This is a genomic window from Ruegeria sp. S263, assembly GCF_056780525.1.
In genome coordinates this window covers 1031369-1084440 of sequence record NZ_CM165558.1, presented here as the reverse complement: position 1 = coordinate 1084440, position 53072 = coordinate 1031369, and the positions used below count along the sequence as shown (strand labels likewise).

The window sequence follows — 53072 nt, the reverse complement described above, 5'->3', positions numbered from 1 at the left end:
GAAAAAACGCCGGGCACGGATGAGAACCCCTTCCCCACCGAAGGCATGACCGGCGGTGAGATCGAGGTTCTGGGTTATCGCGGTATGAAAGAATACGAGCTGGGTTTTGACGGCTTCAAAGTCAAAGGTGAAAACCTGCTTGGCGGCGAAGAGGGTAAAGGCTTCAAACAACTGATGGAGACTTTCGAATCCGCCCGCATCCAAACCGCCGCACGGGCCATTGGCGTGGCGCAAAGCGCGCTGGATATCGCCATGCAATACGCGCAGGAACGCAAGCAATTCGGCAAATCGCTGATTAATTTCCCGCGTGTCTCGGGCAAGCTGGCGATGATGGCGGTCGAAATCATGATCGCGCGTCAGTTGACCTATTTCAGCGCATGGGAAAAAGACCACGGCCAGCGCTGCGACCTTGAGGCTGGCATGGCCAAGCTGTTGGGGGCTCGTGTTGCTTGGGCCGCCGCTGATAACGGTTTGCAGATTCATGGCGGCAACGGTTTTGCACTGGAATACAAGATCAGTCGCGTTCTGTGTGACGCACGCATTCTAAACATTTTTGAGGGGGCAGCCGAAATTCAGGCACAAGTGATCGCTCGGCGTTTGCTGGGCTAACCTGATTACGGCAACCCCGTTTCCCCAACTTGACCCGGCGTTCGCGCCGGGTCTTTTTTGTCAGCAGGTGCGTGCGCTTTTGGCTGATCTGTCAGTTCGTTCTATGAATTCACTCAAAACGACGATAGAGCAGCCAAAACATACAAACAGTTCCAAATGCGAAAATCAGAATGATCCGATCTTTATTGGTACTTTGCGCGACCGTCCTGACCCTTGCGCTTGGCGGCTGCACGACCACGCAACCCAGCGCTGGTCAAGACGACATTGACGCGCTTGCCGCGGCTATCACGGACCTCGACCCGCGTGTCGACCCTGCCGAGGCGCAAAGGGCTGCCCGCATTTCATACACATATTCGCAGCAATTAGCGCGGGACTGGAATGTCACGGACCCGGCGATCATTCACAATGCAAAAGTCATTAACGGGTTTCGGGAACGAGGGTTGTGCAATGACTGGGCCGAAGCCATGTCCACACGCCTGCGGCAGGAAGATTTTCGGACACTGGACGTGCATTGGGCCACGTCACCACCAACATCGTTTCGCATCATCCATCACTCGGCCCTGATCAGCGCTAAAGGTGCCTCGATGTATGACGGTGTCATTCTCGACCCTTGGCGGAACAGTGGGGCGCTTTTCTGGGCCCCTGTGCGCGAAGACACTCGGTATAACTGGCGGCCTCGTAGCGAGGTTCGGGAAGAACTGCTGAACGGCGCGATACCGTATTGATAAGGATACCAGCATGATACGCCTCGTCTTTGCTTTTCCTCTGCTGGCGCTACTGCAATGCGACAAGGACGAAACCGTGGCCGCCTATGGCGCGGCGGATCAGACCTGGGTACTGCAGGAAATCGATGGTGAACGCTTTCCGGCAAGCGCCCTGCTGAGTTTCCCCGAAGAAGGCAAGATCGCAGGCAATGCCCCCTGCAACAGCTACAGCGGTACGCTGAACGCGCCCTACCCTTGGTTCGAAATCGCCGACCTGACGGCCACACGCGCGGCCTGCGCCGGTCTTGAAGCCGAAGGGTTCTACTTTGCGGCGCTACTGGCCATGACCCAGTCCGAAGTATCCGGCGATGTCCTGATCCTGCGCAATGACGACGGGCATGAAATGCTGTTCAAAGCCGCCGAGTGAACTGATCAATGAAACGGGCTCGGGCCTCGGGCAGTGGGTTGTGACCAAGCGATGGGGCCAGATGATGCTCCAGAAAGTAGCCAGTGGTCCGCAGACCCTGCGCGATTTCTGAATCCGGGGCTGTGCCTTCGCCCTTCAGGCAGAGGGGCAAAGGCAACAGCCTGTCCGCCCATTCCCCCGCGCCCTGCTTGCTGACCGCTCGTCCGGTTTTCGGCGAGACAAAAACCAACCCCTCGGTCGCGCCGGTCACAGCACAGGCTGAAAAGTCGAGGCCAAAGCCCAATTCCTCAAGCAACGCCAGTTCCCAACGCAGATAAGCCAGTGGCCAAATCTCATCTTGGCCCAGCAGGTCCATCAACTGTTCGGTTTGCTTGTAAACCCCCGGATGCGGTTCACGCTCGGGCAGGCTGAAGGACAACAAGGCCACCACAGCGTTCAGCCCGGACAGCGCCAACCGACCGGAAAACGCCGCCGCTGCGCGGGACCGCAACGGTTCAACCTGAAACGTGCCAAGATGCTCTTCCAGCCGAGCCCGCCAAAGCACATCCAACTGCGCACCCGGTTGCAGGATCGGAGAAATCTTGCGGCTGGCCCCACCCCGAACAACCCCTGCGTGACGGCCGTGGGCTTCGGTAAAGACCTCGATGATCGCCGAGGTCTCACCATGTCTGCGGGAGGTCAGAAGGATGCCATGATCGCGCCAGTCCAAGTTTTGATCCCGTGACAGATTGTACCGAGCGCAGCAAATCCCAAGCCAGCGCAGTGTGCAAGGGTATCAAATGCGAGGCGCCACAAAGTCTTGGCGTTTTGCGCCATGGTTTGGGCTCAAGTTGTTACGCGCCGAGCCGGACCATCACTCCAGCCCGTCCTCACCCAAAAGGTGCCGCCCTTGCCGGTCTTCAACCTCGATCACCCAAAGATCAGGGTCAAAACTGCGTTGGCGTTGAATGGCTTGGTCCACGTCTGCCTCCGCGCCACCGGACAGCTCCACCCATATACGCTCACCGCTCATCAAGTCAAAGCTGCGTTGGTATGCCACCGCCTGACCATCCAGCGTGTTCATTTTGACCAAGACGGCACCGGCCGTATCGTCGCCATGCGACACGACAAATGCAGGGATATCCTGAAGCCGCAACCGCGCGATATAGGCGTGAACCCAGAAATCTGCGGTCAGACGGGTCATGCGTTTCCGTCTTTGAAATCCAGCCCCATTTCCGAATAGCGCTCGGACTCTTCCAGCCAGTTAGGTCGGACCTTTACCTGCAGGAACAGGTGGATTTTACGGTCCAGAAACTCTTCCAGTTCGGCGCGGGCCGCTTGGCTGACGGCTTTGATTGTTTCGCCGCGCTTGCCCAAAACGATCCCTTTGTGGCCATCGCGCATGACATAGATGACCTGATCTATCTTGGCCGAGCCATCCTTGCGCTCTTCCCAATTCTCGGTCTCGACCGTGAGCTGATAGGGCAATTCCTGATGCAGCCGCAGGGTCAGTTTCTCGCGCGTCATTTCGGCTGCGATCATCCGCAGCGGCAGATCGGCAATTTGGTCTTCGGGATAGAGCCACGGGCCCTCGGGCAATTCAGCCGCCAACCATTTGCGAAGGTCATCGACACCGTGGCCTTTCTCGGCCGAAATCATGAAGGTATCAGCAAATGGATAGCGCGCGTTCAGGTCGCTGGTCAGCGCCAGCAGCTTTTCACTGGGCACCTTGTCGATCTTGTTGATCGCCAATGCGATGGTACGGCCCTGCCCGATCTCTTCCAGCCCTTCCAGGATACGTTCGACCCCTTCGGTGACGCCGCGATGCGCCTCGACCATCAGAACAACGACATCAGCATCCGCCGCCCCGCCCCACGCTGCGGCAACCATCGCGCGATCCAGTCGGCGACGTGGTTTGAACAGGCCGGGTGTGTCCACAAACACAAGCTGCGCATCCCCTTCCATCGCGACGCCACGAATACGGGCGCGCGTAGTCTGAACCTTATGCGTCACGATCGAAACCTTGGCCCCGACCATCCGGTTCAGAAGGGTGGATTTGCCTGCGTTAGGCTCTCCGATCAGAGCGATAAATCCGGCGCGTGTGGTCATGTGTGCTGCGATCCTGTTTGCAAGTGCGCACCCCTATATCAGAAAGAGCCGATGGGCCAGAGGCATTTGTTGCAAGACAGCCATGCGCAACCGCCCCGCGATCCCTTGCGATCTACATTCCCCGAAAAAAGGCCAGCGGCGTGTAAAATTCTCTGCTAGCCTAAAGTTGCATATTACAGGTGGACTACGTGTTTTCAGCTTTCGTCGGCATCAGGCATTGGACGGGCAGCATGTTTGCCGGAATGTTCACTGTTCTGGTTTGCTCAGTATCTACGGCCGTTAGACCAGCACATGCCGAGACCGTGAAGTTTCGCATCGCCGAAACCGTGCAGGTCAAAGGCAAGGACCTTCCTTATACTCTTTTCGTGTCCCTCAAAGACGCTGGCGAAACCCGGTTGGGTATGGACGCGTTTTTGGATCTTCGTTCACTGCAGGACCTCGCGCCGTGGCTGTTTTCAAGCGTTCTGAAGGAAACCTGCCAGCAAAAATTCGCTTTGGCCGTGTCACAAGTGTCAGCCCAGGCAGATGCCTTGGTGGCGGATGGACAGGTTCAGGCCAAATTCTATGCCTGCGACACCGATGATCCCAAAACGCACTACCGAGGTGTTTTGCTGTTCGGGCAGAATGTGGATGTCATGATCAAAGCCTCTGCTGCAGTTGAACGGAACTGTCTTCACTTACGTTTGGAAGATGTGGAACTGGACTTGCAGGGGTTTGTCGGAACTGTCTCTGACATGATCGGGCTGACGGAAAAAGCCCGACTCTTGATCCTTGAAAAAGCCGCGGAAGTATTGGCGGAAAACCCCGTTTGCCCAGAGCTCCCAAGTGAATTGAAAGGGTTGGAGCCGCGCTTTACCTCTGGCGGGATCAGAGAAATCGGCAGCGGAGGCGTGGGTGCCGCGCTTAGCGGTTCGGTTGATACCAGTGCAGGAACGCTGTTGGACCTAATCGCGGCGCTACAGGAAAAGCAAGGGTTCGGGGTGGTGGAATGAAGCGGTACTTTGCCCTTGCCGTTGGCTTCTGCCTGGGCTTCCAGCCAGCGGATGCCCGTGACGTGCAGCTCGAGTTTGAGCGGACCCTGGGATCGGATGGCACTGAAATTCCGTACCAGTTGAACCTGACGTTAAAAGAGGTTTCACCAACCCGTATCTCGGTGGATGCCATTCTGGATTTGCGGGATATCCAAGCCGCGTTGATACAGGGCCTAAGAAACACTGAATTGTCCGACTTGTGTAATGCCGAAGTAACATTGGACAGCCTTGATCTGTCTGCCCTCGGGCGCGATGTGAATGTGGAAGGCCGCGTCAAGATGGAGGCCTTCCGCTGCGATCATCAACTCGGGCGGCCTCCCAAACGGCAGGACAGCATAGCCGCGAATACGATCACATTTACCGGAACCGCGTCTGCTCAGGTGCAAAAGCAGTGCGTGTATTTTGATTTGACCGGTTTGGAATTGACCCTTGAAACCCCAATCCTTGATCCCAACACAAAGCAGGGGTTTTTGAACGATGCCCGCAGCATCATCGAAAAGGCCGCTGACGCCCTGCTAAAGCGCAACCCAATCTGTCCAACGCTTCCGCCAGAACTTTCATCCATTGACCCGCGCTATGACGCCGGTGGCACGGTGGAAATTGGCGACGGGGGGATTGGCGTTGCGCTGGATGGGTCTTTCGATGTCAGCCCAGATACAATCCTGAGCATATTGAAGGTGCTGCAAGAGCAGGGAAAACTGCCGCCCGCACCTTAGCGATCAGGTCAGCCTGTCCAACAGCGCTTTTGCGGCTGCCTGCTCTGCCTGACGCTTTGATCCAGCCGTTGACTGCGCCTCGGTTCCGTCCTGAAGGCGGGCTGCGATGGTGAAAACCGGCGCATGATCCGGGCCGCTGCGCTTGATTTCGACATAGGACGGAGGTTTCTGGCCCCGCGCCTGCGCCCATTCCTGCAAAGAGGTTTTCGCGTCGCGCGCATCCTCTTCGACATTGTGAATCCGGTCACCCCACAGCCTGAGGATAACCTCGGCCGCTGTTTCAAATCCGGCATCGCGGTAGACCGCGGCAATAACCGCTTCCATCGCATCCCCCAGCAGGGCCTGTTTGCGACGACCGCCGGACAGCATCTCGGATCGGCCCAGTTTCAACACCGCCCCCAGATCAATCTGCCGCGCCACGTCCGCACAGGCTTCTTTTCGAACAAGCGCGTTGAACCGCGGGGCAAGCTGCCCTTCGGACGCTTTCTTGTCGCTTTCCAGAAGCGCCGTTGCCATCACCAGACCCAATACCCGGTCGCCCAGAAACTCCAACCGCTGATTATCTGGTCGTGTCGGCGACGAGACTGATCCATGGGTCAGCGCGCGTACCAGAAGTTCGGGGTTCGAGAACTCATACCCCAACCGCTTTTGAAAAGCTTTTATTTCAGCCGATAGCTTCAATTGACCGCCTTGAAGAACCGGTCGCCCCGCCAAGTCCAGAAGAACAGCATAGACCGGCCAGCGGACGAGAACATGATACGGTCGGCCCGACCGATCAGGTCTTCGTAGGGGACATACCCAACTCCCCCGGCCGATACCGGCAGGCGGCTGTCGCTGGAGTTATCACGGTTGTCGCCCATAAAGAAATATTCACCCTCGGGCACGGTATAGATGCCGGTATTGTCCGATCCCTGATTGCCGATATTAAGCACATCGTAAGACACGCCATTGGGCAATGTCTCAATCACTCGGGACTTTTCGCAAAGACCGCCAAAGCCAACCGGACCGTTTTCGCAACGTGGTCTCAATCCCTGCGATCCCTGAGGTTCAGAGATTTCGGTGAATACCCCGTCGGGCTTCTGCGGGACCGGGGTGCCGTTCAGAATGATCTGCCCTTCACGGATCTGAATACGATCGCCCGGCAAACCGATCAGGCGCTTGATATAGTCGCGCCCGTTGACCGGATGGCGGAACACGATCACATCGCCGCGCTCTGGCTCAGTGCCCCAAATACGCGTGTTATCCTCGCCCTGCATCCATCCACAGATTTCTTCGGCGTCGATATTCAGGCCAACGCTGGGAATAATCAGGCTGGGGCAGGACGCATAAGAATACCCATAGGCCATCTTGTTGACGAACAGGAAGTCCCCGATCAACAGGGTCTGTTTCATCGAGCCGGACGGAATCCAGAAGGGCTGAAAGAACAGCGTGCGGAAAACACCTGCGATCAACAGCGCGTAGACGATGGTTTTGATCGTCTCCCACACGGGATTTCCGGTTTTGACGTCCTCGGCCATACTGCTCTCCGGTCCTTGGTTTGTTGGGGTGCTACATGCGTGGCGCGGCAAGGTTAGTCAAGGCTGAGCGCTGCGTTATTGAAGCGGGCGCGCCTCGATCACTACGAAGGCCTGGGCCCAGGGGTGATCATCGGTCAGCGTGACGTGGACGATTGCCTCATGGCCCTCGGGGGTCATCTCACGCAGCCGTTCTGCCGCCCAACCCGTCACATGCATGACCGGTTGACCGGTTTTCAGATTGGTGACTGACATATCCTTCCACGCGATCCCCATACGCAGACCGGTGCCCAGCGCCTTGGAGCACGCTTCTTTCGCTGCCCAGCGTTTGGCATAGGTTCCAGCTGTGTCGGCACGGTTCTCGGCCTTGCGCTGCTCAATCTGAGTGAAGACGCGGTTGCGGAACCGGTCGCCGAACCGGTCAAGCGTGCCCTGGATACGTTCGATATTCGCGAGGTCTGTGCCGATGCCGAGGATCATTGGTTTCTCAATTTAGCAATGGCGACAATCAACGGTAATTTGACTGGCTTGGCAAGCAGATGGTGGGTCAGCGCTATTTTGTGATAAGCATTGACCAAATTGTCCCAGCAGAGGGCTTTGGAGATGTTCAACAGACTATTCTGGGGAATTGTGGCGGCCATCTTACCGTTGGCCAGCATCGCCACGGCGCAAAATCAGGACTGCGGTGAAGAGGATAATCCATGTCAGGTTGGGCAGCTTACCTACAGGGTCGTCTTGCCAGAGGTACCGCAAAATGCCCCAAGCGTAATCTACCTGCACGGATATGCCGCCACCGCCGACTCGGCAGTCAAACGATCCAACCTTACAACCCCCTTTATTGAAAGGGGAATTGCGGTCATCGTTCCAAATGGACAAGCAGATGTCGGAAACCCCAAAGTTCTGGACTGGGGTGTTCACGATGGCCATCGCTGGCCCAGAGATGATTTGAAGGCACTGGAAGACATAAAAGCAGACGCCGTAAATCGTTTTGGCCTGGACGCTAATAGAATTTTACTTGCCGGGTATTCCCGTGGCGGTTCAATGGTCTGGGACAAGGCCTGTTATTCGCACGACTTTGCATCTGCCTACGCATCTGCATCCGGCGCGTTTTGGGAACCGATGTGGCGACGGTGCAGCGGCCCGGTGCACATGCATCACTCACATGGATTTGCGGATCGCACTGTACCGCTGGAAGGCAGGTTCGTGGTTTTCGGCGGGTATGAATTTGAACAAGGAAGTGTTCTCAAGTCTGTCGAACTGCTGACCCGCACCAACGAATGCGGCCAAATGGCAAATGCGGTGGATACAAATTCATCAACTTGGGAAAAAAGATGGACCAAGTGTAAAGGGGGGTCGGTCACGTTGGCGTTAGGGCCACACGGCCATGGTCGACAGGCCGATTGGGCGGACCAAGTGGCGCAATGGTTCATAGAACTTCCCGCCACTCGGTAGAGGCACCGTTTCAGCTTGTGCTCCGCGCCTCATCCATCATTCTGCGCATCTCGGCAATGGCGGGGGTGAGGCCGCGAAAGATGGCTTCGCCGATCAGGAAATGACCGATGTTCAGCTCGCGCACCTCGGGGAAGGCGGCAATAGGTTGAACTGTGTCATAGGTCAGGCCGTGGCCTGCGTGGACCTCAAGGCCCAGCGAATGGGCGAAAGCCGACATCTCGCGCAGGCTTTCCAGTTCACGATTGGCCTCGTCCATGTGGCCCTCGGCAAAGGCGTCGCAATATGCACCGGTGTGCAGTTCGATCACTTCGGCACCGATGCGATGGGCGGCCTCGATCTGGCGTTGGTCGGCGGCGATGAAGATGGACACGCGGCAGCCGACGTCCCGTAGCGGAGCGATGAAATGCGCCAGCTTGTTTTCCTCGCGCGCAACCTCAAGCCCGCCCTCGGTGGTGCGTTCCTCGCGCTTTTCGGGGACGATACAGACCGCGTGCGGCTTATGGCGCAGGGCGATCTTCTGCATCTCGGGCGTGGCGGCCATCTCAAAATTCAGCGGAACGGTCAGCGCATCCATCAACGCTTCAATATCGGCATCAACGATGTGCCGGCGATCCTCGCGCAGATGAGCAGTGATACCGTCTGCGCCAGCCTCCTCTGCCAGTTTTGCGGCGCGCATTGGATCGGGGTAGGCCCCGCCCCGCGCATTTCTAATGGTCGCCACGTGGTCGATGTTCACGCCCAGACGCAAATGATTGTCAGACATCGCCTGATTCCTTTTCCGAACTTTTGGCCGAGCCTAGTGCGTTTGAAACTGGAACGGCAGTCTTGGTTTCGGCCAGCCGTTTGATTTCATCAAACTTTGCCTTGATCTTGTCGCGGCGGCGCTGCTGATAGGTGCGGATCAAAGGCAGGCTGAGGTAGTAACAAATCGCAGCGGCCAAAAGACCCGGAAGAATTCCGCCAATCAGATAGGGGTAGAACACCTCACGATAGAAGATGCCAAGCCCGTGCCAATCCGCGACCCGGTCGGTGAACATGGCGATCAGGTTGTCTTTCAGATCGCGCAGGGCATTAGCGAATTTTCCCATCAGCCCCTGCGTGTCGCCTTCCTGAAACTCGGTCCCGAGCAGGAAATGGCCCGTCTGCAGGCAAACCACTCCGATAGGTACATAAGTCAACGGGTTGCCAAAGAATGTCCCGCTGAGCGCAGCCAGAATGTTGCCGTTGATCAAACGCGCGCACACCGCGGCCACGACAAAGTGCAGTCCATAAAAAGGGGTGAACGCTGCAAAGACCCCTGCCCCAATCCCGCGCGCAATACGTTCAGGCGAATCCGGTAGGCGGCGGACCCGATGTTTGACGTAGTGAAAAGCGCGCGTCCATCCGCCTCGGGGATAGACGAATTCGGATGCGATCTGGACAGGCGAGCGTCGATCTCGGCGCTTGAAAACCACTCCTGATCACCCCTTCCTAGCCAGCCGCCACGGCGGTTTTGGTCCTGTCCCGGTAGCGTTCGACCGCGGCAACGTCGCTTTCGGCCTCCAGCATCAGCATCAGCGAATGCAATTGCTCCAGATCCCGAAGTTCGACATTGATCAACAAACGGTAAAAATCCGGTTTGCGGTCGACAAATTCCAAGTTTGAAATATTGGCCTTTTTCTCGCCGATCAATGTGCAAATACGCCCCAGCACCCCGGCGTCATTGCCAATGGTCAGGTCCAGGGTTGCACCATAAACAGCCGGGTGCGTTCCGGTATGCCAGTGCAGATCGACCCAACGGTCGGGCTCGCCCTCAAACTCGGTCAGGCGATCGCAATCAATGGCGTGGACCACAACGCCTTTCCCGCGATAGGTAATCCCCACGATCCGCTCACCCGGCAAAGGCTGACAGCAAGGCGCGCGGTCGAATTTCTGCCCCGGCTCCAGACCGATCACAGCACGGCGCAACGGGATCGCGTCGCCGTCATCCTGTGTCAGTTCCGGATAGACCGCACTGACCACATCATGGGCGGTCAGTTCCGCGCTGCCAAGCCGCGCCAGCAATTCGTGGCGGTCTTTCAAACGAAGATGCTTGGCGGCCGTATCCAAGGCTTTGTCGGTCGCTTTGCGTCCGACGTGATCAAAGCCGGACCGCGCCAACTCTTTGCCCAGCTTGATGAACCGTTCACGGTCCACTTCGCGCAAGGCACGGCGAATGGCGGTTCGGGCCTTCCCGGTCACTGCGATCTCAAGCCAAGTCACCTGCGGAGTTTGCCCGTCGGCGGTGATAATATCCACCGATTGCCCATTCTTGATCCGTGTCCACAACGGAACCCTGATGCCGTCCACTTTGGCGCCAACACAGGCGGACCCGATCCGGGTGTGGATTGCATACGCAAAGTCAATCGGCGTTGCCCCGCGCGGCAGCTTGACCACGTCGCCCTTGGGCGTGAAGCAGAACACCTGGTCGGAATACATCTCCAACTTGACCGCCTCGAGGAAATCTTCGTGATCCTCTTCGCTGTCAAACTGTTCGGTCAGGTTGGCGATCCATTTCGCCGGATCGACCGCAAACGGGTTTTCCGAGCGGACACCATCGCGATAAGACCAATGCGCAGCCACACCTGTTTCGGCAACGTCATGCATCTGACGGGTACGAATCTGAACCTCGACCCGTTTACCGTCGCGTCCCGACACGGTTGTATGGATCGAGCGGTACCCGTTCGATTTCGGCTGGCTGATGTAATCCTTGAAGCGCCCCGGCACCGCACGCCACCGCTGGTGAATTGCGCCCAGCGTCCGGTAGCAATCTTCCTCAGTCTGCGTGATGATGCGGAACCCATAGATATCAGACAGGCGCGAAAAGCCCTGATCCTTTTCCTGCATCTTGCGCCAAATCGAATAAGGTTTCTTAGCGCGGCCAAACACCTCAGCTTCGATCCCAGCCTTTTCCAGCTCGCGCCGCATGTCGCCCGTGATGCGATGAATCACGTCACCGGTTTCACGCTGCAATGTGATGAAACGGCGAATGATCGACTGGCGGCCTTCGGGGTTCAGAACGCGAAAGGCGAGGTCTTCCAGCTCCTCGCGCATCCATTGCATCCCCATGCGGCCTGCAAGCGGCGCGTAGATATCCATCGTCTCGCGCGCCTTTTGCACCTGCTTTTCGGGGCGCATCGCCTTGATCGTGCGCATGTTGTGCAGGCGGTCGGCCAGCTTGACCAGAATAACCCGCAAGTCCTTGGACATCGCCATGAACAGTTTGCGAAAGTTCTCGGCCTGTTTGGTTTCACGACTGGAAAGCTGCAGGTTCGTCAGCTTGGTGACACCGTCCACCAGCTTGGCGACCTCATCCCCGAACAGATCAGACACCTTGCCGTAATTGGCCTTGGTGTCCTCGATTGTGTCATGCAAAAGGGCCGTGATGATCGTTGCATCATCCAGACGCTGTTCGGTCAGGATGGCGGCAACGGCAACGGGGTGGGTAAAATAAGGCTCTCCCGAGTGGCGGAACTGGCCTTCATGCATCTGCTTTCCGAACTCATAAGCCCGGGCGATGCGGTCTGCATTTGTCTTAGGGTTGTAGTTGCGGACCAGCGCAATCAGATCGTCTGCAGAAATCATCCGGTCCGCACCTTCGTTCGAGGGGATTACCCCTGGCCTTGAGCCTCCATCAGAGCGCGCAGAAGCTTTTCTTCGGACATATCGTCGTCCGCAGGCTTATCGGTTTCCGCACCCATCAGCAGAGCCATCTGGTCTTCTTCCGGCTCATCAACCTCGATCTGGGTCTGGTTGGCTTCGATCAAGCGCTCGCGCAGCTCATCCGCGCTTTGGGTTTCGTCCGCGATCTCGCGCAGCGAAACGACGGGGTTTTTGTCGTTGTCGCGGTCCACGGTGATCGGGCCACCAGCGGAAATCTCGCGCGCACGATGGGCGGCAAGCATCACAAGCTCGAACCGGTTTGGCACTTTGTCTACGCAGTCTTCAACCGTCACGCGGGCCATAGGGCGCTCTCCGTTACTGAATCCATGTCAGGAAGAGGTTTATCTAAGCGCGAATCCCCGCCTTGACAAGCAGGAAATGCTGCAAATGCACCGTTCACATTGGGGTGACTGCCGCGACATCGTCCGCAGGAAGGTCTGCCAGCATTTCCTGCACGGTTCCGCCCAGCACCGGATGACGCCAATCCGGGGCGACATCTGCCATGGGCACCAATACAAAAGGCCGATCCTGAAGACGGGGATGCGGCAGGATCAACTGATCCGGCGCCTGTTGTTTTTGGTCTTCCGCAGACAAGGTTCTCCACCGCTCATACCCATCGCGATCGGGCAGCACCTGATCGTCATAGCAAACCAGATCCAAATCCAGTGTGCGCATTCCCCAGCGCTGAACCCGTTGGCGGCCGTGGTCATGCTCGACCTCATGCAGCAGGTGCAAAAGCTCTGCCGGGGTCTTGTCAGTCTCGATCAGCGCGGCCGCGTTGACATAATCCGGCCCCGCTCCGGCTGGGAAACACGGCGTCTCGAAAAACCGGCTGACCGCGCGAATCAGCACCCCCTGACGCGGTATCGCGTCAAGCGCCTTTTCCAGTGTCACCTTGGGTCCTTGATCCCTCAAATTGAGATTTGCACCTAGTGCGATCACCACTTTTGACGAAAATTTGCGCATTCTACTCCCTATATTCGGTGAATTGCATACTTGCGATACACATTAAATGCCCTAATTATAGGCGTATCAGCGCGCCGCCTATTTCCTAGACTCACTCACGTAACACCCGGCGTTCTGGTTTGTACCGGAAGGAACTATTTATGTTTTATAAAGACGAACGGCTAGCGCTGTTCATCGACGGCTCGAATCTTTATGCGGCCGCCAAAGCGCTTGGGTTTGATATCGACTACAAGCTGCTGCGTCAGGAATTCATGCGTCGCGGTAAGATGCTCAGAGCTTTCTACTACACAGCGCTCTTGGAAAACGACGAGTATTCGCCGATCCGTCCTTTGGTTGACTGGCTGCATTACAACGGCTTCACCATGGTGACAAAACCGGCAAAGGAATACACCGACAGCATGGGGCGTCGGAAAGTCAAAGGAAACATGGACATTGAACTGACCGTCGATGCCATGGAACTGGCACCACGCGTGGATCATATCGTGCTGTTTTCGGGCGATGGGGATTTCCGCCCGCTGATTGCCAGCCTGCAACGTCAGGGCGTGCGTGTATCGGTCGTCTCGACCATTCGCAGCCAGCCGCCGATGATCTCGGACGAACTGCGCCGCCAGGCGGACAACTTCATCGAGTTGGAGGACCTGCGCGACGTGATCGGCCGCCCTCCGCGTGAGATGCCCATGGAACCGCGCAGCGTTGCGGCCGGTGGGCAGTAACACCCGGTCACTCACAACCGAGTTGAAAACGGCGCGGTCAGGTTTATCACCTGACCGCGCTTCTTTAACTAAAGACAGGTGCTAAAACACCTCTTGGCTAGCACTGATTCATGTCAGATCAATGACGCAGTCCTGTCTGGACCAAGGCCGGGAAAAGACTTACCTGTGGCCTTAAGGAGACCGTGACATGAACAAGCCCCCGCTGACTTTGTACATTGCCGCGCCGCGCGGGTTCTGCGCCGGTGTCGACCGGGCCATCAAGATCGTTGAAATGGCACTGCAAAAATGGGGTGCGCCGGTCTATGTGCGCCACGAGATCGTGCATAACAAATTTGTCGTCGACGGGCTGCGCGACAAAGGAGCGGTGTTTGTCGAGGAACTGGACGAATGCCCTGATGACCGGCCAGTGATCTTTTCCGCCCATGGCGTGCCGAAATCGGTCCCGGAAACGGCGACACGGCGCGAAATGATCTATGTGGACGCGACCTGTCCTTTGGTCTCCAAGGTCCATGTCGAAGCCCAGCGCCACTCGGACGCGGGTCTTCAGATGATCATGATCGGGCACAAGGGGCACCCGGAAACGGTTGGGACCATGGGCCAGCTGCCAGCGGGCGAAGTGCTGTTGGTCGAAACGGTCGAAGATGTTGCTACGGTTCAGGTTCGCAACCCCGAAAAGCTGGCCTTTGTGACCCAGACCACCCTGTCTGTCGACGACACAAAAGACATTATCGCGGCGCTTCAGGCCCGGTTCCCGGCGATTGTCGGACCGCATAAGGAAGACATCTGCTATGCGACGACCAACCGACAGGAAGCGGTCAAGGCCGTTGCGCCAAAATCCGACGCCCTGTTGGTGGTGGGGGCACCCAATTCGTCCAATTCACGGCGTCTGGTCGAAGTTGCCTCGCGCGCTGGGTGTGACTATGCCCAGCTCGTGCAGCGCGCGACCGATATCGACTGGCGTGCGCTGGAAGGGATCTCCAGCATTGCAATCACGGCGGGTGCATCGGCCCCCGAAGTGTTGGTGAACGAGGTGATAGATGCCTTCCGCGATCACTATGACGTGACGGTCGAGATGGTGGAAACGGCCGTCGAAAACGTTGAATTCAAAGTCCCGCGCGTGCTGCGGGAACCCGCATGAGCGGAATACCAAAAGCCCCCCTGCTCCTTGGACTAGCCGGTCTCATCCCGTTCATCTGGGGTGCTCTGACCTACCTGAACGGTGATCTGAACGACTGGGGGAAACAGGCGCTGGGGCCTCGGTTTGTTGGGCCGTATATCCAGCTATTCTACGGTTCGGTCATCCTGAGCTTCATGTCAGGCGTTTTGTGGGGCTTCGCGACCAAAACGTCGGCCAGCAAAGCAGCAACCTGCTACACGCTCTCGGTCCTGCCTGCGCTATGGGCGTTCTTCAAGACAGGCGGCGGCCCAGTCAGTGCCGGAACAAACCTGATGTACGGATTTGCCGGGTTGCTTTTATTGGACGCCATGTTTTCATACTGGCGACTGACCCCGGTCTGGTGGATGCGGTTGCGCATGTTGCTGACGGCCGTTGTCTTGGCCTGCCTTGCCGTCGGAGTATACCTGTGACCGATAAAAGAACGATCGATGCTTACACAACCCGCGTTGCAGAATACCTGAGTATCCCCCTGCCCCCCGAACAGATCGAAGCGCGCATGGCCTTTGCCGAAGCCGTCGTGAATGGTGGCTATGTTCTGGACCTCGGCTCTGGTCCCGGTTCAGACAGTGCGTTCTTGCAGCGCGAAGGCTTGCGGGTTCGCGCGCTGGACGCAACACAGGCCTTTGTCGATCACGCCTTGGAAAATGGCATAGATGCACATCTCGGCACGTTCGATGACGTGACCGAGGTTTCTAAGTATGATGGCATCTATGCCAGCTTTTCACTTTTGCACGCCCCGCGCGAAGATTTCCCACGTCATTTGACGGCGATCCACCGCGCTTTGAAACCTCAGGGCGTTTTCTTCCTTGGCCTGAAACTCGGCACGGGGGAACATCGCGACGACCTGGATCGGTTCTATACCTATTTCTCGCAGACCGAGATCGAAGAGGCCCTTGCAACCACCGGATTTACCATCGACCAGATCACCACTGGCGTCGGAGCGGGGCTGGCCGGGTCATACGACGGCTTCATTCTGGTGCTCGCCCATGCCTGAACTGTTCGCCTATACAGACGGGGCCTGTTCCGGCAATCCCGGCCCCGGCGGATGGGGTGTGTTGCTGCGCGCGATGGATGGCGACACCGTTCTGAAAGAACGCGAGCTGAACGGCGGAGAGGCCGAAACTACCAATAACCGCATGGAATTGCTGGCCGCGATCAGCGCGTTGGAAACACTGGAGCGGGCCTCGAAGATCACGGTCGTTACAGACAGCGCCTATGTAAAGAACGGAGTGACCGGCTGGATTTTCGGCTGGAAACGCAATGGCTGGAAGACCTCGAACAAAAAGCCCGTCAAGAATGTCGATCTGTGGCAACGACTGGACGAAGCGCAGACCCGCCACGACGTGACGTGGGAGTGGGTCAAAGGACATGCCGGACACCCCGAGAACGAAAAGGCCGACGAACTGGCCCGTGCGGGCATGGCTCCGTTCAAGCCAAAAAAGGAAAAGGCGTGAGCGGTCTGGCACTGCTGGACTATGCCTCGGTCTTTGTGTTCGCGTTGACGGGCGCCTTGGTTGCAAGCCGGGCGCAGTTGGATTTGGTGGGCTTTGCGTTCATTGCCTGCCTGACTGCGGTTGGCGGCGGAACAGTGCGTGATCTCCTGCTGGACCGGCACCCGGTTTTCTGGGTTGGCCAGCCAAATTACATCCTGATCGCAACGGGTGCTGCAGCGCTGGTGTTTTTCACCGCACACCTGATGGAAAGCCGGTATAATTGGCTGGTTTGGCTGGACAGTTTTGCCCTGTCCATCGCCGTTGCCGCAGGAACGGCGGCTGCGTTGTCACTGGGTCATTCCGGCGTCATCGTTGTTCTGATGGGGATCATTACAGGTTGCCTCGGCGGATTGATGCGCGACGTGGTCTGCAATGAGGTCCCGCTGGTTCTGAAACAGGGCGAGCTTTATGTGTCTTGCGCCTTTGCTGGTGCTCTGACGGCCGTATTAGCAACCCGTTTAGGGCTGGACACCTTTGCCGCTCTTTCCGCCTGTGCCCTTGTCTGCTGGGCCCTCAGGGCTGGATCGCTGCTGTTTGGCTGGCGATTGCCAGTCTACAAAAGCAGACCACCGCGTCGTTAGCAACGAGGCTTGGGTCACGTATTGTAGGTTAAGCGAACAGAGGACACGCAGATCAGCGGCGCTGATATTTTTGCCAGATCCAGATCACCAGTAATGCGCCCAAAACAGCTCCGACAAAACCGGACAGCCACCCTGCAACCGTTATCAATGTGCGCAGCAGAAACCCTCCGACCAGCGCGCCGACTATGCCAATGAGCATCGTTGTCGGAATGTCAGCCTCGATCCGCATCAGACGCGTGGCCAGAAACCCTGCGGCTGCGCCAATCACGATCAGAGCGATTACGGGCATGTCATTTCCTCCAATGCGTCGGCACGATGATCAGCGCGCCAATGGATGAGATCACGGCATTCAGACCGGGCGCGCCAAAGCTGATGCCGAACATGATACGGACAAAATAAAACAGAAACGCTCCACCAATGCATATGATGATCGAAGGCACATATCCGTTATGCGTGAAACCGGTCTTTTCGGACAGGTATCCAACGATCCCGGCGATCACAATTGTGCCCATCAGGATCATGAACATGCGGTGTTACTCCGATTGAAACAGCGTACCGGCCGGGATTGGCCAACCGCGCAGGAACGTTTCTGTATCCTGCGCGCCTTTGCCCGCCCTTTGCAAGCGCAGGAGCTTCACGGCCCCCTCTCCGCAAGCGACACACAACGCGTCGTCCAGAACCTGACCGGGGGTGCCCTGTCCCACAGTCAGACAGCAGGCCAGAAGTTTGATCCGCTCGCCTGCGGCCATGGTCCACGCGCCGGGAAAGGGTGATAACCCGCGTATCTGGCGATCAACCTCAACCGCCGGGCGTGTCCAGTCGATGCGCGCTTCGGATTTGTCGATCTTGGCGGCGTAGGTCACACCGTCGTTGGGCTGGTTCACCGGCGTCAGGTCAGGCAAGGTGGCCAACGCCTGAACGATCAGACCCGCGCCCATCTCAGAAAGCCGATCATGTAGTTGGTCGGTCGTTTCCTGATCTCGAATATCGGTGGCCTGCCGCAGCAGGACAGGGCCGGTGTCCAGCCCTGCCTCCATCTGCATGATGCAGATACCGGTCTGTGCATCACCCGCCATGATTGCACGGTGAATCGGCGCGGCCCCTCGCCAGCGGGGCAATAGGCTGGCATGGATGTTCAGGCAGCCAAGGTGCGGCGCATCCAGAATAGGCTGAGGCAACAGCAAGCCATATGCCACAACGACGGCGACGTCAGCTTGCAGCGCAGCGAAAGCGGATTGTTCTTCTTCGGACTTCAAAGAAACCGGATGGCGTACAGCCAGGCCCAACGCCTCGGCTCGCGCATGCACCGGGGTCGGGCGGTTTTTCTTACCTCGCCCCGCCGGGCGCGGTGGCTGGCAATACACGGCGGCAATCTCATGCCCGTCCTCAACCAGCGCATCCAGCACCGGCACCGAGAATTCGGGCGTTCCCATGAAGATGATGCGCATGACAGGGCTCCGAGGCTTGGGCGGTGCCGGGCTGAAGCCCGGCCTACGCGAGTTTCTTGGCTTTGCGCAGCAGCATGTCGCGTTTGACCTTGCTGAGCCGGTCGAAATACATGCGGCCGTTCAGATGGTCGATCTGGTGCTGCACACTTGTCGCCTCGATCCCGACAAAATCACGGCGGTCGATCATGCCTTGTTCATTCAGAAACTTGACGGTCACCGCACGAGGTCGTTTCACTTTGGCCGACACGCCGGGCAGGTTTGGGCTGGCCTCATCATGTTCACGCATCTCGATCGAGCTGTGCAGAATCTCGGGATTCGCCAGTCGCACGGCCCGGCCCCGCTCGGTCGAACCATCCACGACCGCCAACCGCAGCATCACACCGATCTGAGGCGCAGCAAGGCCCACGCCGGGCATCGCCTCCATCGTGTCGACCATGTCATCCCAGATCGCGCGGATATCGTCGGTGATTTCGCTCACAACCTCTGCCTTGGTACGCAGGCGCTTGTCGGGCCATGGCAGACAGGTACGAACGGTCATGCGCGCGCCTTTTCACGTTTCAGCTTTTGCATCTTGCGCGTGATCATCTGGCGTTTCAGCGGTTTTAGATAGTCGATGAACAGCTTGCCGTTCAGATGGTCAATCTCGTGCTGCACGCAGGTCGCCCAGAGGTCATCGAATGTTTCCTGCTGCGCATTGCCGTCGCGGTCAATCCACGCCACCTCGACGACTTTGGGTCGGGTCACTTCTGCAAATTGCTCGGGGATCGACAGGCAACCTTCTTCATAGACGTTGGTTTCGTCCGACGATGCGATGATCTCGGGGTTGAACATGATCAGCGGGCGCGGTTCCTCGCCCTCTTCCTTGACGCAGTCCATCACGATCAGCCGATCCAGCACGCCAATCTGCGGCGCGGCCAGCCCAATACCGGGGGCGTCATACATGGTTTCCAGCATGTCATCGGCCAGTTGACGCAGCTCGTCCGACAGGTCGGTCACCGGGGCGCAGACCTTTTTCAGTCGGGGGTCGGGATGAATAAGAATTGAGCGTTTCATGGGGTTGATTTAGGCCATCACACGCCCCGCCGCAACGCCCCCCTTGCACCTGCCAAAATTGTAGCTAGCTTTCCAGCCGACAGATGGAGAAGACATGACGTTCAACGACCTGATCGACCGCCGGGGCACTTATAGCTCAAAATGGGACAAGCTAGAGAAACTCTACGGTATTTCACCGCAGGACGGGCTGGCGATGTGGACGGCAGATTCCGATTATCCCAGCGCACCCTGCGTTATCGAAGCCGTTCGAAAGGCCGCGGATCACGGTGTTTTCGGGTATTCGTGGGCGCACCCTGACTATCTGACTTCGGTCCAATGGTGGATGAAAAACCGTCATGCATGGGACATTGACACAGATTGGGTCCTGACCTCGCAAGGGCTGGGCAATGCGATCGCGCTGTGTCTGGATGTGTGGACCGAGCCCGGGGACGGCGTGGTCATATTCACGCCCGTCTATCATGAGTTCGCCCACAAGGTGAACAAATCCGGCCGCCGCGTGGTGGAATGCCCGCTGGCACGACAGGGCGACAGTTACACGATTGATCTGGACGACGCGCAGTCGCGCTTGGACGGGACAGAAAAGATGCTTCTGTGGTGTTCACCCCAGAACCCCTCCGGTCGGGTTTGGACTGCGGATGAGTTGCGCGCTGTGGCAGCCTTTGCTGAACGCAATGGCCTTGTGTTGGTCTCTGATGAGATTCACCATGACCTGGTCTACCCCGGCAGCACCTTTGTCCCCATGGACGTGGCCGCGCCCGCTGCACGACCGTGGACGGTGACCCTGACGGCGGCCTCCAAGACGTTCAACATTGCGGGTCAACGCACCGGCAACATGATCATTCCCGACCCAAAACTGCGCGCGGCGATGGTCCATCGCCTCGGCACCCTTGACTATGCGCCCAGCGCTTTGGGCGTGGCGATGATCATGGCGGCCTATTCGCCCGAAGGCGCCGCATGGGTCGACGAACAGGTTGCGCATCTTGACGGTAACCGAAAGCTTTTTGACGCAGCCATCGCAGATATCCCCGGCCTGTGGTCCATGCCACTTCAGGCGACTTTTCTGGCTTGGGTCGATTTTTCAGGAACCGGAATGGATCACCCTGAATTTATCCGCCGCCTGCGTGAGGACGCCAAGATCGCGACCTCGCCCGGCCCCGGATTTGGTCCGGGCGGCGAGACGTTCGAGCGGTTCAATCTGGCAACCCAGCGCAGCCGCGTGGAAGAAGCTTGCAACAGGCTGAAACAGGCCTTTTCTGACTTGCAGTGAATCCAAGCCCAACGATTGATCCTTTGGGCTAAGGCTTAGTCCTTATGCCCCAGCAAGGCTATCGGAGCATCGGGATCGCGGTAGAAATCCAGCGGAGCCTTGTCCGAGGCAGCAGTGCTGCGCTTGAATTCATACCGCATTTCACCGGCTTCGTCCTGATCCGCGATGATCAGGCACTGGTAGAGGTGATTTGCGCCATCATAAATATCGACCAGACCACGAAGCTGAGGTGTCGTTTCAGCTTCGACGGTAAAGCCATCCTTCCACAATCGCAGGACTTTGAACGTATTGTCGCCAAATTGAACACGAAGTCGGCTTGTCTTTTTCAATCCTGCGATTCGTGCCGCATCCAATTCGGCACTCATTTCCTTTGAAACATAGGTCGTCATTGCAAATTTCCCCCGCAGCAGAGTCCTATTGTGAGGGTCAGAATGTAAAAATCCAGTAAAGCTGGTCACCAAGAGCGTTTGGATTTCAACCTGTTGCACGGAAATCCCAACCGGACTTGTGCGCAGGCGCAGGCAATATGCGCGTCGCCTCGCATAGGAACCTTTAAGGCGACCGCCTATGTTCTTTGACATCTCAATTCGGAGGATCAGAGCATGGGCCTGTTGGTCGACGGCAAGTGGCACGACACATGGTATGACACCAAGTCCACAGGCGGGGCGTTCAAACGCAGTGCAGCGCAGTTTCGCAATTGGATAACGGCAGACGGCAGCGCAGGTCCGTCCGGCAAGGGGGGCTTCAAGGCCGAACCGAATCGCTATCACCTCTATGTCAGCCTCGCCTGCCCGTGGGCACACCGCACGTTGATCTTTCGCGAATTGAAGGGGTTGACTGACCTTATCTCGGTTTCAGTGGTACATCCTGACATGATGGACAAAGGCTGGACGTTTGAAACAGACGACCATGGCGCCACAGGGGACGGGCTCTTTGGGTTGGAGTTCGCCCATCAAGTCTATACCAAGGCCGATCCCGCCTATTCGGGCCGCGTTACGGTGCCAATTCTATGGGACAATACCCAGGAAACCATTGTTTCGAATGAAAGTTCCGAGATCATCCGCATGTTCAACTCGGCCTTCGACGGGATCACAGGAAACACCGACGATTACTGGCCCGAGGCTATGCGTGACGATATCGAAGAGGTCAACGCGCGTATCTATTCTGACGTCAACAACGGCGTGTACAAGTCAGGGTTCGCAACCAGTCAGCAAGCGTATGACGCGGCTGTTGGGCCGCTATTTGAAACACTGGGCTGGCTGGAAAACCGCCTGAGCACCCATCGGTATCTTATGGGAGATCGCGTTACAGAAGCTGATTGGAGGCTGTTCACAACCTTGATCAGGTTCGACCCCGTCTATCACCTGCATTTCAAGTGCAACCGAAACCGTCTGGTCGATTACCCGAACCTGTGGGCCTATACCCGCGAGCTTTATCAATGGCCCGGTGTCGCTCAGACCGTGAACATGAACCATATTGTGCGGCACTACCACTATAGTCACGACAGTATAAATCCGCATCGGATTATCCCGGTGAACCCCATGCTGGACTACATGGAACCACACGGTCGCGGTCAGCGACCCGCCGCGTAATGTTCAACCATCGCCGCCAGATCCTCTGGCGGCGTTTCACTTTGGACATAGGCGCAGGCATTTGGGCTATGCGCGAAAATCGACCCATCCGAGAAAAACGTGGTGTTGGTGACAAATATCACCCGCGCTTCGGGGCGGCGATAGCTGGCGAAGTCGGCAACAGCCAGAGCGCTGCCGGTTTCCAGCACAAGGTCCAACACAATGATGTCAAACTCTGCGCCATAAAGCGCAAGGATCGCGGCCTCTTGCCCGGCCACAAGCGTGACCTCAGCGCCCTGACGCTCCAGATGCCTTTTCCAGACCCGACCAAGATCGGGGTTACTCTCTACAATCAAAACATTCATCAGCGACAACCTCGGGGCTAGGTAGAACAAACAGTGCTGGCCCCTGTAATTTGTGATCACGCGATTTCCTTAACAAACTGTTAACGGTATCTGCAGGGCTTCCGGATCGCGTGGATTTGCTTGTGCCGACGGCGAAAATCCGCTTGAAACGGACCGAAATCAAGGATTCCAACGAGCTTCACGATGGCAACCCATAACGATATCTTGAACCCCCGATCCAAACGGGATCATGGCGGCGGGCTAGACGGGGCAATCGAATCCTATGGTGGGGCACGCGGCGATTGGATGGATCTTTCGACCGGGATCAATCCGCATCCCTATGATGTCACGGGTTTGACGCCCTCGGATTGGAGCGCGCTTCCCGATCACGGCGCGTTTGAACGCCTGACCAGTGCCGCGCGGCGTTTTTGGTCCGTTCCTGACGAGGCTGATATTTTACCCGCACCTGGCGCTTCCGCCCTGATTGCACGCATACCCGATCTTGCACCGCGCGGGCGGGTTCACATCACGCCGCCCACCTACAATGAACACGCAGCCGCTTTTTCAACGCATGGATGGTCAGTTCAGTCCGACGGTCCGACCGAAGCCCGCGTTATCGTGCATCCTAACAACCCTGATGGGCGGATATGGACCGAAGCCGACGCAAATGCCCCGCTAACCGTGATTGACGAAAGCTTTTGCGATGTCAGCCCCGAAGCGTCCCTGATCCATTTGGGGACCAAACCGGGTGTGATCGTACTGAAAAGCTTTGGCAAGTTCTGGGGGTTGGCGGGATTACGCCTTGGCTTCGCAATCGGCGACCCGAACCTGATTGCCCGCCTGAACGACCTGACCGGACCTTGGGCCGTTTCCGGTCCCGCCCTGCAGATCGGAGAACGAGCCCTGAGCGATACAGCTTGGGCCGACGCCACACGCCAACGCCTGACCGAGGAAACAATCAGGCTGGATACCCTTCTGACGCGGAAGGGTGCGAGGCTTGTGGGGGGAACCACGCTGTTCCGTCTTTATGCGGTCGACAAGGCCGCCGATTGGCAAGACCGTCTGGCCCATGCGCATATCTGGAGCCGCATCTTCCCCTATTCGCAAACCTACCTGCGGCTGGGGCTTCCACCTGCAAATGGCTGGGCACGGCTGGAGGCCGCGCTGTGAGCACCGCTTTTCTGCTGGTCTGCGCCATGTGCCTGGACGCGGCACTGGGGGAGCCAGATTGGGTGTGGTCTCGGGTAAGGCACCCCGCGGTGATGATCGGTAACCTTATCGGCCTGCTGGACAAACGATTGAATAGTGGCGGGCACCGGCGCCTGAAAGGGGTCGCCGTGGTCGTCCTACTGGTCATCGGCGCAATGATACTCGGAGGCGCACTGGCCATGCTTGGCCCCCTGGTTGAGCTTGTGATCTGCGCCATTCTCTTGGCGCAGAAATCCCTTGTGACGCATGTGCGAGATGTGGCCGAGGGGCTGAACGCCTCGCTTGACCAAGGGCGCGCGAAAGTGGCCATGATTGTCTCACGGGACACACGCGACATGACCGAGGCACAGGTCGCGCGGTCAGCGATCGAAAGTGCCGCCGAAAACCTGAGCGACGGTGTCATTGCGCCCGCCTTCTGGTTTCTGGTTGCCGGGCTGCCGGGTCTGCTGATCTACAAGGCGGTCAACACGGCCGACAGCATGATCGGCTACCGCTCAGAAAAATATCTTGAGTTTGGTTGGGCCGCCGCCCGTCTGGATGATGTTCTGAACCTGATCCCTGCCCGCCTGACCAGCGTCATGATCGTCGTGCAATCTGGTCAATGGGCGCAGTGGCAAGGAATCACCTCAGACGCGCGGCGCCATATCTCGCCAAACGCAGGCTGGCCCGAGGCCGCCATGGCCCGTGCCCTGAACGTCGCACTTGCCGGGCCGCGCAGCTATGATGGAAGGCTTCGGGATTTGGCATGGGTCAACGGTGACGCCCCGCGTGAGATCGGTGCACCGGAGGTTTTCCGCGCATGTAACATGCTGTGGACCGTTTGGGGGCTTGCGCTGGGCCTCGTGTCGGTGTGGGCTGGGCTTAGTTTTATTCTCTGACGGTGCCACCCATGCGTTTTCTTTCTGGTCTTGTTGCAACCACCCTATTCATCACACCCGCCTTTGCCCAATGTGGTGGCGGGTTCAATTCCTTTGTGAATGGGCTAAAGACCGAGGCGGTGGACAACGGGTTTGATAAATCTACTATCGACGCTTTCTTTCAAGGTGTTCAGCAGGATGGCGCCGTTCTCAGAGCTGACCGCGCGCAAGGCGTCTTTCAGAAACCATTCATTGATTTCTCTCGCCGCCTGATCTCGCAAAACCGTATAGATCGCGGGCAGGCCATGTCACACAAATACGACGCTGTTTTTGACCGGATTGAGCGGGAATATGGGGTATCACGCGGCGTGTTGCTGGCATTCTGGGCGTTTGAAACCGACTACGGAGCGGTTCAGGGGGATTTCAACACCCGCAACGCACTGGTGACATTGGCCCATGATTGCCGCCGGCCCGAACTGTTCCGCCCTCAGATATTTGCGGCGCTGGAATTGTACAGTCAGGGCAATTTCGACCCCGCCCGAACGACCGGCGCGTGGGCGGGTGAGATCGGCATGGTTCAAATGCTACCGCAGGATATTCTGGACAATGGCGTGGACGGCGACGGAGACGGGACGGTTTCGCTGAAAACCTCGGCCCCGGATGCGCTAATGTCCGGCGCAAAAATGCTGTCGCATCTTGGGTGGCAACCAGGTCAGCCGTGGCTGCAGGAGGTCGCGGTTCCGGACCAAATGGATTGGTCCCTGTCCGGCCCGAGCAAGCCGCGCCCGGTCTCGGACTGGCAGGCGATGGGAGTACAGGCCCGAAACGGTTCGCTGGCCAATCTGCCTGCGTCACTGATCCTGCCGCAGGGACACAAGGGACCGGCGTTTCTGGCCTATCCCAATTTGGACGTCTATTTCGAATGGAACCAGAGCTTTGTCTACGTCCTGACCGCCGCCTATTTCGGCACCCGTCTGGAAGGTGCCCAAATCTATGACGCCGGGAATCCAACACAGGGTTTGACAGGCGCACAGATGAAGCAGCTACAAACCAAACTTCAGGCACGCGGCCATGATGTAGGCAAGATCGACGGCATTCTGGGGGCCGGGACACGGGCGGCCGTTCAGGCCGAGCAACAACGGCTGGGTCTGCCTGCGGATGCGTGGCCGACGGCAGAGTTGTTGGGGCGGTTGTGACGCGGTGTCTGGCTTGTGCCCTGATAAGACAAGGTCGTTACAAAATGATATGGTCCTAGAAGCTGAGGCGCTCGTGCATGCAGGAACCAAACTTTTCGGAGGATGGAAGAATGATCATGCGCATTTTTCAGGTCGTGACTCGGCCGGGCAAAGAAGAAGAGTTCAGCAAATTCTTCCATGAAACAGCGATCCCCTTGATGCGAAGCACCAAGGGCATGGTTCAAGTATTTCCTGGGGCTGCGCGCACCGACACACCCCGAGAATTCAGCTTTGTTATGGTGTGGGAAAATCTAGAGTCACTTAAGGCGTTTGTCGGCGAAGACTACCAGAGTCCGCACATCGATCCCGCAGAGACAGAGTTGGTCGAGTCGCGTTCGATCAAACACTATGAACTGGTCGAATAAAGACGATGGCACGAATGCAAACGACAACTTGGGGGAAACAATGATCAAGGGAAAATGCGGCTGCGGAGCCGTAACGTATCAGATGACGACACCACCTATGTTCGTCCATTGCTGTCACTGTAACGAATGCCAGCGACAAACCGGAGCGGCTTATGTCTTGAACGCCATTATTGAGGCTGACCGCGTGCAGCTTGAGGGGCCGATCACTGAACACGAACTTTCCACGCCAAGCGGTAAAGGCCAGATTATTACGCGTTGCAAGAATTGTGGCGTCGCCGTGTTCAGCAGCTACATGATCCGTCTTGGCAAGTTAAAGTACGTGCGTGTTGGGACATTGGACAACCCGGATCAATGTCCTCCGGATGCGCAGATTTTCACGAACAGCAAACAAGCTTGGGTACCACTCAGCGAGGAGATTCCCGCCTTCAAAGAATTTTACACATTCGATGAAGTGTGGCCTCAAAGTTCGCTAAAACGATTGGAGACAGCTTTTTCCTGATGGATCAGTCACTCCGGCCTGACCGGATACCGATCGCCTTTCTCATCAATCAGGATCAAGCGTTCTCCACTGCGCACGTACAGATCACAGCGACTGAATCCGTTGCGATAGGCGATACAGACGCTGCCGTCTTCGGCGATGGAATAGGTGCCAAAGGCCGCGTCGCCGCTGGCGTAGGTATAGGAGTAGGCACCCCCGGCCGAGAATGCAGCCTGACCGTCATCGTAGAAGGTGAAAGTTTGACCCGCCAACGCGTCCAGCTCTTCGGGCGACAGGGGGGTGTCTCCGGGTTTGGTCGGCCAATCGGCGGCGCTGGCGGGGCCAGCGATCAGCAGGACGAGGATCAGATATCGGGTCATACCGCGACCCTATCGTGAAAGACCCGCAACAGGCGTCACGATGCAGTGAGCGGTCAGGCGACCATCTGCTCGGCCTTCTTCAGATCGACGGAAACCAGTTGGCTGACGCCTTGTTCCTGCATGGTCACGCCGAACAGCCGGTCCATCCTTGCCATCGTCACCGCGTGGTGGGTGATGATCAGGAACCGCGTGTCGGTCTGGCGGCACATCTCGTCCAGCAAGTCGCAGAAGCGCGTCACGTTGGCGTCGTCCAAAGGCGCGTCGACCTCGTCCAGCACACAGATCGGCGCGGGGTTGGCGAGGAAGACGCCAAAGATCAGCGCGGTCGCGGTCAGAGTTTGCTCCCCACCCGACAACAGGCTGAGGGTCGAGAGCTTCTTGCCCGGCGGCTGGCACATGATCTCAAGCCCGGCATCCAGCGGATCATCGCTTTCGACCATGACCAGATTGGCCTCGCCGCCTCCAAACAGGTGCTTGAATAGCATGGCGAAGTTCGAATTCACCTGTTCAAACGCCGTCAGCAGACGCTCGCGCCCTTCGCGGTTGAGGCTGGCAATACCGCTGCGCAGCGCCTTGATCGCCTCTTCCAGATCAGCCTTTTCACCGTTCAGCGTGTCGAATTCCTCCTGAACCTCTTTGCTGTCTTCTTCGGCGCGCAGGTTCACCGCGCCCATCGCGTCGCGCTGACGTTTGTGGCGGTTGACCTCGGCCTCAAGCGCGTCGGCGGCGGGCATCTGGTCGGGGTTCACGTCCAACTGATTCAACAACTGGTTCGGGGTCAGTTGCTGATCTTCGGCAATGCGTTCAGCCGCCGCGGTCACCCCTTCTTTGGCGGCATCACACCGTGCCTCGGCAGCCGCTCGGGTCTCGCGGGCTTCGGACGCGACGCGCTCTGCATCCCGCTCGGCCATGACAACTTCGCGCTGCTGGGTTTCGGCCAGAGCCAGCTTATCCAAAGCCTCGGCCCGACGCGCTTCGGCCGTTTCAATCAACTCGTTGAGTTCTTCGCGCGCCTCGGCAATTTCACCGGGGGCGGCCATGGCTTCGGACAGCTCGTCTTCCGAGCTTTCCTTGCGCTCTGCCAGTTCCGAAATTCGCTTCTCGGCACTGTCCAGACGGTGCCGCCACCCGCTCAGGTCTTTGGTCACCTCTTGTGTGCGCCGGGTTCGGGCCTCTCCTTCGCGGCGCAGCTCATCATGGGTCGAACGGTGGGTCAGCATCGTGATCCGCGCGGCCTCGACTGTCTGTTTGATGTCCTCAACCTGCGCGCGGGCGCTGTCCAGATCACCCAAACCGGTCAGCGCACCCTCGGCCTCGCGCAGTTGGGCGCGGGCAGACATGGCGTCTTCCTTGTGGCGGTCGACGGCAAGGGTCAAAGTCTCAAGCTTGCCCTGTGCCAGATTGCGGTCGGCCTCGGCCCGGCTGAGTTGCCGAGCAGTTTCTGCCATACGCTGATCAGCAGCACGGCGGGCTTCACGCGCTCGGCGGTCCGCTTCGGTGACATCCGCCAGTTGCTGCGACAGGGCCTCATGCGCCGCGCGTGCGCCATCGGCTTGCGCTTCGGTCCGGGCCAATTCCTGTTTCAGCGCTTCCAGCTTGTTCAGTTGCTCCAACCGAAGGGCAGCCGCGCTTGGCGCGTCCTCGGCCCAGGCCCGGAACCCGTCCCAGCGCCACAAGTCGCCCGAGCGCGACACCAGACGTTGCCCTGGTTGCAGCGAGGCCTGCAACCGCTCACCTTGTTCTGCGTCGACCAACCCGATCTGAGCAATCCGGCGGCTCAGACGGTCCGGCCCTGAGACATGCAGCGCCAGCGGCTCTGCGCCGTCTGGCAGGGGCTGATCGGCATCGTATCCGGCAACCTGAACCCAGCCGGACGGTCCGTCACCTTCGACCAGAGGCGCGCGCAGATCATCGGCCAGCGCCGCACCCAGCGCCTTTTCGTAACCCGGTGCAACGCGCAGCAGGTCAAGCACCTGCCCGCCTTCGGCCGTGTCACGTTCGACCAGTTTCGCAAGGGCCGCGGTTTCGGCGCGAATGGCGCCAAGCTCACCTTCAGCTTCGGACCGTTGGGCACGGGCCTCGGCCTCTCGGGCCTGTGTTTCGGTGCGCAACTCATCCGCAGCGGCCAGGGCTTCTTCGGCGGCCTCAGCAAATTCTCGGGCTTCTTCCTCACCCTCCTGAGCGGCCTCGAACGCGTCGGTTGCGCGGCTTAGTGCGTCACGGGCTTCGTCCACCGCAACACGGGCTTTTTCTTCTTCACCCTCAGACCGGGCCAGCGTCTTGCGGCTGTCCTCAACCAAACGCTGCGCCGACTGGTGCCGGGCGACAAGACGGGCCATATCCTCGGTTTCCTGCGAGAGGTGATCCTCGCGGTCCTGCAGGACAGACGCTGCCTCGCGCGCAATCTCGGCGGCTTCGGCGACTTTCTCGTCATGTCCTTCGGTGGCCTTGGCAAGCTCTCTCGCCTCCCATTCCAACCGTTCGATCATCTGACCTGCGTCGCGGTTCAGACCGGCCTCACGCTCAATATCGTTACCCAACTGCTGAATGCGGTTGGTCAAGGTTTCGATCGTCTGCCGCGCGCGTGTTTCCTGGTCGGCCAGTTGATCGCGCTGCACCTGCTGGCGTTGCAACACGGCAGCGGCAATCGCCTCTTCCTCGCGTAGAGGGGGCAGAGTTTGCTCGATCTCGGCGCGTTTGGCCGCCGCTTCACGCGCTTCGGCCTCGGCGCGGGACGCCTCGGTAATGCGCTCGCGCAGCTTTTCTTCGGCCTGCTGGCGGGCCATGTCGGCCTCTTTCCAGCGGCGATACAGCAGCATCCCCTCGGCCTGCCGCAACTGTTCGCCAATCTCGCGATACCGGGCAGCCTGGCGCGCTTGTCGGGCCAACTGCGCAAGCTGCGTTCCAAGCTGTTCCAGCACGTCATCGACGCGCGTCAGGTTGGATTCAGTACCTTTCAGCTTCAACTCGGCCTCGTGCCGACGCTGGTACAGACCGGAGATCCCCGCAGCCTCTTCCAGGATACGCCGACGCGCGCGAGGTTTGGCGTTGATCAATTCGGCGATGCGGTTCTGACCCACAAGCGCGGGTGAATGCGCCCCCGTGGACGCATCGGCAAACAGCATCTGCACATCGCGCGCCCGCACGTCCTTGCCATTTGTCTTATAGGCGCTGCCCACATCGCGGGTGATACGGCGTACGATCTCAAGCTGATCGGTGTCATTGAACCCTGACGGGGCCAGCCGTTCCGAGTTGTCCATGGTCAAAACAACTTCGGCAAAGTTGCGAGCGGGACGTGTGGCCGCCCCCGCAAAAATCACATCCTCCATCGCGCCACCGCGCATGGATTTGGGGCGGTTTTCCCCCATCACCCAACGCAACGCTTCCAGGAGATTGGACTTGCCGCAGCCATTTGGACCCACAACTCCGGTCAACCCGTCCGCGATGATCAGGTCGGTCGGATCAACAAAGCTTTTGAAGCCGGTGAGTTTGAGTTTGCTAAAGCGCAAAGGCGACGGGTCCCATGATTCCTATATCTGGAAGTCTGCGCAACAGATTGGGGCTGAGTCAACGAGGTTGCGCAGGATATGGGATATCGGCATGAGTTATCCACAATATCTTGCTGATTTCCGCCGGCCTCAGTCTGTATCAATAGGGCGTACACTCAAAAACCTGATAACCGCCGTCACCTGAACTTTCATAGGTGCCAAAATCAATACATTCGTAGTTTGGCACGGAAATCGAGGTCAGCAACAAGCGTTCACCGGCCTGACGGTCACACCCCAAAACGCCGACCGTGACGGCTGCATCACCCAGAACATCAAGAATCGGGCAGCCAGATACCTGTGCCATCGCAAGGGCTGCGCGATCGCGGATTGGGCCCAAGCGCGGGGCATATTGCGTGTTGATCCGCACCGCCTCGGCCAACTCTCCTCTCACGCGTACGTCAAAAACGCTGCCGTTGACAGCAATACGAGTGGCCGGAACATCGCGGAATTGCGGTGTGCCAGCCGAACAAGCGGCCAACATCAGCAGCAAAGTCAGAAGCCGTTTCATACCCCGCTCAATGGCCGGAATTGGTTAACAGACCCTTATTGCGCATTCAGGCCTGCAAGACCTCACCCAAGCGACGTATGCCTTCACGAATTGTCGCCTCGTCCGAATTTGAAAAGCTCAAACGGATCGTGTTTGCACCCGAGCCATCTGGGAAAAATGCCTGACCCGGAACAAAGGCCACTTTGACCGTTTCCAAAGCGCGGGACAGCAATGCGGCACCATCAGTACCAACAGGCAGCGTCAGCCAGACAAACATCCCCCCTTCGGGCTTCGTCCATTCCACCCCATCCGGCATGTATTCTTCCAACGCATCCAGCATCGCTCCCCGGCGCGCGCCGTAAGTCTGTCGCAGCATTGGGATATGCGTGTCGAAACACGCCCGAGCCACTTGGTCGATCGCCATCTGGTTAATGGTCGCCGAGTGAAGATCAGCAGCCTGCTTCATCAGCACCAGTTGAGAGATCACGGGCTTGGCCGCAACAACCCACCCGACCCTAAGGCCCGGCGACAGCGTCTTGGAGAAACTACCGCAATAGATTGTACGACAGTCTTCGATCGCCCCTTTCCGCGCCAGCTCCAATGCTAAAATCGGTGGGATCGCTTCCCCTTCATATCGCAACGCCTGATACGCCCCGTCTTCGATCACGGCGCAATTCAAGTCCTCAGCAAGATCCAGCAAAGCCTCGCGGCCCCGCAAATCCATGGTCTCGCCCGTTGGGTTGGCGAAATCCGGAGACAGGTAGGCAAACTTGACCCTGCCGGCCCCGGCAGCGGCGACGTATTCATCAGCACCCCGGTTGCCATTCACGCTTAGCCGGTCGAACCGTGGCTCATAGGCGTTGAATGCAGCCAGCGCGCCCAGATATGTCGGCCAACCAACAAGCGCCGTATCGCCGGGCGACAGGTAAAGCTTACCCAAATAGTCCAACGCTTGCTGTGACCCGGATGTGATCAGGATGTTGTCGATGTCGCAGACAACGCCGATCTCGCGCATGTGGTCGACAAGCCATTCGCGCAACGGGGCATAGCCTTCGCTGACCGAATACTGCAGGGCCTGCGCCTTTTTTTCTGGACTAAGCGCAACCTGAAAAGCCTGCGAGAATGCGTCTGCGGGAAACAAGGCCGGGTCCGGAATTCCGCCTGCAAAGGAAATGATTCCGGGCTGATCCAGCAGCTTCAGCAATTCGCGAATTTCCGACGCCTTCATGCGCGACGCCCGCGTTGCAAACAACTCGTGGTTGGTCATGAGCCTCCTCCGCTCTTGAATGGGTGAACACTAGTGACTCACACATTAATGTCAATATTGCTGACCTAATGTTTTGAACCCTGTGATCTGCTCTTCTTGAACCGCCCCGCAAACCGTGGTCATATGATTTGACCAATTCTCAAAACGACATCCTCATGCCCTTTCAAAAAGTTCAGACCGAAAAGCTCTCAATAGCGGTGGTGCGGCAAATCGAATTGCTGATCCTGCGAGGCATCCTACGCCCCGGCGAGCGCCTTCCGGCCGAGCGTGAACTGGCTGAACGACTGGGCGTGTCCCGTCCATCCCTGCGCGAGGCGATTTCCGAGTTGCAGGACCAAGGTTTGCTGACCGCAAAAGCCGGATCCGGCATCTATGTGGCCGAGGTTTTGGGATCGGCCTTTTCCCCCGCCCTGATCCGACTGTTCAGCAGCCATGATGAGGCGGTTTCGGACTATCTGTCTTTCCGCCGGGATATGGAGGGGTTGGCAGCCGAGCGCGCGGCGCGACTGGGGTCGGAAAGCGATTTGAAGGTCGTTCAGACGATCTTTGACAAAATGGAAGCCGCCCACACGCGCAATGCCCCGGAAGACGAAGCGCATCTGGACGCCCAGTTTCATATGGCCATCATCGACGCAAGCCATAACGTCGTGATGCTGCACATGATGCGATCCATGTTTGACTTGCTGCGGCAAGGTGTTTTCTACAATCGCCAAATGATGTTCAACCAGCGCACCACGCGCGAGGCTATTCTAGATCAGCACCGAGACATCAACGCCGCGCTTCAGGCCCGCGATCCGGAAGGTGCCAGAGAAGCAGTACATCGTCACCTGAGCTTTGTGCGGCAATGTATGGAAGACCACCAGAAGGCCCTCCGTAACGAGGCGATCGCGCAGCAAAGGCTGGATCACGAAACCGGACAGGCTTAAGGGCGCTTTGGTGCGTTTCCGAGCAGCTTTAAAGTCACACGCGGACTGACAGGCCGGCACGAGACTTCGGCTAATCGCTGGACCTTTTGCCGAAAGTTAGACATCTACTGCCGGTAGACCCCGAACCCGTGTGGGAACCCTGATTATCAACATGTCCAAACTTACTTTCGGCCTGAACAGCAAAGATGACCCCTGCATAATTGTGGCCAGCAATGGCAGATCGGGCAGTACGCTAATGTTTGACGCGCTTTGGGTGGCCTGCAAGCGTCGCCGCTGGTTCCGAAAACCAAAGGCAGGGTTTGAACCGGAATTGGCAACGGCTGAATTGCCTGCGGGATCTCTGATCAAGACCCATGATTTTCCGGCTGGCCTGAAGGGCCGCGAAAACGTCAAGGTTCTGTTCTGTTTTGGCCCCACGAAAGACTCTGCCCTTTCCGTCTATTCCGCGTTGGAGAGATTTGGGCGGGATTGGGTAGACCAGCACTTTGAACACCTTCATGCCAAGGGCACATTCGATGATCTGTTCGAATTTGATGTTCTCAATCAGGTCGAACAGATGAGGCGATGGGGCACGTTTCAGGATGTCCCTGTTCTGTGCCTCAGCTACGATGCGATCTGGCGCAAACAAGAAGATGTCCAAGATTTTCTGGGATTGAAGTTCACTTTGCCAGAGCGGGCTGAACGGGCGCGCAAGTCTATCCCTGACGAAGTTTTGGCGAAGGCTGCTCAGGTTTATGACCCCATCGACAGGGCACTGGCGGATTTGCCGGAATTGTTTGTGGCCTCGCCGGATTACGAAAGCGCCCTCAGCAGGTTGCCGGGGTAATGAGTGGCAATACCCCATCCGAACTGTGACAAACAAAAAACCCGGCTCAACGGCCGGGTTTCTTGTTCGGATTGCGCAACATCTTAGTGCAGCTTTTCGCGCACATCGGCGATTGCCGCGTCGATAAGCTTGTTGGCTTGCGTGGCAGTCATCTGTTTGGCCAGAACCGTGTTTGCTGCGGAAACTGCAACGGTGATGGCCTGATCACGGACTTCTTTCACAGCCGAAGCCTCAGCCGATGCAATCTGATCCTGCGCAGCCGCCAGGCGGCGTGCGATGGATTTTTCCAGATCGACCTTGGCTTGTTCAGCAGCCAGAGCCGCGTCGTCCTTGGCCGCCGCAACAATAGCGTCTGCCTGCGTTTGCACTTCACGCTGCTTACGCTCATACGAGGCAAGCAGGCTGCGCGCTTCTTCATGCAGGGCGCGGGCTTCGTCCAGTTCGGACTTGATGCCCTCGGCACGGTTGTCCAACGCGCCACCGATCATGCCGGGGACCTTGAAATAGAACAGGACCGCGATGAACACGATGAAGCCCAGAAGGACCACAAAATCCGTGTTGCCAAGCGAGAAGAACGGACCTTTGGCCGCAAACGCCGGGCTAGCTGCACCGACGGTCAGGATAAGGGCAAGAGTATTCCGCATGTCACTTATCCTTTCGTCTGCGCGTCAATTGCACTGTCGATGGCTTTGGCATCCGCCTCGCCGCCCAGTGCAGTAACCAGTTCAGCCGCCGTATCCTTGGCAACCACTTGAATGCTTTCCAGCGCACCTGCACGGATTTCGGCGATTGCCTTTTCCGATTCAGCCGCCTTTGCAGCGATTTCCGCGTCCGCCTTGGCAATCGCGTCATCCAGACCGGACTGAATTTCAGCACGGGCTTCCGCTGCGATACGCTGTGCCTCAGAACGGGCATCGGCCAGCGCCTTGTTATAGGCCTCTTCGGCCTCGACCGCCTTGGCCTTCAGATCTTCGGCCGCAGCCAGGTCATTTGTAATGGTCCCCTGACGTTCAGCCAGGATTGCCGCGATGCGGGGCAGAGCCACGCGAGACAGGACCAGAAAGATGACGACCAGCGTAATGACCAGCCAGAAAATCTGGTTGGGGAACCAATCGAAGCAGAGCTGCGGCATCCCGATGGCAGAGCCATAGGAGTCGACGCACGAGCCAGCTACCTCTTTTGTAAGGGGTTCAGTCGCCATGATATCCTCCGTCGGAAACTTGTCTTTACAACAGGTGGACCGCTATGGCTTGGGCCCACCTGCGCGTAAGGATCAGGTTCCGCAGATTATACGGCGAACATCAGCAGCAGCGAGACCAGGAATGCGAAGATCCCCAGGGCTTCTGCGAATGCGATACCGATGAAGAGGGTTGCGGTCTGCGAAGCAGCCGCCGAAGGGTTGCGCAGGGCGCCGGCCAGGAAGTTGCCTGCTACGTTGCCCACCCCGATTGCGGCTGCGCCGGAACCGATTGCTGCCAGGCCTGCGCCGATGTGTGCGAGATCGCCTTCCATGATGTATCTCCTTACGAATTGGAAGTTTCGATGTTGGGTGTTCGGACCTTAGTGCGACGGATGCAGCGCATCTTTCAGATAAACACAGGTCAGAATGGTGAAAACGTAGGCCTGAATGAAGGCCACCAGGACCTCGAGGCCATACATTGCGGTGATCGCCAGAACGGACACGGGTGAGATCACGGCGACCGCAGCGAAGCCTGCGAACACCTTGATCACCGCGTGGCCTGCCATGACGTTACCGGCAAGACGAATGGAGTGGCTGACGGGGCGCACGAAGTACGAGATCAGCTCGATGATCGCCAGGATCGGGCGCAGCGCCAGAGGCGCACTGGAGACCCAGAACAGGCCCAGGAACGCGGCACCGTTTTTGACAAAGCCCAGAACGGTCACGGTCAGGAACACGGCCAGCGCCAGCGGGATAGTGACCGCGAAATGCGAGGTTGTGGTGAACGAGGTCGGGATCAGGCCCAGGAAGTTGGCGCAGACAATGAACATGAACAGGGTCATGACATAAGGGAAGAACTTGACGCCTTCCTTGCCGCAGATGTCTTCCAGCATCTTGTAGACGAAACCGTAGGTCAATTCTGCGACCGACTGCATACGTGTCGGAACAATCGCGCGCTTTGATGTCGGCAGAACCAGCAGCAGAACAACCGCGGCGATCGCAAAGAACAGCCACAGGGTCACGTTGGTGATGGTGAACATGCCAACTGCACCGTCGCCAAACAGCGGTTTGACGATGAACTGATCCATTGGGTGGAATACCAGGCTGCTGCCTTCTGCTGCGGTGGTCTCAGTTGCCACGTTCAGTCCCTCTCGTCCTTCTCGGCAGCCGTCGCCGCCGCTTGTTTCTCTTGAACCTCTTTCGCGCTGCGGAGCATAACCTTCACGCCCGCGACAAGGCCCAGCAATGTGAACAGCACCAGAAAGATCGGGATCGTCCCGAGCAGGCTGTCCAGCCCGTATCCGATGCCAAATCCGATCCCCAGACCGGATACCATTTCGATGACCATCCTCCAGGCAAGCTCGCCGCCGGATATGTCACTGTCTGCGCGCTTGGGTGGCTCTTTGGCCTTTTTCGCCGCGTCGATCTTGGCCTCAAGCTGCGCCATACGCTGCTTTTGGTCATCATCAGTCACGGGCGTTTCCTTCGCACAGTCTTGGGTAGGGTGCTAAGGGGCACGGCGTGCAGAGTCAACGGCATTGAACGCTCGGATAAGATCAATTTAAGTATTTGTTTTTAATTCATTTTCTTTCACGCCACCAGCCTGACACGTCAGCCGCACCGGACGACTTGCGCTCAAAACCGCTGAAATCGCATATTCAACCAAATGGTTGACCAAACCCGGGCGCTGTGGTTCAGCGGAACCATGTCCAACGATCTCGATACAGTCTTTGCCGCCCTCGCCGACCCCACCCGCCGCACCATCCTTGCGATGTTGCTTGAGGACGACATGGCCGTGACCGACGTAGCCGAACCGTTCGAGATGTCCTTAGCGGCGATCTCGAAACATCTGGTGATCCTGACCAAGGCCGGGTTGATCAGTCAGGAAAAACGCGGGCGGGTAAAGTGGTGTAAGCTTGAGCCCGACGCGCTGAGGGCCGCGTCGGTCTGGATGCAAGGGTTTGGACAGTTCGAGCCGGTAAACCTAGACGCGTTCGAACGGTTCCTCGAAGTCGAGCTACCGACTGCAGAAGAATAACGCAGTCACCGCACGACAAAGACGGAAACGCGGGCGTGCTTGGCCAGATACCCGGCGTGGCTTGATAGGATATAATCCATGATACGGGGCGCATGTGTGCCGACCACGATCAGGTCCGCACCGATGTCTTCCGCTGCCTTGGCCAGATCTGCGTCCACCTCGACCGCGACGTCAACCGAATGGATATTTTGAAAGGCGACTTCTGTGCCGCTGTTCTTGGCCAGATGATCCGCAAATTCCCGTAGGTTATCGCCGATTGTGGCGTCTGTTTGGACGGGGTCACCGGGCTGGGTTCCCGTGACGCTCACAACTGTGATCTTGGCACCTTGCCACTTGGCAATTTCGGCGGCGACATTTGCGGCTTTGCGAACCTCGGGCGGCAAATGCAGGTCAACCGGAAACATGATGTGGTTATACATGGTGCAACCCTCCTTGGCTCGAGCATAGGAAAACCCGCATGTATCAGCTTTGATCTGCCTCAAGAGCGGGCTTTGCATCAGGTACCTCGTCCGGACGCAACAGCATGAGCAACGCGGCACAGGTCAGAACCACACCAACCAGGATCAATGCAGCCGGGACACCATTTCCAAGCGCAATTTCCCACAGGATCACCCAACTGGGCACAAGATACGTGTAGGCCATCACTTTAGCGGACGGCAGGTGCAGGGCCGAGAACTGAACCAGCACAAAACTAGCCGCCGTGGCAAAAATCGAGACGTACAGCAATCCGGCCCAAACGATCATTGGCAGGTTTGCCCAATCGGTTGCACGAATGTCGGACCAGCCATACAGCGTCAGCATCAGGCACCCTGCCAATATCGTACCAAATGCAAACACGACCGCCGGTTCACCGCGGTTGAGCTTGCGCACCATAGGTGTGTAGATCGCATGCGCGACGCACCCCCAGAAATAGATGATTTCTCCGGTCCCGATCTGGAAGGCCGTAAATGCCTGCCAATCCGCCCTGAAAATAACCCACAGCGCGCCGACTGCCCCGATGGTAAGCGCCAACGCCATTCGGGGTGTGGTCACTTGTCGAAGCAAAACCCAGCCCGCCACGGCGGACAGAACCGGCGTCAGGGTAAAGACGGCTGCGGCACTGACAGGTGGGGCTGTTTTCAGGCCATGGAACATAAGAACGAAATAGGTGGCAAATAGCCCGCCCAGCACCAGATAGCGCCAGGGCGCTCGTGCTGCGCTGCGCGGCAGACCGGTTGTCAAAAGCGCAGCAACCCCGATCACTACCGCAGCAATTGCGAACCGTGCCGCCGTAACCACCTCGGGGGCAATTTTGTTGGCGATCATGGAACCCAATGAGAAACTGCCCGCCACCAACGCTGAAAAAATAAGCATGGCCAAATGGCCACGGGCTTGCGGGCTCATGGCAACCAACTTTTGGATTGTTCTTTCAAAAAGGTCAGGAACGCCTGCACCTTGGTCGTGCGATGCAGGTCAACATGAGTGACCAGCCACAAATTGCCGAACCATTCCGGCATCGGCTTAATGACCTCGACCAGACTCGGATCGCGGGCGGCCTCCCACCGGGCCATGAAACCTATACCTGCGCCGGACAGCACTGCCTCGCGAATGCAAAAGTTGTTCGTGCAGCGGAACGTGATCCGTTCGACCGGCACTGTCTGACGTAACCAGCGTGAAAACGGAGCGCGGCTGTTTTCATCATCCGTGCTGACGAAGTAGTGGTTTGCAAAATCCTCGATGGTCGCCGGCTTGCCGTATCGGTCAATATAATCCCTACTGGCATAGAGACCGACTTCCTGCGTGATGAAAGGTTGCACAACATTGTCTGGCTGATCAGGAGCCGAGCCCGCACGGATGGCCACATGCGCCTCGCCGTATTCCAATCGAAACAACCTGTCGCCGGTCAGGTAGCGCACGATCAGGTCCGGGTGCACGCGTTGAAACTCGCTCAGGACCGGAACGACCAAGGGTGCCAAAGAAGACAGTGACGTTACAACCAACTCGCCCGACACATCATCCCCGCGACCTTTCATGCGCCCGACCAGTTGGTTGAACTGATCTTCGGTTGCCTGCGCGACGCGCAGCAGGTCTTCCCCGGCCTCAGTGGGGGTGTAGCCGCGCGCATGACGCTGGAACAGTTTGATCCCCAACCGCGCCTCGATTGCATCGATATGCCGGATGACCGTGGCATGATGCACACCCAGTATTTCGGCCGCGCCGCTGACCGTACCCATTCGCGCGACCTGATAGGCGGTTCTCACCTCATCCCAATTGTCCATTGCATCGGTTCCATTGTGCAAATTTCAACATTCACTGTTGGAGTATCAGAGTTTTGTTCGTAGACGCAACAATCATATTGGGATCAGAGCGAAAAACCTTACTCAATCAGGACTGAACCCAATGACCAAGACCATCCTGCATATAGACGCCTCGGCCCGCCGCGAAGGATCTACCACCCGTGACTTGTCCGACCGGATCGTGAAACACCTGAACGCCGGACGTATCATTCGCCGTGATCTGGCGACTCCGCTGCCGCTTTTGACCGAGGACTGGATTGCTGCGAACTTTACCCCAGCCGATCAGCGCGACGAAGTTCAGCGTGACCAACTTTCCCTGTCTGACGAACTGGTAGCAGAGTTGCAGCAGGCGGATACGATCGTCATCGGCCTACCGATCTATAACTTCTCGGTCCCGGCGACCTTCAAAGCTTGGATAGACCTTGTTGCCAGGGTTGGATTGACCTTTTCCTATACCGAGAACGGCCCCAAAGGCCTATTGGAAGGCAAACGCGCTGTACTGGCCATCGCGTCGGGCGGAACGGCTGTGGGGTCAGACATAGACTTTGCCACTGACTATGCCAAACACGTGCTGGGCTTTATCGGCATTCACGCTGTCGATGTTATTGCCGCTGATCAGATGGCACTGGACCCCGAAGCCACGCTGGACAACGCGCGTCAGGCTGTTTCAGAACTGGCCGCCTGATTGACCTCTGGTCTTTGCATATTCAAACGTCCAGTCTGCAATTGAACACGATTGCGCAGACTGGACGTTTATTATGAAGAAAATCGGAATTTTGGGCGGTGTGGGCTGGGCCTCAACCGTTGATTATTACAGGGCCATCGCGCAAGGCGCCGGGCAGTATTTTGCAGAGCGTGGTCATGAATCCCCCCTGCCGATCCCGCCCATGACAATCGAATCTGTCACACAGGCCAAGACCCGCTCATTGAGAGGCGTCGCCGGGGATGAGGAAAGCTGGGCCACCTTTGACGCCGTCTTTCGCGATGCCTTGCTGACCCTGGAACATGCGGGTTGCGATTTCGGCATTATCGCCTCCAACACGCCGCACATGCGCCTGCACGCGATCCGGCAGGGCGTTTCCATGCCGATCCTCAGTATCTTCGACGCCGCAGCCGAAGCAACCGCCGCAACCGAACCCACGCAGGCCCTGGTTCTGGGCACGACTGTTACGATGCAGGCATCGAACTATGCCGATAGGTTGGCCAAGGCCCAGATTAATGCCAACGCGCCCCTGCCGGACGCCGAGATTGCCGAGATGCAGAATATGATCGACACGGATTTCTACGGCGGCGCATCAGAAACGGCGCGGGCCCGGCTGGTGGCCTATTGCAACAAACACGCCAAGCCCGGAACCGCGATCCTACTGGCCTGCACCGAACTGCCGCTGGCCTTCCCCGACAATCTGGACGACGCCGTGTTCGAGGCGGACGGGCATCTATTCGTCAATCCCTCGGCAGCGCATGTCGCAGCAGCGTTAAAAGAGGCACTTGGAGCCTGATCAGGGCAGCCAAGTCACGTCACAGCCGATCCGGTCGAAAAACGCCATCAGGTCCCCGCGCGCCATTGCAACGGTGCGGTCGTTGACCAGCGGGTGCATATAAATCACGTCGGCCTGCTGCCCCGCTGCATCCATAAAGAACCGGACGTTGTTTTCCACACCGTTTATCATCGCCAGCGGGCTGACCGCGCCGGGCCGAATTCCAAGGTTCTGCATCAGCCGATCCGCCGAACCGAACGAAAGGTTCCCGACGCCCAGTTCCGCGCCCAACGCCTTAAGGTCTATGTCTCGGCTTTGTTCCAACGTCACCAGATAGTTCCGCTTTTTCTTATCGCGCAGATAAAGGTTTTTCAGGCGCAGCGCGCTCTCACCGGGGACCATGAACTGATCTTCAACCGCCTTTGACTCCTCCACCGTGCGCAGAGGGACATGGGTGTGCAGCCTGTAGGCCAGCCCCCACTCATCCAATTTGGCCAGCAACGCGTCAGAGCTGAGCGGCAATGTATCCTGAAAGGCAGATGAGGCGTCCATGATACTCTCCTGAATATTTTGCGCTCATCGCGTACCGTGGCGGTAATTTCAAGCCACGACAGCATGGGATTTCAATGTTAGCGTCCGGCCATGAAAGTGACGTGCAAGACACCAAACCAACTGATCCTGTCCAACAGGCCGTGGCTGATTGGCATTATGCTGGTCTTCTTCATTCTCTGCTTTGTCGGGGCTGGCCTGTCGATGATTGCCGAAGGCGACCGGTCCGGCATTTTCGTCGCGCTGTTTGGCGGCGGCATGGGATTTATTGCGTTCTGCGTATTTGTTCGCCGCGTGCAGGTCATTCTGGACCGCAAAACCGACAGCATTCTGATCCGGCGGCAATCCATCTTTGGCTATGAAACGGTACGGCATGTTTTGTCCAACCTTTCACATGCCGAGGTCGAGACCACTACGTCGAACGGCAACAACGGCTCCAGCACGATGCACCGGCCCGTCTTGATCCTCGACCAAGGCATGAGCGCGGGACGCCACCCCATCGTCAGCGCCTATGTCAGCGGGCACGGGTCTCATCGGATGGTCGATGCCGTCAATGATTGGCTTCCAGCACGCGCGGTTGACTCTGACGATCAATCGGCCTAAAGCCCCATCCAAACATCCGGAAGCGTCTGACCTTCCGGTCCCTTGAGTCGTTCAGGGATCGCCCCCCACCAGCGAGTTTCGCCCGTGGGGGCAATGCCATTTGGCATTACCCCCACGTCTAATTCAGTGGGAGGGGGCAATTGTGCATTTAACCCGTGCTTCTTATCTGAGAAGCGCCACCAGATAACCGGCTAAGGAGGCCGAAGGCATGTTTGAAAATCTATCCGAACGCCTTTCTGGCGTCTTTGACCGGCTGACCAAACAGGGCGCGCTGTCTGAAGAAGACGTCAAGACCGCTCTGCGCGAAGTTCGCGTTGCGCTTCTTGAGGCCGATGTCTCGCTGCCGGTTGCACGTGAATTCGTCAAGAAGGTACAGGAACAGGCAACCGGTCAGGCCGTCACCAAGTCGATCACCCCCGGTCAGCAGGTCGTCAAGATCGTACATGACGCGCTGGTCGATACCCTGCGGGGCGAAGAAGACCCCGGCAAACTGAAGATCGACAACCCGCCCGCCCCGATCCTGATGGTCGGCCTGCAAGGCTCGGGTAAGACGACCACCACCGGTAAGCTGGCCAAGCGCCTGAAAGAGAAAGAGGGCAAGAAGGTCCTGATGGCCTCGCTCGACGTCTATCGCCCGGCGGCGATGGATCAGTTGGCCGTTCTGGGCACGCAGGTCGGCGTCGATACCCTGCCAATCGTGCCGGGCCAGAAACCCGTCGACATTGCCAAGCGTGCCAAACAGCAGGCGACGCTAGGCGGCTATGACGTCTACATGCTGGACACCGCGGGTCGACTGCATATCGACGAAGTCCTGATGGACGAGGTCGAGCAGGTCCGCAACGCGGTCGATCCGCGCGAGACCTTGCTGGTCGTCGACGGTCTGACCGGTCAGGTCGCCGTTGAAGTCGCCGAAGAGTTCGACGCCAAGGTCGGCATCTCGGGCGTGGTCCTGACCCGTATGGACGGCGACGGGCGCGGTGGTGCGGCGCTGTCGATGCGCGCGGTCACTGGCAAGCCCATTCGCTTTGTCGGCCTGGGCGAAAAAATGGACGCGCTCGAAACCTTCGAGCCGGACCGGATCGCCGGTCGTATTCTGGGCATGGGCGACATCGTTGCCTTGGTCGAAAAGGCCCAGGAAACGATGGAGATGGAACAGACCGAGCGCATGATGAAGCGCATGGTCAAGGGTCAGTTCAACATGAACGACCTGAAAATGCAGCTAGAGCAGATGATCCAGATGGGCGGCATGCAGGGAATGATGGGCATGATGCCGGGCATGGGCAAAATGGCCAAGCAGGTCGAAGAAGCAGGCATGGACGACAAGGTGCTCAAGCGCCAGATCGCCATGATCCAGTCGATGACCAAACGCGAGCGCGCCAATCCGCAGCTATTGCAGGCCAGCCGCAAAAAGCGGATCGCGGCGGGTTCGGGGATGGAAGTCAGCGACCTCAACAAGCTGCTCAAAATGCACCGGCAGATGTCGGACATGATGAAAAAGATGGGCAAGATGGGCAAAGGCAAGATGCTGAAACAGGCCATGAAAGGCATGTTCGGCAAAGGCGGCCCCTCGCCCGAGGAAATGGCTGCGGGCATGGACCCCAAGGCACTGGAACAGGCGGCAAAGGCGATGGGCAAGATGCCCGGCGGCATGCCCGGAATGGGTGGCGGCATGGCGCTGCCTCCGGGCCTCAGCGGCTTTGGGAAGAAGAAGTAAACTGTGACCGTCGCCCCCACCATAACCACTGCGCGCCTGACGCTGCGCCATCATCGGCTTGAGGATTTCAAGCCAATGGCTGCGCTATTCGCGTCGGAGTGGGCAAAGTATATGGGTGGGCCCATTTCAGATGACGAATTGTGGCGTTGGCTGGGTGCGGAAGTCTCCAGTTGGCAATGGCTGGGCTATGGCAGTTGGGCCGTAGATCTGACCGAAACTGGCGAACTCATTGGGCAGGTTGGCGTCAACAAACCGCCGCGTTTCCCCGAAGTGGAATTGGGGTGGTGCATCTTCCCAGGCTTTGAGGGTCAAGGACTAGCGTTTGAGGCGGCTTGCGCGGCGCGCGATTGGGCCTTTGAAAATACAGGGCTTAGCACGTTGGTCAGCTATATCGACAACGACAACGCGCGCTCGATTGCTTTGGCAAAACGTTTGGGTGCGATCGAAGACAAATCCTCAGCGCGCCCGGACCCTGCGGATGTTGTGTATCGCCATCCTCACCCGGATGAGCTGCAAGGCGGGATGGAGGCTTACGCATGACCTCTTTCACCATCCCCACTGTCGAGACCGATAATCTGATCCTGCGCGCCCCTCATCAAGACGATTTGCCTGCGATGACAGCATTCTTTGCATCCGAACGCAGCCGCATGGTCGGCGGCCCCAAAACGGCGCTGGAAACATGGCGTTCGTTCATGGGGCGGTTCGGGCACTGGGCGGTGCTGGGTTATGGCGGCTGGCATATCGTCGAGAAGGCCAGCAACGCGTTTGCGGGCTGGACAGGAATGATCAACGCGCCGGGCTGGGACGAACCCGAACTGGGTTGGGTCGTCATGGACGGGTTCGAAGGCAAAGGCATCGCTTTTGAAGCCGCAAAAGCAGCCCGCGCCTATGCCGCACGCCATCAGGGTTTGAACGCTCCGATCTCGTACATCGCCCATGACAATGACCGCTCGCGCGCGCTTGCGGAACGTCTTGGTGCCACGTACGAGCGCGAAGGCGAGGTTGTCGGCACCCCCTGCCAGGTTTGGCGGCACCCGAAACTCGATATTTCCGACCCTGCTTTGACGCCTGAGAGGACCGCCCAATGACCAACCCCGTGACACAGGCTGCCACGCTGTTGAAAGAGCATCGCGAAAGCATCGACCGGCTGGATGCGATCCTTGTCTATACGCTGGGCGAGCGGTTCAAGCACACGCAGGCCGTTGGCAAGCTCAAGGCCGAACACGACCTTCCCCCGTCCGATCCTACGCGCGAAGCCGCGCAGATCGCTCGGTTAGAAGACCTGGCGAAAGAGGCCGATCTGGACCCTGACTTCGCCAAGGCTTTTCTGAATTTCATCATTCAGGAAGTCATCCGACACCACCGGAAACATCAGGAATAACCTGCCGTTTCCACAAATACCAAGAATAGCCGGACAAGACCCCGGTCTTTAAAAAATACACGCCTCTGGCGTGATGCCATTCAAAGGAGATACCACCATGGCAATGAAAATTCGTCTCGCTCGCGGCGGCTCGAAAAAGCGTCCTTTCTACCGCATCGTGGCGGCCGACAGCCGTATGCCCCGCGACGGCCGTTTCATCGAGAAACTGGGCACCTACAACCCGCTGCTGCCCAAAGACAGCGAAGAGCGCGTGAAAATGAACATGGAGCGCATCCAGTACTGGCTGGATCAGGGCGCCCAGCCCACCGACCGGATCGCACGTATGCTGGAAGCTGCCGGCACCCGTGACAAAGCCGAGCGCAACAACCCCAACAAGGGTACCCCGGGCAAGAAAGCCCAAGAGCGCGCCGAAGAAAAAGCGGCCAAGGCTGCTGAAGCGGCAGAAGCTGCTGCTGCACCGGCTGAAGAAGCGGCTGCAGAAGAATAAGCAGGCGGGCGCGTGCGGGATCAGACGTTCACCGACGATTTTCGCACGCAGTTTGACCTGTTGCTGCGGCTCCGGCGTGATGTGCGCCGGTTCCGCACCGACGCCATTGACGAGGCAGTGCTGACGCGCTGCCTCGACGCGTTTCGGTTGGCCCCTTCGGTGGGGCTGAGCGAACCCTGGCGCGTGATCCGCGTCGAAAGTCAGCCCGCGCGCGACGCGGCGCTGCGAAATTTTCAAACCGCCAACGCGCAGGCGTTGGAAGGCTATTCTGGCGAAAAGGCGCAGCTATACAGCCGCCTGAAACTGTCGGGGATGCAAGAGGCCCCGGTGCAACTGGCCGTGTTCTGCGACGACGCCACCGACAAGGGGCAAGGTCTGGGCGCAGGCACAATGCCCGAGATGCGGCGCTATTCCGTAGTTTCAGCCATAACCCTGTTCTGGCTGGCTTTGCGGGCTGAGGGGCTGGGGCTGGGCTGGGTGTCCATTCTTGACCCTGACCAGATGGCGCGCGATCTGGATGTGCCTGATGATTGGCGGCTGATCGGTTATTTCTGCGTTGGATATCCCAAAGACGTATCGGACACGCCCGAACTGGAGCAAGTCGGATGGGAAAACCGCAACGACAGCCTGCCTGTCGAGGTGCGCTAAGCAGATGTTCGGATTGTTACGCCTTCCCATTCTGATGATGATCGCCTTTATTGTCGGCGTGTTCTTCGAACGCTCGAACCAGCGCGAGGTGTGCGAAACACGCGGGCAATGGGAAGACGGGCTATGTGTGACGGATGGGACAAATGAGTGATCTGATCTGCGTCGGCAGTATTGCCGGGTCGTATGGCGTGCGCGGCGAGGTGCGGCTGAAAAGCTACTGCGCCGTCCCCGAAGATATCGAAGCCTATTCGCCCCTGACCAACGAGGCGGGCGACGAGCGGTACCCTCTGGTCCTGACCCGTTTGATCAAGAATGGTTTCGCTGCCCGGTTGGGCGGCATCGAGACCAAGGAACAGGCTGATGCGCTGAAGGGTCTGCGCCTGTTTGCGCGCCGTGATCAATTGCCTTCATTGCCGGATGATGAGTTCTATCATACCGACCTGATCGGGCTTGAGGTCTATGACACCGGCGGCACCCTGCTGGGCCGGGTAAAGTCGGTGCAAAACCACGGCGCCGCTGATTTGTTGGAATTGCACGGGTCGGGGCTGAAATCCACCGTCCTGCTGCCTTTCACGCTTGAGGCCGTTCCGACCGTTGACCTTGAAAAAGGCCGTATCGTCGCCGATCCCCCTGAAGGTTTGATCTGATGCGGCGAATCCTGCTGCATTTGGGTTTACATAAAACAGGCACTACAGCTGCACAGTCTTTTCTTTTCGAAAACCGCGAACTGATCTGGCCCCACTTTGCGCTGGTGCTTCCTTACCGCACGCGCAATTCCGGTCTTTCACGGGCCGCCACCAATCATTCCGTCTATGGGCTGGCCGGGACTCTTTCAGAGTTCGAACGCCAGATATCGGCCTTTCTGGATACGCTCGATTTCGGTGAAAAGCGCGGGTTGATTGTCAGCGAAGAGAATTTCGCGGGCCTCCGTCCCAGCCGTAATCTGGAACAAGGTTACGCCGCCGCGCCCGAGCTTGCGGCCAGCCTTGTGAACGCTGTCCGGCATAGGTTTTCCGGGCAAGAGGTCGAGATTACCGTCTACCTGTCCCTTCGGCAGCGCGGAAGCTGGCTGCGCAGCCTTTGGGCGCACGATCTGCAACGTATGCGTCAAGTGCAGGATTTCGAAACATATTGCGAAAGCATGGAGACCCTCGCCCCGCTGCAAGCCACAGTGGACCGGATTAGCGAAGCGCTTCCGAATGTCACGGTTCTGTCCGAGTGGCTGGAAGATTTGCAAAAGCTGCGGTTTGGCCCGGGTGCGCCTTTTGCAGATCTTCTGGACCTGCACCAAGAAAAAGCCAACCTGCTGGCCCCGCCTGCACACTCCAACCCCAGACTGCCAGAGGACGTTCTGGCAGAATTGCTGGACCTGAATCGTTCTCGTCTGGACGAGGCCGCTCTGGTCGCGCAAAAGAAGGCCATCGTCGAACACGCGCAAAAGGCTCTGATTGGCACGATATGACTGACAAACCTTCAAAGTCCCACGGTCGCAAGGCGATCCGACCGACCCTGAAACCGCGTGAACTGCTGACCCCAACACCGGACCTGCACGGCGTGTGGAAAGCAAAGATCATCACGCTGTTCCCGTCGGCCTTTCCCGGTGTGCTGGGCGAAAGTCTGACTGGCAAAGCATTGCAAGAAGGGTTGTGGCAGCTAGAGACAATCGACCTGCGTCAGTTCGGCGTTGGCAAGCACCGCAATGTGGACGACACCCCAGCCGGAGGCGGCGCAGGAATGGTTCTGCGCGCCGATGTTTTGGGCGAGGCGATTGAACATACGATGGCGGGGGTGCGTGGGAATTGGCCGTTGATCTATCTCAGCCCGCGCGGACGCCGGATGGACCAGCGCATGATGCAGAACCTTGCGCGTTGTGACGGCATGACCCTGCTTTGCGGTCGGTTTGAGGGCGTGGACGAGCGTGTGCTTGAGCATTACGGCGTTCAGGAGGTCTCGTTGGGCGATTTTGTCATGACAGGCGGCGAAATCGCCGCTCAGGCGCTGATTGACGCAACGGTGCGTCTGATCCCCGGCGTTTTGGGCAACCAAGCCTCAGCCGAGGAGGAAAGCTTTTCATCCGGGCTGTTGGAACACCCGCAATATACTCGCCCCGCCGAATGGAAGGGGCGTGCAATCCCCGATATCCTGATGTCCGGTCACCACGGTCGCATCGCTGATTGGCGGCACGACATGTCCGAGCAGATCACCCGCGAACGCCGGCCCGACCTGTGGGACGCCTATCGCAAGTCGCGCGACTAACCTGCTTTCCACCGCGTCCAGATATCGGGCGGGCCATTGAACGTATTGATATCCACCGGCCCATCTACGCCGGGAACCAGCCCGGTTCCGGTGTACTGCCAAAACCGCCAGACCGCTTTGGGATAAACGGTGCGCGGATGCCCCGCGACAGACCGCAGCCAGAATTCGGTCTTTGGCAGGCGGCCGATTTCTGTATCGCCATAGAAATCCACGGTCGTATAGACGATCGGACGGCGCCCATAGTGACGTTCCAAAATATCAAGGAACCGCTGTGCCTCGGCCCGAACGGTTGCGCCATCGGGGCGCAAAGTGCAGGTCTTGGAATGCGGCGTCCACTCCATGTCCAGCACATGCGGCAGGTCTGATCCTTGGGGCACGTTCTGGATGAACCAGCGCGCCTGCTCATGGGCGGGACGGCAGAAATAGTAATAGTGATACGCGCCCCATGGTACCCCAGCCGCGCGCGCGCCGCCGCGATGCGCTTCAAACATCGGGTCTGCGACGTCCCCGCCCTCGGTGGCCTTGATGAATACGAAGCTGACACCTGACGCCTTGGCGCGCCGCCAGTCGATTGGCCCCTGCCACCGCGACACGTCCAGCCCGTGCACCGGGTATTGACCGGGATGCCGCCCCTCCCAGTCATGGGGGTCGGCATCGCCAAAGGATGGGAAGACCACCGAAGGCGACGTTGTATCCAGAAAGGCTTTGGCCTCGACCTGCTGCGGCGGAGGGCTGTTGCGACCGCAAGACAGGGTCGCAAAGGCAATGAATGCCAGCATCAGAGCTGTGCGCATGATCTGTTCCTGTATAAATTTCTGCTCGTATAATTGCCTTCCAGAATGCCTGATCGACCCCGTAAGGCAACGGTGTTGTTTTTGGGTGGCGAAAACTCACCAACCGGCCCTGTAAAATATGACGATTTGGGCTTGATCCCTGCGTTCAAAGCCCTTAAACGACCGCAATCCGGTGCCGCATTTGCGCGACTCCGGTGTTTTGGTTTGGTCCATGTCGTGACGCCCGGCTTTCTTCGGCCCCGGCGCGGCGGAACAAACCGCACCAAGGAACATTCGATCTGACCTCTGGCGGGCTGTACGCAGGACCCGGTGAAGACCAAGAGCTCTCAGCCCGTGCCCAAACTTCGTGGACCAACCACGAGCAGATAGGAGTGAATGCGATGGACTTGATCGCACAGCTTGAGGCGGAACAGATTGCCGCCCTGGGGAAAGATATCCCCGATTTCAAAGCCGGTGACACCATCCGTGTCGGCTTTAAAGTGACCGAAGGGTCGCGTACCCGTGTGCAGAACTACGAAGGTGTCTGCATCGCGCGCAAAGGTGGCAGCGGCATCGCCGGTTCGTTCACCGTCCGCAAAATTTCGTTCGGCGAAGGCGTGGAGCGTGTGTTCCCGCTGCATTCGACCAACATCGACAGCATCACCGTTGTCCGCCGCGGTCGCGTCCGTCGCGCCAAACTGTACTATCTGCGCACCCGTCGCGGTAAATCCGCACGTATCGCAGAGGTCACCAACTACAAGCCCAAGGCTGGCGCCGAGGCGTAAGGAGCGGAAAGATGAAAAAAGACATCCATCCCGACTACCACATCATCGACGTCAAACTGACCGATGGCACCGTGGTTCAGATGAAATCCACCTGGGGCGCCGAAGGCGACCAGTTGGCCTTGGAAATCGACCCCTCCGTGCACCCCGCATGGACCGGTGGCGGCGCGCGCCTGATGGACGCCGGCGGCCGCGTGTCGAAGTTCAAGAAGAAATACGAAGGTCTGGGCTTCTAAGCCTAACCCGGTTCAATTGCAAAAGGCCGTCCCTTCGGGCGGCCTTTTTCTTTTTCCGACACAGCAAGGGTCTTTGGACGCTGCTATCTGCACAAAGAACTATAGTGTCAGCGCAGGCGACGAAAAAACCCGAGGAGGCATCCAGAGCCTGCTTACTGCGCCTTACGCGTTAACTCGGCCGCGCTGTGCAATGGCGGCACCGGCCCACGCAGCAGCAGCAGCGCCAGCACCATTCCAATCAGTGCAGCAATGGCCGTGATCATCATCGCGCTGTCAAAGGCGTTGTCCTGCAAATCCCGCAAGGCTTTGGCCAATGCCGTTCCACTTTGCGGATCCATCCCGGCGATCAACTGCTGAATCTGGTTGGGCGTACCGTGCGTCAGCGCATGGGCCAGATCTTCGCGCTGCGTCGAGCCTGCGGGCAAGGCGTTAATCACCTCAGACAGGCCGCGACGGGTGGTGATCGCTTCGGCAAGTCCGCACACGACCGCCCCCAGAGTTGCCCCAAAATAAAGACATGCGTTTATCACGCCCGACCCCTGCCCCACATGCTCTTCCGGCAGCAGTCGCAGGCCGAGGCGCGGCAAAAGCGAGAAACAGATGCCCAGCCCGATCCCAACGACCATTAGCTTCCACCAGATTTCGCCATACTGCGTGTTATTCGTTGTGGCCATCAGCAACAGGAACCCGCACGCCATCGCCCCCAATCCGATGACAACGGGCCACGGGAAGCTGTAGGGGGCCAGAAACCGCGGTGCCGTGACCGAAATCACGAACATGCTAAGGCTGAGCGGCATGATCGCAAGCCCGGCGCCTACGGAGGAATACCCAAAGGCGTCCGGCGACTGTACGAAAGTGTTAAAATAGACAAAGAACCCAAACAGCGTGAAGCCGGTGAAAAACATCCCTGCCGCGGCCATGAAATAGCGTGGATGGCGAAAATACCTCAGCTCGATCAGCGGATCATCACTGCGGCGCGCTGCGAGAACAATACCGACAGTTGCCAGCGCTGCGACGGCCAGCGGCACCAGCGTCATGGGCGTGCCCCAACCGTTGCTTTCCCCGTTGCTGAGCGCAAAAGACAACGGCCCCAGAAACAGCAGGATTGCAATGGCCCCCAGAAAATCGAACCGCGCCCCGGCCAGACGCGTATCCGGGACATATATTTGCTTGCTGACGTTCAAACCGATGACAAACGCGATCACCAAAAGGATCAGATCGGTTGCAAACACGGCGCGTCAACTGACGTAATGGGCAAAGGCACCACCAACAATTGGACCAACGCCAATTGCCAAGCCTACGATGGCGCCCCAGGCTCCGGTCACGCTGGCGCGTTGTTCCTCGGGCGTCGCCGCAGTCAACAACGACAGAGAAGTGCCAAACAACGCCGCAGCGCCCGCCCCTTGTGCGCCGCGCCCAAGCAAAAGCATCGTGCCATCTTGGGCGAAAAGAACAAGAGAGGACCCAACCGCGAAGACGACCATGCCAAAGAAGAACACGCCCATCTTGCCCGTGATATCCCCCAACCGACTGACGATAGTCACCAAGGTGGCGCTGGCGACGGTGTAAGTCGCCATAACCCATTGCAGGCCCGACGGGGTCAGGTCGAACTCGGCCTTGAGGTTGGGCAGGATGGTCGCGACTGCCGTGGTGTTGAACCCAACAACCATCATGCAGATCGCGGTCATAGCCAGAACAACCCGTGCGCCATTGGGATGTGAATTCGTCTGTGACATCGCTCCGCCCTCACACCAACTGACGTCTTTGGGACGCCACATCAACACCTTAGCAGGTTTCTGCCCAGCGCACAGCCTCAGATCCAATAGGACAGGGCCAACGGCAAAACGACGATCGTTGCCAGTGTGGATACCAGAATAAATCCGGCCACGTCCGGGCCGTATTCCGGCATGTGCTGATCAATAAACAGGTAGGTCGCCACCGATGACGGCATCAGACAGCAAAGGATAACCGCCCCGCGCTCTGCCCCGGTAAAGCCGAATGCCCAAACCAAAGCGGTTGCTATCACAGTCGCCATAATCAGGTGCAACACGGTCAGGATCACAGCGCGGCCGAGGCGGTGCACCTGAAGGCTTGCCAGCGTGTGACCAAGTGTCAAAAGCATCAGCGGGATGGAAAGACCGCCAAGAAGATCAAACGACTTGGCCACAGGTTGCGGCAGGCTGTACCCCGTCGCCATCAGCGCCAGTGAAACAATAACCGCGTAGATGATCGGGGACGTGGCCAGTTTCTTCGGGGAA

The 53072-nt window shown here is 58.3% G+C and carries 70 protein-coding genes and 1 pseudogene (2 of these 71 running past the window's edge); 37 read left to right on the top strand and 34 right to left on the bottom strand.

Translation table 11 applies throughout. From position 1 onward, the window contains the following. From ACT2B1_RS05420 to ACT2B1_RS05410, 3 genes are all read left to right on the top strand, one after another. Positions 1–609: the final stretch of an acyl-CoA dehydrogenase family protein gene (locus ACT2B1_RS05420; protein WP_171126839.1), read on the top strand. It extends 1083 nt beyond the left edge of the window; the window shows 609 of its 1692 coding nt (coding positions 1084–1692); the start codon falls outside the window, past its left edge; it ends in the stop codon at positions 607–609. 170 nt (positions 610–779) lie between these two features. Next, positions 780–1334: a hypothetical protein gene (locus ACT2B1_RS05415; RefSeq protein ID WP_171125254.1), complete on the top strand. Its 555-nt coding sequence runs from the start codon at positions 780–782 to the stop codon at positions 1332–1334. 13 nt (positions 1335–1347) lie between these two features. Further along, positions 1348–1740, top strand: a complete 393-nt coding sequence (locus tag ACT2B1_RS05410) for an META domain-containing protein (RefSeq protein ID WP_171125255.1) — start codon at positions 1348–1350, stop codon at positions 1738–1740. On the opposite strand, the gene recO is transcribed toward ACT2B1_RS05410, so the two are convergent. The 3 genes from recO to era all read right to left on the bottom strand — a co-directional run bounded on the left by recO (position 1724) and on the right by era (position 3828). Continuing rightward, positions 1724–2449: a DNA repair protein RecO gene (gene recO, locus ACT2B1_RS05405; RefSeq protein WP_171125257.1), complete on the bottom strand. Its 726-nt coding sequence runs from the start codon at positions 2447–2449 to the stop codon at positions 1724–1726. The two genes, ACT2B1_RS05410 and recO, sit on opposite strands and share 17 nt — an antisense overlap. 144 nt (positions 2450–2593) lie before the next feature. Continuing rightward, positions 2594–2923, bottom strand: a complete 330-nt coding sequence (locus tag ACT2B1_RS05400) for a DUF1491 family protein (protein WP_481668715.1) — start codon at positions 2921–2923, stop codon at positions 2594–2596. Beyond that, positions 2920–3828 (bottom strand): GTPase Era, encoded by a 909-nt coding sequence (gene era, locus ACT2B1_RS05395; protein WP_481668714.1) that lies wholly within the window; start codon positions 3826–3828, stop codon positions 2920–2922. The genes ACT2B1_RS05400 and era overlap by 4 nt, the downstream gene beginning before the upstream one ends. 188 nt (positions 3829–4016) lie before the next feature. Between era and ACT2B1_RS05390 the strand changes: the two genes are divergently transcribed. Then, the gene (locus tag ACT2B1_RS05390; RefSeq protein ID WP_481668713.1) at positions 4017–4820 is read left to right on the top strand and encodes a hypothetical protein; all 804 of its coding nucleotides are present in this window, start codon (positions 4017–4019) and stop codon (positions 4818–4820) included. Then, positions 4817–5575 carry a hypothetical protein gene (locus tag ACT2B1_RS05385; RefSeq protein WP_481668712.1) on the top strand — a complete coding sequence of 253 codons (759 nt, stop codon included), beginning with the start codon at positions 4817–4819 and terminating at the stop codon, positions 5573–5575. Before ACT2B1_RS05390 ends, ACT2B1_RS05385 begins: the two co-directional genes overlap by 4 nt. 3 nt (positions 5576–5578) lie before the next feature. Here the strand turns inward: ACT2B1_RS05385 and rnc are convergent, their stop codons facing one another. The 3 genes from rnc to acpS form a co-directional block, all read right to left on the bottom strand. After that, positions 5579–6256, bottom strand: a complete 678-nt coding sequence (gene rnc, locus ACT2B1_RS05380; RefSeq protein WP_171125267.1) for a ribonuclease III — start codon at positions 6254–6256, stop codon at positions 5579–5581. Then, positions 6253–7092: a signal peptidase I gene (gene lepB / locus ACT2B1_RS05375; RefSeq protein ID WP_171125269.1), complete on the bottom strand. Its 840-nt coding sequence runs from the start codon at positions 7090–7092 to the stop codon at positions 6253–6255. The genes rnc and lepB overlap by 4 nt, the downstream gene beginning before the upstream one ends. Positions 7093–7167: 75 nt before the next feature. Beyond that, the gene (gene acpS / locus ACT2B1_RS05370; RefSeq protein ID WP_171212612.1) at positions 7168–7569 is read right to left on the bottom strand and encodes a holo-ACP synthase; all 402 of its coding nucleotides are present in this window, start codon (positions 7567–7569) and stop codon (positions 7168–7170) included. Positions 7570–7692: 123 nt separating this feature from the next. On the opposite strand from acpS, the gene ACT2B1_RS05365 reads away from it, so the two are divergent. Beyond that, positions 7693–8541 carry an alpha/beta hydrolase family protein gene (locus ACT2B1_RS05365; RefSeq protein WP_171212613.1) on the top strand — a complete coding sequence of 283 codons (849 nt, stop codon included), beginning with the start codon at positions 7693–7695 and terminating at the stop codon, positions 8539–8541. Between the two features lie 10 nt (positions 8542–8551). Here the strand turns inward: ACT2B1_RS05365 and ACT2B1_RS05360 are convergent, their stop codons facing one another. The 5 genes from ACT2B1_RS05360 to folK all read right to left on the bottom strand — a co-directional run bounded on the left by ACT2B1_RS05360 (position 8552) and on the right by folK (position 13188). Next, positions 8552–9304 carry a pyridoxine 5'-phosphate synthase gene (locus ACT2B1_RS05360; RefSeq protein WP_171241361.1) on the bottom strand — a complete coding sequence of 251 codons (753 nt, stop codon included), beginning with the start codon at positions 9302–9304 and terminating at the stop codon, positions 8552–8554. Then, positions 9297–9995 carry a DUF2062 domain-containing protein gene (locus ACT2B1_RS05355; RefSeq protein WP_171125277.1) on the bottom strand — a complete coding sequence of 233 codons (699 nt, stop codon included), beginning with the start codon at positions 9993–9995 and terminating at the stop codon, positions 9297–9299. The genes ACT2B1_RS05360 and ACT2B1_RS05355 overlap by 8 nt, the downstream gene beginning before the upstream one ends. Positions 9996–10011: 16 nt before the next feature. Beyond that, positions 10012–12144 (bottom strand): RelA/SpoT family protein, encoded by a 2133-nt coding sequence (locus ACT2B1_RS05350; protein WP_171125279.1) that lies wholly within the window; start codon positions 12142–12144, stop codon positions 10012–10014. Between the two features lie 26 nt (positions 12145–12170). Continuing rightward, entirely contained in the window at positions 12171–12524 is a 354-nt protein-coding gene (rpoZ, locus tag ACT2B1_RS05345; RefSeq protein ID WP_142639234.1) for a DNA-directed RNA polymerase subunit omega, read from the bottom strand. A gap of 94 nt (positions 12525–12618) precedes the next feature. Beyond that, positions 12619–13188 (bottom strand): 2-amino-4-hydroxy-6-hydroxymethyldihydropteridine diphosphokinase, encoded by a 570-nt coding sequence (folK, locus tag ACT2B1_RS05340; RefSeq protein ID WP_171212616.1) that lies wholly within the window; start codon positions 13186–13188, stop codon positions 12619–12621. Positions 13189–13328: 140 nt separating this feature from the next. Here folK and ACT2B1_RS05335 point away from each other — a divergent pair, with 140 nt between their 5' ends. The 6 genes from ACT2B1_RS05335 (at position 13329) to ACT2B1_RS05310 (ending at position 17152) form a co-directional block, all read left to right on the top strand. Continuing rightward, complete coding sequence (locus ACT2B1_RS05335; protein WP_058278950.1) at positions 13329–13901, top strand: LabA-like NYN domain-containing protein; 573 nt, start codon at positions 13329–13331, stop codon at positions 13899–13901. Between the two features lie 187 nt (positions 13902–14088). After that, positions 14089–15039 carry a 4-hydroxy-3-methylbut-2-enyl diphosphate reductase gene (gene ispH, locus ACT2B1_RS05330; RefSeq protein ID WP_481668711.1) on the top strand — a complete coding sequence of 317 codons (951 nt, stop codon included), beginning with the start codon at positions 14089–14091 and terminating at the stop codon, positions 15037–15039. After that, positions 15036–15488 (top strand): DUF3429 domain-containing protein, encoded by a 453-nt coding sequence (locus ACT2B1_RS05325; protein ID WP_171212618.1) that lies wholly within the window; start codon positions 15036–15038, stop codon positions 15486–15488. The genes ispH and ACT2B1_RS05325 overlap by 4 nt, the downstream gene beginning before the upstream one ends. After that, positions 15485–16072: a class I SAM-dependent methyltransferase gene (locus tag ACT2B1_RS05320; RefSeq protein WP_371808138.1), complete on the top strand. Its 588-nt coding sequence runs from the start codon at positions 15485–15487 to the stop codon at positions 16070–16072. The genes ACT2B1_RS05325 and ACT2B1_RS05320 overlap by 4 nt, the downstream gene beginning before the upstream one ends. Next, positions 16065–16532, top strand: coding sequence for a ribonuclease HI (gene rnhA / locus ACT2B1_RS05315; protein ID WP_171125287.1), 468 nt, complete (start codon positions 16065–16067; stop codon positions 16530–16532). Before ACT2B1_RS05320 ends, rnhA begins: the two co-directional genes overlap by 8 nt. Then, positions 16529–17152 (top strand): trimeric intracellular cation channel family protein, encoded by a 624-nt coding sequence (locus ACT2B1_RS05310; protein ID WP_171241363.1) that lies wholly within the window; start codon positions 16529–16531, stop codon positions 17150–17152. The genes rnhA and ACT2B1_RS05310 overlap by 4 nt, the downstream gene beginning before the upstream one ends. Before the next feature lie 52 nt (positions 17153–17204). Here the strand turns inward: ACT2B1_RS05310 and ACT2B1_RS05305 are convergent, their stop codons facing one another. The 5 genes from ACT2B1_RS05305 to def (ACT2B1_RS05285) are packed head-to-tail and all read right to left on the bottom strand — an operon-like array spanning position 17205 to position 19653. After that, on the bottom strand, positions 17205–17441 hold the full coding sequence (locus ACT2B1_RS05305) for a GlsB/YeaQ/YmgE family stress response membrane protein (protein WP_171212620.1): 237 nt from the start codon (positions 17439–17441) through the stop codon (positions 17205–17207). 1 nt (position 17442) lies between these two features. After that, entirely contained in the window at positions 17443–17679 is a 237-nt protein-coding gene (locus tag ACT2B1_RS05300) for a hypothetical protein (RefSeq protein WP_171125291.1), read from the bottom strand. Positions 17680–17685: 6 nt separating this feature from the next. Continuing rightward, positions 17686–18600 carry a methionyl-tRNA formyltransferase gene (gene fmt, locus ACT2B1_RS05295; RefSeq protein WP_481668710.1) on the bottom strand — a complete coding sequence of 305 codons (915 nt, stop codon included), beginning with the start codon at positions 18598–18600 and terminating at the stop codon, positions 17686–17688. A 43-nt stretch (positions 18601–18643) separates the two neighbouring features. Further along, a complete protein-coding gene (gene def / locus ACT2B1_RS05290) occupies positions 18644–19138 on the bottom strand; it encodes a peptide deformylase (RefSeq protein ID WP_171241365.1) in 495 nt (164 codons plus the stop codon). Then, positions 19135–19653, bottom strand: a complete 519-nt coding sequence (gene def, locus ACT2B1_RS05285; RefSeq protein ID WP_171125297.1) for a peptide deformylase — start codon at positions 19651–19653, stop codon at positions 19135–19137. Before def (ACT2B1_RS05285) ends, def (ACT2B1_RS05290) begins: the two co-directional genes overlap by 4 nt. Before the next feature lie 94 nt (positions 19654–19747). Between def (ACT2B1_RS05285) and ACT2B1_RS05280 the strand changes: the two genes are divergently transcribed. Further along, the gene (locus ACT2B1_RS05280; protein WP_171241366.1) at positions 19748–20920 is read left to right on the top strand and encodes a MalY/PatB family protein; all 1173 of its coding nucleotides are present in this window, start codon (positions 19748–19750) and stop codon (positions 20918–20920) included. Between the two features lie 35 nt (positions 20921–20955). On the opposite strand, the gene ACT2B1_RS05275 is transcribed toward ACT2B1_RS05280, so the two are convergent. Next, positions 20956–21309 carry a hypothetical protein gene (locus tag ACT2B1_RS05275; RefSeq protein WP_171241367.1) on the bottom strand — a complete coding sequence of 118 codons (354 nt, stop codon included), beginning with the start codon at positions 21307–21309 and terminating at the stop codon, positions 20956–20958. 213 nt (positions 21310–21522) lie between these two features. Between ACT2B1_RS05275 and ACT2B1_RS05270 the strand changes: the two genes are divergently transcribed. Beyond that, positions 21523–22512, top strand: coding sequence for a glutathione S-transferase family protein (locus ACT2B1_RS05270; protein WP_171241368.1), 990 nt, complete (start codon positions 21523–21525; stop codon positions 22510–22512). On the opposite strand, the gene ACT2B1_RS05265 is transcribed toward ACT2B1_RS05270, so the two are convergent. Then, positions 22494–22856: a response regulator transcription factor gene (locus tag ACT2B1_RS05265; RefSeq protein WP_171126866.1), complete on the bottom strand. Its 363-nt coding sequence runs from the start codon at positions 22854–22856 to the stop codon at positions 22494–22496. The two genes, ACT2B1_RS05270 and ACT2B1_RS05265, sit on opposite strands and share 19 nt — an antisense overlap. Before the next feature lie 183 nt (positions 22857–23039). Here ACT2B1_RS05265 and ACT2B1_RS05260 point away from each other — a divergent pair, with 183 nt between their 5' ends. The 5 genes from ACT2B1_RS05260 to ACT2B1_RS05240 all read left to right on the top strand — a co-directional run bounded on the left by ACT2B1_RS05260 (position 23040) and on the right by ACT2B1_RS05240 (position 27000). After that, positions 23040–24005, top strand: a complete 966-nt coding sequence (locus tag ACT2B1_RS05260; RefSeq protein WP_481668709.1) for a threonine-phosphate decarboxylase — start codon at positions 23040–23042, stop codon at positions 24003–24005. After that, positions 24002–24922 (top strand): adenosylcobinamide-phosphate synthase CbiB, encoded by a 921-nt coding sequence (gene cbiB / locus ACT2B1_RS05255; protein ID WP_481668708.1) that lies wholly within the window; start codon positions 24002–24004, stop codon positions 24920–24922. Before ACT2B1_RS05260 ends, cbiB begins: the two co-directional genes overlap by 4 nt. A gap of 11 nt (positions 24923–24933) precedes the next feature. Then, entirely contained in the window at positions 24934–26097 is a 1164-nt protein-coding gene (locus ACT2B1_RS05250) for a lytic murein transglycosylase (RefSeq protein ID WP_481668707.1), read from the top strand. 110 nt (positions 26098–26207) lie between these two features. After that, on the top strand, positions 26208–26501 hold the full coding sequence (locus tag ACT2B1_RS05245) for an antibiotic biosynthesis monooxygenase family protein (protein WP_171125310.1): 294 nt from the start codon (positions 26208–26210) through the stop codon (positions 26499–26501). Then, a complete protein-coding gene (locus ACT2B1_RS05240; protein WP_171126870.1) occupies positions 26485–27000 on the top strand; it encodes a GFA family protein in 516 nt (171 codons plus the stop codon). The genes ACT2B1_RS05245 and ACT2B1_RS05240 overlap by 17 nt, the downstream gene beginning before the upstream one ends. An 8-nt stretch (positions 27001–27008) precedes the next feature. On the opposite strand, the gene ACT2B1_RS05235 is transcribed toward ACT2B1_RS05240, so the two are convergent. From ACT2B1_RS05235 to ACT2B1_RS05220, 4 genes are all read right to left on the bottom strand, one after another. After that, positions 27009–27359: a hypothetical protein gene (locus ACT2B1_RS05235; RefSeq protein ID WP_481668706.1), complete on the bottom strand. Its 351-nt coding sequence runs from the start codon at positions 27357–27359 to the stop codon at positions 27009–27011. Between the two features lie 53 nt (positions 27360–27412). Further along, the gene (locus ACT2B1_RS05230; RefSeq protein WP_481668705.1) at positions 27413–30868 is read right to left on the bottom strand and encodes a chromosome segregation SMC family protein; all 3456 of its coding nucleotides are present in this window, start codon (positions 30866–30868) and stop codon (positions 27413–27415) included. 139 nt (positions 30869–31007) lie between these two features. After that, on the bottom strand, positions 31008–31415 hold the full coding sequence (locus ACT2B1_RS05225) for a hypothetical protein (RefSeq protein ID WP_171126873.1): 408 nt from the start codon (positions 31413–31415) through the stop codon (positions 31008–31010). A 46-nt stretch (positions 31416–31461) separates the two neighbouring features. Then, on the bottom strand, positions 31462–32661 hold the full coding sequence (locus ACT2B1_RS05220) for an aminotransferase-like domain-containing protein (protein ID WP_171241373.1): 1200 nt from the start codon (positions 32659–32661) through the stop codon (positions 31462–31464). Between the two features lie 155 nt (positions 32662–32816). On the opposite strand from ACT2B1_RS05220, the gene ACT2B1_RS05215 reads away from it, so the two are divergent. Together ACT2B1_RS05215 and ACT2B1_RS05210 are read left to right on the top strand one after the other, a co-directional pair. Beyond that, on the top strand, positions 32817–33587 hold the full coding sequence (locus ACT2B1_RS05215; RefSeq protein ID WP_171126875.1) for an FCD domain-containing protein: 771 nt from the start codon (positions 32817–32819) through the stop codon (positions 33585–33587). Between the two features lie 235 nt (positions 33588–33822). Further along, positions 33823–34413, top strand: a complete 591-nt coding sequence (locus ACT2B1_RS05210) for a hypothetical protein (RefSeq protein WP_481668704.1) — start codon at positions 33823–33825, stop codon at positions 34411–34413. Positions 34414–34496: 83 nt separating this feature from the next. Here ACT2B1_RS05210 and ACT2B1_RS05205 read toward each other — a convergent pair whose 3' ends face one another. From ACT2B1_RS05205 to ACT2B1_RS05185, 5 genes are all read right to left on the bottom strand, one after another. Beyond that, positions 34497–35057 carry a F0F1 ATP synthase subunit B gene (locus ACT2B1_RS05205; protein WP_481668703.1) on the bottom strand — a complete coding sequence of 187 codons (561 nt, stop codon included), beginning with the start codon at positions 35055–35057 and terminating at the stop codon, positions 34497–34499. Positions 35058–35062: 5 nt separating this feature from the next. Beyond that, positions 35063–35614 (bottom strand): F0F1 ATP synthase subunit B', encoded by a 552-nt coding sequence (locus tag ACT2B1_RS05200; protein ID WP_171125327.1) that lies wholly within the window; start codon positions 35612–35614, stop codon positions 35063–35065. An 86-nt stretch (positions 35615–35700) separates the two neighbouring features. After that, a complete protein-coding gene (locus ACT2B1_RS05195) occupies positions 35701–35925 on the bottom strand; it encodes a F0F1 ATP synthase subunit C (RefSeq protein ID WP_005981269.1) in 225 nt (74 codons plus the stop codon). Between the two features lie 48 nt (positions 35926–35973). Continuing rightward, positions 35974–36732, bottom strand: coding sequence for a F0F1 ATP synthase subunit A (locus tag ACT2B1_RS05190; protein WP_171126877.1), 759 nt, complete (start codon positions 36730–36732; stop codon positions 35974–35976). A 2-nt stretch (positions 36733–36734) separates the two neighbouring features. After that, positions 36735–37067: an AtpZ/AtpI family protein gene (locus tag ACT2B1_RS05185; RefSeq protein ID WP_171212633.1), complete on the bottom strand. Its 333-nt coding sequence runs from the start codon at positions 37065–37067 to the stop codon at positions 36735–36737. A gap of 231 nt (positions 37068–37298) precedes the next feature. Between ACT2B1_RS05185 and ACT2B1_RS05180 the strand changes: the two genes are divergently transcribed. Next, complete coding sequence (locus ACT2B1_RS05180) at positions 37299–37631, top strand: ArsR/SmtB family transcription factor (RefSeq protein WP_171125509.1); 333 nt, start codon at positions 37299–37301, stop codon at positions 37629–37631. A 5-nt stretch (positions 37632–37636) separates the two neighbouring features. Here ACT2B1_RS05180 and ACT2B1_RS05175 read toward each other — a convergent pair whose 3' ends face one another. The 3 genes from ACT2B1_RS05175 to ACT2B1_RS05165 are packed head-to-tail and all read right to left on the bottom strand — an operon-like array spanning position 37637 to position 39889. Beyond that, on the bottom strand, positions 37637–38050 hold the full coding sequence (locus tag ACT2B1_RS05175) for a universal stress protein (RefSeq protein WP_171125333.1): 414 nt from the start codon (positions 38048–38050) through the stop codon (positions 37637–37639). A gap of 43 nt (positions 38051–38093) precedes the next feature. Further along, positions 38094–39014, bottom strand: a complete 921-nt coding sequence (locus tag ACT2B1_RS05170) for a DMT family transporter (protein WP_481668702.1) — start codon at positions 39012–39014, stop codon at positions 38094–38096. Then, positions 39011–39889 carry a LysR family transcriptional regulator gene (locus ACT2B1_RS05165; protein ID WP_171126881.1) on the bottom strand — a complete coding sequence of 293 codons (879 nt, stop codon included), beginning with the start codon at positions 39887–39889 and terminating at the stop codon, positions 39011–39013. Before ACT2B1_RS05165 ends, ACT2B1_RS05170 begins: the two co-directional genes overlap by 4 nt. A 121-nt stretch (positions 39890–40010) precedes the next feature. On the opposite strand from ACT2B1_RS05165, the gene ACT2B1_RS05160 reads away from it, so the two are divergent. Next, positions 40011–40592 (top strand): FMN-dependent NADH-azoreductase, encoded by a 582-nt coding sequence (locus ACT2B1_RS05160; protein ID WP_481668701.1) that lies wholly within the window; start codon positions 40011–40013, stop codon positions 40590–40592. 73 nt (positions 40593–40665) lie between these two features. Further along, on the top strand, positions 40666–41406 hold the full coding sequence (locus ACT2B1_RS05155) for an aspartate/glutamate racemase family protein (RefSeq protein WP_481668700.1): 741 nt from the start codon (positions 40666–40668) through the stop codon (positions 41404–41406). Here the strand turns inward: ACT2B1_RS05155 and ACT2B1_RS05150 are convergent, their stop codons facing one another. Then, positions 41407–41937: a prolyl-tRNA synthetase associated domain-containing protein gene (locus tag ACT2B1_RS05150; protein WP_481668699.1), complete on the bottom strand. Its 531-nt coding sequence runs from the start codon at positions 41935–41937 to the stop codon at positions 41407–41409. It lies immediately after the preceding gene. Between the two features lie 90 nt (positions 41938–42027). Between ACT2B1_RS05150 and ACT2B1_RS05145 the strand changes: the two genes are divergently transcribed. From ACT2B1_RS05145 to trmD, 11 genes are all read left to right on the top strand, one after another. Then, positions 42028–42537 carry a hypothetical protein gene (locus ACT2B1_RS05145; RefSeq protein ID WP_171241380.1) on the top strand — a complete coding sequence of 170 codons (510 nt, stop codon included), beginning with the start codon at positions 42028–42030 and terminating at the stop codon, positions 42535–42537. 208 nt (positions 42538–42745) lie between these two features. Continuing rightward, positions 42746–44251 (top strand): signal recognition particle protein, encoded by a 1506-nt coding sequence (gene ffh, locus ACT2B1_RS05140; RefSeq protein ID WP_170418150.1) that lies wholly within the window; start codon positions 42746–42748, stop codon positions 44249–44251. A 3-nt stretch (positions 44252–44254) separates the two neighbouring features. Next, entirely contained in the window at positions 44255–44791 is a 537-nt protein-coding gene (locus ACT2B1_RS05135; RefSeq protein ID WP_481668698.1) for a GNAT family N-acetyltransferase, read from the top strand. Further along, a complete protein-coding gene (locus ACT2B1_RS05130) occupies positions 44788–45339 on the top strand; it encodes a GNAT family N-acetyltransferase (RefSeq protein ID WP_171125348.1) in 552 nt (183 codons plus the stop codon). The genes ACT2B1_RS05135 and ACT2B1_RS05130 overlap by 4 nt, the downstream gene beginning before the upstream one ends. Continuing rightward, positions 45336–45632: a chorismate mutase gene (locus tag ACT2B1_RS05125; protein ID WP_170380494.1), complete on the top strand. Its 297-nt coding sequence runs from the start codon at positions 45336–45338 to the stop codon at positions 45630–45632. The genes ACT2B1_RS05130 and ACT2B1_RS05125 overlap by 4 nt, the downstream gene beginning before the upstream one ends. A gap of 97 nt (positions 45633–45729) precedes the next feature. Next, positions 45730–46119, top strand: coding sequence for a 30S ribosomal protein S16 (gene rpsP / locus ACT2B1_RS05120; RefSeq protein ID WP_170350323.1), 390 nt, complete (start codon positions 45730–45732; stop codon positions 46117–46119). 12 nt (positions 46120–46131) lie between these two features. Continuing rightward, the gene (gene bluB, locus ACT2B1_RS05115) at positions 46132–46767 is read left to right on the top strand and encodes a 5,6-dimethylbenzimidazole synthase (RefSeq protein WP_171125350.1); all 636 of its coding nucleotides are present in this window, start codon (positions 46132–46134) and stop codon (positions 46765–46767) included. 4 nt (positions 46768–46771) lie between these two features. After that, on the top strand, positions 46772–46918 hold the full coding sequence (locus ACT2B1_RS05110; protein WP_171125351.1) for a hypothetical protein: 147 nt from the start codon (positions 46772–46774) through the stop codon (positions 46916–46918). Next, on the top strand, positions 46911–47414 hold the full coding sequence (gene rimM / locus ACT2B1_RS05105; protein WP_171241382.1) for a ribosome maturation factor RimM: 504 nt from the start codon (positions 46911–46913) through the stop codon (positions 47412–47414). Before ACT2B1_RS05110 ends, rimM begins: the two co-directional genes overlap by 8 nt. Then, a complete protein-coding gene (locus tag ACT2B1_RS05100) occupies positions 47414–48229 on the top strand; it encodes a hypothetical protein (RefSeq protein WP_481668697.1) in 816 nt (271 codons plus the stop codon). The genes rimM and ACT2B1_RS05100 overlap by 1 nt, the downstream gene beginning before the upstream one ends. Continuing rightward, entirely contained in the window at positions 48226–49023 is a 798-nt protein-coding gene (gene trmD / locus ACT2B1_RS05095; protein ID WP_171126891.1) for a tRNA (guanosine(37)-N1)-methyltransferase TrmD, read from the top strand. Before ACT2B1_RS05100 ends, trmD begins: the two co-directional genes overlap by 4 nt. Here trmD and ACT2B1_RS05090 read toward each other — a convergent pair. After that, a complete protein-coding gene (locus tag ACT2B1_RS05090; RefSeq protein ID WP_481668696.1) occupies positions 49020–49817 on the bottom strand; it encodes a glycoside hydrolase family 25 protein in 798 nt (265 codons plus the stop codon). The two genes, trmD and ACT2B1_RS05090, sit on opposite strands and share 4 nt — an antisense overlap. 380 nt (positions 49818–50197) lie before the next feature. Between ACT2B1_RS05090 and rplS the strand changes: the two genes are divergently transcribed. Together rplS and rpmE are read left to right on the top strand one after the other, a co-directional pair. Continuing rightward, entirely contained in the window at positions 50198–50581 is a 384-nt protein-coding gene (gene rplS, locus ACT2B1_RS05085; protein ID WP_039541573.1) for a 50S ribosomal protein L19, read from the top strand. Between the two features lie 11 nt (positions 50582–50592). Next, positions 50593–50814, top strand: coding sequence for a 50S ribosomal protein L31 (rpmE, locus tag ACT2B1_RS05080; RefSeq protein ID WP_170388151.1), 222 nt, complete (start codon positions 50593–50595; stop codon positions 50812–50814). A 152-nt stretch (positions 50815–50966) separates the two neighbouring features. Here the strand turns inward: rpmE and ACT2B1_RS05075 are convergent. Further along, positions 50967–52484: pseudogene (locus ACT2B1_RS05075) on the bottom strand (MFS transporter). A gap of 143 nt (positions 52485–52627) precedes the next feature. Further along, positions 52628–53072 carry the 3' portion of an AEC family transporter gene (locus tag ACT2B1_RS05070; protein ID WP_481668695.1) on the bottom strand. 443 nt of this gene lie beyond the right edge of the window, so 445 of the gene's 888 nt are visible here — the last part of the coding sequence; its start codon lies off the right edge, out of view — the gene reads right to left on this strand; it ends in the stop codon at positions 52628–52630.

Bases quoted from the DNA above. Each gene is read 5' to 3' on its own strand.
- acpS (WP_171212612.1), bottom strand. From the start codon at position 7,569: ATGATCCTCGGCATCGGCACAGACCTCGCGAATATCGAACGTATCCAG.
- def (WP_171125297.1), bottom strand. From the start codon at position 19,653: ATGAAACGCTCAATTCTTATTCATCCCGACCCCCGACTGAAAAAGGTC.
- ACT2B1_RS05305 (WP_171212620.1), bottom strand. From the start codon at position 17,441: ATGCCCGTAATCGCTCTGATCGTGATTGGCGCAGCCGCAGGGTTTCTG.
- ACT2B1_RS05325 (WP_171212618.1), top strand. From the start codon at position 15,036: ATGAGCGGAATACCAAAAGCCCCCCTGCTCCTTGGACTAGCCGGTCTC.
- ACT2B1_RS05100 (WP_481668697.1), top strand. From the start codon at position 47,414: ATGCGGCGAATCCTGCTGCATTTGGGTTTACATAAAACAGGCACTACA.
- ACT2B1_RS05130 (WP_171125348.1), top strand. From the start codon at position 44,788: ATGACCTCTTTCACCATCCCCACTGTCGAGACCGATAATCTGATCCTG.
- ACT2B1_RS05280 (WP_171241366.1), top strand. From the start codon at position 19,748: ATGACGTTCAACGACCTGATCGACCGCCGGGGCACTTATAGCTCAAAA.
- ACT2B1_RS05125 (WP_170380494.1), top strand. From the start codon at position 45,336: ATGACCAACCCCGTGACACAGGCTGCCACGCTGTTGAAAGAGCATCGC.
- ACT2B1_RS05155 (WP_481668700.1), top strand. From the start codon at position 40,666: ATGAAGAAAATCGGAATTTTGGGCGGTGTGGGCTGGGCCTCAACCGTT.
- ffh (WP_170418150.1), top strand. From the start codon at position 42,746: ATGTTTGAAAATCTATCCGAACGCCTTTCTGGCGTCTTTGACCGGCTG.
- rimM (WP_171241382.1), top strand. From the start codon at position 46,911: ATGAGTGATCTGATCTGCGTCGGCAGTATTGCCGGGTCGTATGGCGTG.
- ACT2B1_RS05245 (WP_171125310.1), top strand. From the start codon at position 26,208: ATGATCATGCGCATTTTTCAGGTCGTGACTCGGCCGGGCAAAGAAGAA.
- rpmE (WP_170388151.1), top strand. From the start codon at position 50,593: ATGAAAAAAGACATCCATCCCGACTACCACATCATCGACGTCAAACTG.
- ACT2B1_RS05265 (WP_171126866.1), bottom strand. From the start codon at position 22,856: ATGAATGTTTTGATTGTAGAGAGTAACCCCGATCTTGGTCGGGTCTGG.
- ACT2B1_RS05210 (WP_481668704.1), top strand. From the start codon at position 33,823: ATGTTTGACGCGCTTTGGGTGGCCTGCAAGCGTCGCCGCTGGTTCCGA.
- ACT2B1_RS05240 (WP_171126870.1), top strand. From the start codon at position 26,485: ATGAACTGGTCGAATAAAGACGATGGCACGAATGCAAACGACAACTTG.
- ACT2B1_RS05385 (WP_481668712.1), top strand. From the start codon at position 4,817: ATGAAGCGGTACTTTGCCCTTGCCGTTGGCTTCTGCCTGGGCTTCCAG.
- ACT2B1_RS05180 (WP_171125509.1), top strand. From the start codon at position 37,299: ATGTCCAACGATCTCGATACAGTCTTTGCCGCCCTCGCCGACCCCACC.
- ACT2B1_RS05415 (WP_171125254.1), top strand. From the start codon at position 780: ATGATCCGATCTTTATTGGTACTTTGCGCGACCGTCCTGACCCTTGCG.
- ACT2B1_RS05360 (WP_171241361.1), bottom strand. From the start codon at position 9,304: ATGTCTGACAATCATTTGCGTCTGGGCGTGAACATCGACCACGTGGCG.
- ACT2B1_RS05225 (WP_171126873.1), bottom strand. From the start codon at position 31,415: ATGAAACGGCTTCTGACTTTGCTGCTGATGTTGGCCGCTTGTTCGGCT.
- ACT2B1_RS05300 (WP_171125291.1), bottom strand. From the start codon at position 17,679: ATGTTCATGATCCTGATGGGCACAATTGTGATCGCCGGGATCGTTGGA.
- ACT2B1_RS05205 (WP_481668703.1), bottom strand. From the start codon at position 35,057: ATGCGGAATACTCTTGCCCTTATCCTGACCGTCGGTGCAGCTAGCCCG.
- trmD (WP_171126891.1), top strand. From the start codon at position 48,226: ATGACTGACAAACCTTCAAAGTCCCACGGTCGCAAGGCGATCCGACCG.
- ACT2B1_RS05260 (WP_481668709.1), top strand. From the start codon at position 23,040: ATGGCAACCCATAACGATATCTTGAACCCCCGATCCAAACGGGATCAT.
- ACT2B1_RS05175 (WP_171125333.1), bottom strand. From the start codon at position 38,050: ATGTATAACCACATCATGTTTCCGGTTGACCTGCATTTGCCGCCCGAG.
- rnhA (WP_171125287.1), top strand. From the start codon at position 16,065: ATGCCTGAACTGTTCGCCTATACAGACGGGGCCTGTTCCGGCAATCCC.
- def (WP_171241365.1), bottom strand. From the start codon at position 19,138: ATGACCGTTCGTACCTGTCTGCCATGGCCCGACAAGCGCCTGCGTACC.
- ACT2B1_RS05235 (WP_481668706.1), bottom strand. From the start codon at position 27,359: ATGACCCGATATCTGATCCTCGTCCTGCTGATCGCTGGCCCCGCCAGC.
- ACT2B1_RS05250 (WP_481668707.1), top strand. From the start codon at position 24,934: ATGCGTTTTCTTTCTGGTCTTGTTGCAACCACCCTATTCATCACACCC.
- ACT2B1_RS05400 (WP_481668715.1), bottom strand. From the start codon at position 2,923: ATGACCCGTCTGACCGCAGATTTCTGGGTTCACGCCTATATCGCGCGG.
- ACT2B1_RS05270 (WP_171241368.1), top strand. From the start codon at position 21,523: ATGGGCCTGTTGGTCGACGGCAAGTGGCACGACACATGGTATGACACC.
- ACT2B1_RS05170 (WP_481668702.1), bottom strand. From the start codon at position 39,014: ATGAGCCCGCAAGCCCGTGGCCATTTGGCCATGCTTATTTTTTCAGCG.
- ACT2B1_RS05110 (WP_171125351.1), top strand. From the start codon at position 46,772: ATGTTCGGATTGTTACGCCTTCCCATTCTGATGATGATCGCCTTTATT.
- ACT2B1_RS05150 (WP_481668699.1), bottom strand. From the start codon at position 41,937: ATGGACGCCTCATCTGCCTTTCAGGATACATTGCCGCTCAGCTCTGAC.
- ACT2B1_RS05165 (WP_171126881.1), bottom strand. From the start codon at position 39,889: ATGGACAATTGGGATGAGGTGAGAACCGCCTATCAGGTCGCGCGAATG.
- rplS (WP_039541573.1), top strand. From the start codon at position 50,198: ATGGACTTGATCGCACAGCTTGAGGCGGAACAGATTGCCGCCCTGGGG.
- ACT2B1_RS05090 (WP_481668696.1), bottom strand. From the start codon at position 49,817: ATGCGCACAGCTCTGATGCTGGCATTCATTGCCTTTGCGACCCTGTCT.
- rpsP (WP_170350323.1), top strand. From the start codon at position 45,730: ATGGCAATGAAAATTCGTCTCGCTCGCGGCGGCTCGAAAAAGCGTCCT.
- ACT2B1_RS05410 (WP_171125255.1), top strand. From the start codon at position 1,348: ATGATACGCCTCGTCTTTGCTTTTCCTCTGCTGGCGCTACTGCAATGC.
- ACT2B1_RS05220 (WP_171241373.1), bottom strand. From the start codon at position 32,661: ATGACCAACCACGAGTTGTTTGCAACGCGGGCGTCGCGCATGAAGGCG.
- ispH (WP_481668711.1), top strand. From the start codon at position 14,089: ATGAACAAGCCCCCGCTGACTTTGTACATTGCCGCGCCGCGCGGGTTC.
- lepB (WP_171125269.1), bottom strand. From the start codon at position 7,092: ATGGCCGAGGACGTCAAAACCGGAAATCCCGTGTGGGAGACGATCAAA.
- ACT2B1_RS05200 (WP_171125327.1), bottom strand. From the start codon at position 35,614: ATGGCGACTGAACCCCTTACAAAAGAGGTAGCTGGCTCGTGCGTCGAC.
- ACT2B1_RS05215 (WP_171126875.1), top strand. From the start codon at position 32,817: ATGCCCTTTCAAAAAGTTCAGACCGAAAAGCTCTCAATAGCGGTGGTG.
- ACT2B1_RS05365 (WP_171212613.1), top strand. From the start codon at position 7,693: ATGTTCAACAGACTATTCTGGGGAATTGTGGCGGCCATCTTACCGTTG.
- ACT2B1_RS05195 (WP_005981269.1), bottom strand. From the start codon at position 35,925: ATGGAAGGCGATCTCGCACACATCGGCGCAGGCCTGGCAGCAATCGGT.
- fmt (WP_481668710.1), bottom strand. From the start codon at position 18,600: ATGCGCATCATCTTCATGGGAACGCCCGAATTCTCGGTGCCGGTGCTG.
- folK (WP_171212616.1), bottom strand. From the start codon at position 13,188: ATGCGCAAATTTTCGTCAAAAGTGGTGATCGCACTAGGTGCAAATCTC.
- ACT2B1_RS05350 (WP_171125279.1), bottom strand. From the start codon at position 12,144: ATGATTTCTGCAGACGATCTGATTGCGCTGGTCCGCAACTACAACCCT.
- ACT2B1_RS05160 (WP_481668701.1), top strand. From the start codon at position 40,011: ATGACCAAGACCATCCTGCATATAGACGCCTCGGCCCGCCGCGAAGGA.
- era (WP_481668714.1), bottom strand. From the start codon at position 3,828: ATGACCACACGCGCCGGATTTATCGCTCTGATCGGAGAGCCTAACGCA.
- ACT2B1_RS05335 (WP_058278950.1), top strand. From the start codon at position 13,329: ATGTTTTATAAAGACGAACGGCTAGCGCTGTTCATCGACGGCTCGAAT.
- ACT2B1_RS05275 (WP_171241367.1), bottom strand. From the start codon at position 21,309: ATGACGACCTATGTTTCAAAGGAAATGAGTGCCGAATTGGATGCGGCA.
- ACT2B1_RS05145 (WP_171241380.1), top strand. From the start codon at position 42,028: ATGAAAGTGACGTGCAAGACACCAAACCAACTGATCCTGTCCAACAGG.
- rpoZ (WP_142639234.1), bottom strand. From the start codon at position 12,524: ATGGCCCGCGTGACGGTTGAAGACTGCGTAGACAAAGTGCCAAACCGG.